Annotated in this window: 50 protein-coding genes and 1 pseudogene (1 of these 51 running past the window's edge); 27 read left to right on the top strand and 24 right to left on the bottom strand. The window is 75.0% G+C overall.

The window, feature by feature from the left end; all coding sequences use genetic code 11:
- Together AC0IVP_RS14440 and AC0IVP_RS14445 are read left to right on the top strand one after the other, a co-directional pair.
- A partial coding sequence (locus AC0IVP_RS14440; protein ID WP_471757376.1) for a pseudouridine-5'-phosphate glycosidase occupies window positions 1–908 on the top strand: 908 nt, incomplete at its 5' end.
- Window position 909: 1 nt separating this feature from the next.
- Entirely contained in the window at window positions 910–1,794 is an 885-nt protein-coding gene (locus tag AC0IVP_RS14445) for a carbohydrate kinase family protein (RefSeq protein WP_471757378.1), read from the top strand.
- A gap of 59 nt (window positions 1,795–1,853) precedes the next feature.
- Here AC0IVP_RS14445 and AC0IVP_RS14450 read toward each other — a convergent pair whose 3' ends face one another.
- The 6 genes from AC0IVP_RS14450 to AC0IVP_RS14475 all read right to left on the bottom strand — a co-directional run bounded on the left by AC0IVP_RS14450 (window position 1,854) and on the right by AC0IVP_RS14475 (window position 6,832).
- Window positions 1,854–2,189: a DUF3099 domain-containing protein gene (locus tag AC0IVP_RS14450; protein WP_056301273.1), complete on the bottom strand. Its 336-nt coding sequence runs from the start codon at window positions 2,187–2,189 to the stop codon at window positions 1,854–1,856.
- A gap of 159 nt (window positions 2,190–2,348) precedes the next feature.
- Window positions 2,349–2,936 carry an HhH-GPD-type base excision DNA repair protein gene (locus AC0IVP_RS14455; protein ID WP_471757380.1) on the bottom strand — a complete coding sequence of 196 codons (588 nt, stop codon included), beginning with the start codon at window positions 2,934–2,936 and terminating at the stop codon, window positions 2,349–2,351.
- Between the two features lie 93 nt (window positions 2,937–3,029).
- On the bottom strand, window positions 3,030–4,253 hold the full coding sequence (locus AC0IVP_RS14460; RefSeq protein WP_471757382.1) for a MalY/PatB family protein: 1,224 nt from the start codon (window positions 4,251–4,253) through the stop codon (window positions 3,030–3,032).
- Between the two features lie 160 nt (window positions 4,254–4,413).
- On the bottom strand, window positions 4,414–4,986 hold the full coding sequence (locus AC0IVP_RS14465) for a hypothetical protein (RefSeq protein WP_471757384.1): 573 nt from the start codon (window positions 4,984–4,986) through the stop codon (window positions 4,414–4,416).
- Window positions 4,977–5,294 carry a hypothetical protein gene (locus tag AC0IVP_RS14470; RefSeq protein ID WP_471757386.1) on the bottom strand — a complete coding sequence of 106 codons (318 nt, stop codon included), beginning with the start codon at window positions 5,292–5,294 and terminating at the stop codon, window positions 4,977–4,979. The genes AC0IVP_RS14465 and AC0IVP_RS14470 overlap by 10 nt, the downstream gene beginning before the upstream one ends.
- Before the next feature lie 182 nt (window positions 5,295–5,476).
- Window positions 5,477–6,832 carry a glycoside hydrolase family 43 protein gene (locus tag AC0IVP_RS14475; RefSeq protein WP_471757388.1) on the bottom strand — a complete coding sequence of 452 codons (1,356 nt, stop codon included), beginning with the start codon at window positions 6,830–6,832 and terminating at the stop codon, window positions 5,477–5,479.
- Window positions 6,833–7,231: 399 nt separating this feature from the next.
- Between AC0IVP_RS14475 and AC0IVP_RS14480 the strand changes: the two genes are divergently transcribed.
- Window positions 7,232–8,635 (top strand): family 43 glycosylhydrolase, encoded by a 1,404-nt coding sequence (locus tag AC0IVP_RS14480; RefSeq protein WP_471757390.1) that lies wholly within the window; start codon window positions 7,232–7,234, stop codon window positions 8,633–8,635.
- Between the two features lie 53 nt (window positions 8,636–8,688).
- Entirely contained in the window at window positions 8,689–10,194 is a 1,506-nt protein-coding gene (locus AC0IVP_RS14485) for a family 43 glycosylhydrolase (RefSeq protein ID WP_471757392.1), read from the top strand.
- A 131-nt stretch (window positions 10,195–10,325) separates the two neighbouring features.
- Here the strand turns inward: AC0IVP_RS14485 and AC0IVP_RS14490 are convergent, their stop codons facing one another.
- Complete coding sequence (locus AC0IVP_RS14490; protein ID WP_471757394.1) at window positions 10,326–12,869, bottom strand: excinuclease ABC subunit UvrA; 2,544 nt, start codon at window positions 12,867–12,869, stop codon at window positions 10,326–10,328.
- 119 nt (window positions 12,870–12,988) lie between these two features.
- Between AC0IVP_RS14490 and dtd the strand changes: the two genes are divergently transcribed.
- From dtd to AC0IVP_RS14505, 3 genes are all read left to right on the top strand, one after another.
- Entirely contained in the window at window positions 12,989–13,432 is a 444-nt protein-coding gene (dtd, locus tag AC0IVP_RS14495) for a D-aminoacyl-tRNA deacylase (protein WP_471757396.1), read from the top strand.
- Between the two features lie 247 nt (window positions 13,433–13,679).
- Window positions 13,680–14,663, top strand: coding sequence for an RNA polymerase sigma factor SigB (sigB, locus tag AC0IVP_RS14500; RefSeq protein ID WP_056291136.1), 984 nt, complete (start codon window positions 13,680–13,682; stop codon window positions 14,661–14,663).
- Window positions 14,664–14,784: 121 nt separating this feature from the next.
- Entirely contained in the window at window positions 14,785–15,453 is a 669-nt protein-coding gene (locus tag AC0IVP_RS14505; protein WP_056291138.1) for a DUF1345 domain-containing protein, read from the top strand.
- Between the two features lie 28 nt (window positions 15,454–15,481).
- Here AC0IVP_RS14505 and AC0IVP_RS14510 read toward each other — a convergent pair whose 3' ends face one another.
- Together AC0IVP_RS14510 and AC0IVP_RS14515 are read right to left on the bottom strand one after the other, a co-directional pair.
- Window positions 15,482–18,091 (bottom strand): bifunctional acetate--CoA ligase family protein/GNAT family N-acetyltransferase, encoded by a 2,610-nt coding sequence (locus tag AC0IVP_RS14510; RefSeq protein WP_471757398.1) that lies wholly within the window; start codon window positions 18,089–18,091, stop codon window positions 15,482–15,484.
- A gap of 69 nt (window positions 18,092–18,160) precedes the next feature.
- Window positions 18,161–19,345: an acetoin utilization protein AcuC gene (locus AC0IVP_RS14515; protein ID WP_056291143.1), complete on the bottom strand. Its 1,185-nt coding sequence runs from the start codon at window positions 19,343–19,345 to the stop codon at window positions 18,161–18,163.
- A gap of 187 nt (window positions 19,346–19,532) precedes the next feature.
- On the opposite strand from AC0IVP_RS14515, the gene AC0IVP_RS14520 reads away from it, so the two are divergent.
- Window positions 19,533–20,228 (top strand): metal-dependent transcriptional regulator, encoded by a 696-nt coding sequence (locus AC0IVP_RS14520; RefSeq protein ID WP_082556616.1) that lies wholly within the window; start codon window positions 19,533–19,535, stop codon window positions 20,226–20,228.
- A 162-nt stretch (window positions 20,229–20,390) separates the two neighbouring features.
- Window positions 20,391–22,511, top strand: a complete 2,121-nt coding sequence (locus AC0IVP_RS14525) for a S9 family peptidase (RefSeq protein WP_471757400.1) — start codon at window positions 20,391–20,393, stop codon at window positions 22,509–22,511.
- On the opposite strand, the gene AC0IVP_RS14530 is transcribed toward AC0IVP_RS14525, so the two are convergent.
- From AC0IVP_RS14530 to AC0IVP_RS14540, 3 genes are all read right to left on the bottom strand, one after another.
- Window positions 22,450–23,631, bottom strand: coding sequence for a DUF4192 domain-containing protein (locus tag AC0IVP_RS14530; RefSeq protein ID WP_471757402.1), 1,182 nt, complete (start codon window positions 23,629–23,631; stop codon window positions 22,450–22,452). The two genes, AC0IVP_RS14525 and AC0IVP_RS14530, sit on opposite strands and share 62 nt — an antisense overlap.
- 113 nt (window positions 23,632–23,744) lie before the next feature.
- Window positions 23,745–24,515 (bottom strand): hypothetical protein, encoded by a 771-nt coding sequence (locus tag AC0IVP_RS14535; RefSeq protein WP_157519064.1) that lies wholly within the window; start codon window positions 24,513–24,515, stop codon window positions 23,745–23,747.
- An 88-nt stretch (window positions 24,516–24,603) separates the two neighbouring features.
- Window positions 24,604–25,332 carry a hypothetical protein gene (locus AC0IVP_RS14540; protein WP_471757404.1) on the bottom strand — a complete coding sequence of 243 codons (729 nt, stop codon included), beginning with the start codon at window positions 25,330–25,332 and terminating at the stop codon, window positions 24,604–24,606.
- Window positions 25,333–25,398: 66 nt separating this feature from the next.
- On the opposite strand from AC0IVP_RS14540, the gene AC0IVP_RS14545 reads away from it, so the two are divergent.
- The 4 genes from AC0IVP_RS14545 to AC0IVP_RS14560 are packed head-to-tail and all read left to right on the top strand — an operon-like array spanning window position 25,399 to window position 28,671.
- On the top strand, window positions 25,399–26,622 hold the full coding sequence (locus tag AC0IVP_RS14545) for a glycosyltransferase family 4 protein (RefSeq protein ID WP_471757406.1): 1,224 nt from the start codon (window positions 25,399–25,401) through the stop codon (window positions 26,620–26,622).
- On the top strand, window positions 26,616–27,329 hold the full coding sequence (locus AC0IVP_RS14550) for a class I SAM-dependent methyltransferase (protein ID WP_056291154.1): 714 nt from the start codon (window positions 26,616–26,618) through the stop codon (window positions 27,327–27,329). The genes AC0IVP_RS14545 and AC0IVP_RS14550 overlap by 7 nt, the downstream gene beginning before the upstream one ends.
- The gene (locus AC0IVP_RS14555) at window positions 27,326–28,369 is read left to right on the top strand and encodes a prenyltransferase/squalene oxidase repeat-containing protein (protein ID WP_471757408.1); all 1,044 of its coding nucleotides are present in this window, start codon (window positions 27,326–27,328) and stop codon (window positions 28,367–28,369) included. The genes AC0IVP_RS14550 and AC0IVP_RS14555 overlap by 4 nt, the downstream gene beginning before the upstream one ends.
- An 8-nt stretch (window positions 28,370–28,377) precedes the next feature.
- Entirely contained in the window at window positions 28,378–28,671 is a 294-nt protein-coding gene (locus AC0IVP_RS14560; RefSeq protein WP_056291157.1) for a hypothetical protein, read from the top strand.
- Window positions 28,672–28,689: 18 nt separating this feature from the next.
- Here AC0IVP_RS14560 and AC0IVP_RS14565 read toward each other — a convergent pair whose 3' ends face one another.
- From AC0IVP_RS14565 to AC0IVP_RS14575, 3 genes are all read right to left on the bottom strand, one after another.
- Complete coding sequence (locus AC0IVP_RS14565; RefSeq protein WP_471757410.1) at window positions 28,690–29,247, bottom strand: DinB family protein; 558 nt, start codon at window positions 29,245–29,247, stop codon at window positions 28,690–28,692.
- A gap of 64 nt (window positions 29,248–29,311) precedes the next feature.
- The gene (locus AC0IVP_RS14570; RefSeq protein ID WP_157519068.1) at window positions 29,312–29,491 is read right to left on the bottom strand and encodes a hypothetical protein; all 180 of its coding nucleotides are present in this window, start codon (window positions 29,489–29,491) and stop codon (window positions 29,312–29,314) included.
- Between the two features lie 28 nt (window positions 29,492–29,519).
- Window positions 29,520–29,852 (bottom strand): TraR/DksA family transcriptional regulator, encoded by a 333-nt coding sequence (locus tag AC0IVP_RS14575; RefSeq protein ID WP_471757412.1) that lies wholly within the window; start codon window positions 29,850–29,852, stop codon window positions 29,520–29,522.
- 193 nt (window positions 29,853–30,045) lie between these two features.
- Here AC0IVP_RS14575 and AC0IVP_RS14580 point away from each other — a divergent pair, with 193 nt between their 5' ends.
- The gene (locus AC0IVP_RS14580; protein ID WP_056291164.1) at window positions 30,046–31,263 is read left to right on the top strand and encodes an HNH endonuclease; all 1,218 of its coding nucleotides are present in this window, start codon (window positions 30,046–30,048) and stop codon (window positions 31,261–31,263) included.
- A gap of 225 nt (window positions 31,264–31,488) precedes the next feature.
- Here AC0IVP_RS14580 and AC0IVP_RS14585 read toward each other — a convergent pair whose 3' ends face one another.
- Window positions 31,489–32,076 carry a hypothetical protein gene (locus tag AC0IVP_RS14585; protein ID WP_471757414.1) on the bottom strand — a complete coding sequence of 196 codons (588 nt, stop codon included), beginning with the start codon at window positions 32,074–32,076 and terminating at the stop codon, window positions 31,489–31,491.
- 139 nt (window positions 32,077–32,215) lie between these two features.
- Between AC0IVP_RS14585 and AC0IVP_RS14590 the strand changes: the two genes are divergently transcribed.
- From AC0IVP_RS14590 to AC0IVP_RS14600, 3 genes are read left to right on the top strand one after another with little or no spacing between them, the layout of a single operon-like run.
- Window positions 32,216–33,178: an ATP-binding cassette domain-containing protein gene (locus AC0IVP_RS14590; RefSeq protein WP_471757416.1), complete on the top strand. Its 963-nt coding sequence runs from the start codon at window positions 32,216–32,218 to the stop codon at window positions 33,176–33,178.
- The gene (locus tag AC0IVP_RS14595; protein WP_056291171.1) at window positions 33,175–33,993 is read left to right on the top strand and encodes an ABC transporter permease; all 819 of its coding nucleotides are present in this window, start codon (window positions 33,175–33,177) and stop codon (window positions 33,991–33,993) included. Before AC0IVP_RS14590 ends, AC0IVP_RS14595 begins: the two co-directional genes overlap by 4 nt.
- Window positions 33,994–33,997: 4 nt before the next feature.
- Window positions 33,998–35,647: a cation:proton antiporter gene (locus tag AC0IVP_RS14600; protein ID WP_471757418.1), complete on the top strand. Its 1,650-nt coding sequence runs from the start codon at window positions 33,998–34,000 to the stop codon at window positions 35,645–35,647.
- Window positions 35,648–37,010: 1,363 nt separating this feature from the next.
- Here AC0IVP_RS14600 and AC0IVP_RS14605 read toward each other — a convergent pair.
- From AC0IVP_RS14605 to AC0IVP_RS14620, 4 genes and pseudogenes are all read right to left on the bottom strand, one after another.
- Window positions 37,011–38,762, bottom strand: a pseudogene (locus AC0IVP_RS14605) (ATP-binding protein); the annotation flags it as partial.
- Window positions 38,759–39,379: a class I SAM-dependent methyltransferase gene (locus tag AC0IVP_RS14610; protein ID WP_471757420.1), complete on the bottom strand. Its 621-nt coding sequence runs from the start codon at window positions 39,377–39,379 to the stop codon at window positions 38,759–38,761. The gene AC0IVP_RS14610 and the pseudogene AC0IVP_RS14605, both read right to left, overlap by 4 nt.
- A 13-nt stretch (window positions 39,380–39,392) precedes the next feature.
- Window positions 39,393–40,646 (bottom strand): YibE/F family protein, encoded by a 1,254-nt coding sequence (locus AC0IVP_RS14615; RefSeq protein ID WP_471757422.1) that lies wholly within the window; start codon window positions 40,644–40,646, stop codon window positions 39,393–39,395.
- Window positions 40,647–40,669: 23 nt separating this feature from the next.
- The gene (locus AC0IVP_RS14620) at window positions 40,670–41,899 is read right to left on the bottom strand and encodes a M20 metallopeptidase family protein (RefSeq protein WP_471757424.1); all 1,230 of its coding nucleotides are present in this window, start codon (window positions 41,897–41,899) and stop codon (window positions 40,670–40,672) included.
- Window positions 41,900–41,988: 89 nt separating this feature from the next.
- On the opposite strand from AC0IVP_RS14620, the gene AC0IVP_RS14625 reads away from it, so the two are divergent.
- Entirely contained in the window at window positions 41,989–42,954 is a 966-nt protein-coding gene (locus AC0IVP_RS14625) for an FRG domain-containing protein (RefSeq protein ID WP_471757426.1), read from the top strand.
- 9 nt (window positions 42,955–42,963) lie between these two features.
- Here AC0IVP_RS14625 and AC0IVP_RS14630 read toward each other — a convergent pair whose 3' ends face one another.
- Window positions 42,964–44,064: an amidohydrolase family protein gene (locus AC0IVP_RS14630; RefSeq protein ID WP_471757428.1), complete on the bottom strand. Its 1,101-nt coding sequence runs from the start codon at window positions 44,062–44,064 to the stop codon at window positions 42,964–42,966.
- 25 nt (window positions 44,065–44,089) lie between these two features.
- On the opposite strand from AC0IVP_RS14630, the gene AC0IVP_RS14635 reads away from it, so the two are divergent.
- Together AC0IVP_RS14635 and AC0IVP_RS14640 are read left to right on the top strand one after the other, a co-directional pair.
- Window positions 44,090–44,968, top strand: coding sequence for an oxidoreductase (locus AC0IVP_RS14635; RefSeq protein ID WP_471757430.1), 879 nt, complete (start codon window positions 44,090–44,092; stop codon window positions 44,966–44,968).
- 67 nt (window positions 44,969–45,035) lie between these two features.
- Complete coding sequence (locus tag AC0IVP_RS14640) at window positions 45,036–46,445, top strand: MFS transporter (RefSeq protein ID WP_471757432.1); 1,410 nt, start codon at window positions 45,036–45,038, stop codon at window positions 46,443–46,445.
- Here AC0IVP_RS14640 and AC0IVP_RS14645 read toward each other — a convergent pair.
- The gene (locus AC0IVP_RS14645; RefSeq protein WP_471757434.1) at window positions 46,417–47,790 is read right to left on the bottom strand and encodes an FAD-dependent oxidoreductase; all 1,374 of its coding nucleotides are present in this window, start codon (window positions 47,788–47,790) and stop codon (window positions 46,417–46,419) included. The genes AC0IVP_RS14640 and AC0IVP_RS14645 overlap by 29 nt on opposite strands.
- Before the next feature lie 68 nt (window positions 47,791–47,858).
- On the opposite strand from AC0IVP_RS14645, the gene AC0IVP_RS14650 reads away from it, so the two are divergent.
- Window positions 47,859–48,401, top strand: a complete 543-nt coding sequence (locus AC0IVP_RS14650; RefSeq protein ID WP_200938746.1) for a TetR/AcrR family transcriptional regulator — start codon at window positions 47,859–47,861, stop codon at window positions 48,399–48,401.
- A gap of 77 nt (window positions 48,402–48,478) precedes the next feature.
- Here AC0IVP_RS14650 and AC0IVP_RS14655 read toward each other — a convergent pair whose 3' ends face one another.
- Window positions 48,479–49,585 (bottom strand): epoxide hydrolase family protein, encoded by a 1,107-nt coding sequence (locus tag AC0IVP_RS14655; RefSeq protein ID WP_471757436.1) that lies wholly within the window; start codon window positions 49,583–49,585, stop codon window positions 48,479–48,481.
- Between the two features lie 44 nt (window positions 49,586–49,629).
- Window positions 49,630–51,321, bottom strand: a complete 1,692-nt coding sequence (locus AC0IVP_RS14660) for an alpha-keto acid decarboxylase family protein (protein WP_471757438.1) — start codon at window positions 51,319–51,321, stop codon at window positions 49,630–49,632.
- 102 nt (window positions 51,322–51,423) lie between these two features.
- Here AC0IVP_RS14660 and AC0IVP_RS14665 point away from each other — a divergent pair, with 102 nt between their 5' ends.
- The 6 genes from AC0IVP_RS14665 to AC0IVP_RS14690 form a co-directional block, all read left to right on the top strand.
- Window positions 51,424–51,894 carry an Lrp/AsnC family transcriptional regulator gene (locus AC0IVP_RS14665; RefSeq protein ID WP_056291194.1) on the top strand — a complete coding sequence of 157 codons (471 nt, stop codon included), beginning with the start codon at window positions 51,424–51,426 and terminating at the stop codon, window positions 51,892–51,894.
- 96 nt (window positions 51,895–51,990) lie between these two features.
- A complete protein-coding gene (locus tag AC0IVP_RS14670; protein ID WP_056291196.1) occupies window positions 51,991–52,953 on the top strand; it encodes an MBL fold metallo-hydrolase in 963 nt (320 codons plus the stop codon).
- The gene (locus tag AC0IVP_RS14675) at window positions 52,950–54,518 is read left to right on the top strand and encodes an FAD-dependent monooxygenase (RefSeq protein ID WP_056291199.1); all 1,569 of its coding nucleotides are present in this window, start codon (window positions 52,950–52,952) and stop codon (window positions 54,516–54,518) included. Before AC0IVP_RS14670 ends, AC0IVP_RS14675 begins: the two co-directional genes overlap by 4 nt.
- Complete coding sequence (locus tag AC0IVP_RS14680; RefSeq protein WP_471757440.1) at window positions 54,518–55,708, top strand: homogentisate 1,2-dioxygenase; 1,191 nt, start codon at window positions 54,518–54,520, stop codon at window positions 55,706–55,708. Before AC0IVP_RS14675 ends, AC0IVP_RS14680 begins: the two co-directional genes overlap by 1 nt.
- Entirely contained in the window at window positions 55,705–56,856 is a 1,152-nt protein-coding gene (gene fahA / locus AC0IVP_RS14685) for a fumarylacetoacetase (protein WP_471757442.1), read from the top strand. Before AC0IVP_RS14680 ends, fahA begins: the two co-directional genes overlap by 4 nt.
- Before the next feature lie 57 nt (window positions 56,857–56,913).
- Window positions 56,914–57,671: the 5' portion of an MFS transporter gene (locus AC0IVP_RS14690; RefSeq protein WP_056291203.1), read on the top strand. It continues 568 nt past the right edge of the window; the window shows 758 of its 1,326 coding nt (coding positions 1–758); its start codon is at window positions 56,914–56,916; its stop codon lies off the right edge, out of view.

The following is a 57,671-nucleotide window of genomic DNA, read 5'->3' on the forward strand; positions in this document are numbered from 1 at the left end:
CCCCCACCCCCGTCCTCTCCCCCGAGGTCGCCGACGCGCTGGCCGCCGGCCGCCCGGTCGTCGCCCTGGAGAGCACCCTGCTGGCCCACGGCCTGCCCCGACCGGACAACCGCGCTGCCGCCGACCAGGTGGAGGACGCCGTCCGCGCCGGCGGTGCGGTCCCCGCGACGATCGCCGTGCTGGACGGCGTCCCGCACGTCGGCCTGACCGCCGCCGAGGTGGACCGCGTCTGCGCGGACACCGAGCTCGCCAAGCTCGGCGTGCGGGACCTCCCGATCGCGGCCGCGCTCGGCGTCTCGGGTGCCACCACCGTGTCCAGCACCGCCCTGCTCGCGGCCGCCGCCGGCATCGGCGTCTTCGCCACCGGTGGGCTGGGCGGGGTGCACCGGCAGTCGCAGGACACCTTCGACGAGTCCGCCGACCTGGTCGCGCTGGCCCGGACCTCGATCGTGGTCGTCTGCGCGGGGGTCAAGTCGATCCTGGACGTGCCGGCCACCCTGGAGCGGATGGAGACCCTGTCGGTCACCGTCGTCGGCTACCGCACGCTGCGTTTCCCCGGCTTCTACGTCGCCGACTCCGGTCACGCCCTGGACTGGCAGGTGGAGGACCCGGCGGCCGCCGCCCGGGTGTTCGCGGCCCGCCGGGCGCTGGCCCCCGGCGCCGTCGTGGTGGCCAACCCGCTGCCGGAGTCCGAGCAGCTGGACCGCGACCTGCACGACCGGGTCATCGCCGGCGCCCTCGCCGCGGCCGACGCCGCCGGAGCCCGAGGCAAGGACGTGACGCCGTTCGTGCTGGGCCACCTGCACGACGCCAGCGAGGGCGCGACCCTGGCGGTGAACGTGCAGCTGGTGCTGCGCAACGCCGAGCTGGCCGGCCGGATCGCCGCCGAGCTCGCCCAGCTGTCCTGAGGTGACCGCGCCCCAGGTGGTCGTGGTCGGCGACGTCTGCACCGACGTCGTCGCGGTGCTGTCCGGCGTCCCCGCGCCGGGTTCGGACCGGCCGGCCGCGATCCGCAGCCGGGGTGGCGGTGCCGGCGCGAACGTCGCCGCGCACCTGGCCGCCCTGGGGACGTCGGTGCAGCTGGTCGGCTGCGTCGGAGACGACCCGGCCGGCGCCGGGCTGGCCGCGGAGCTGTCCGCGGCCGGGGTGCAGCTGGCACTGCGGGCGGTGCCCGGCGCGGGCACCGGCACGATCGTCAGCCTGGTGGAGCCCGGCGGGGAGCGCAGCATGCTGGCCGACCGGGGCGCCAACCTGGACCTGCGCGCCGACGACGTCCCGACGCTGGCGCCGCCGGCGCACCTGCACCTGTCCGGTTACACCCTCCTGGACCCGGGTCCCCGCGAGGCGGGCCTGGCCGCGTTGGCGGCTGCGGTGCAGGCGGGCTGCACCGTGTCGCTGGACCCGGCATCGACCGGGCCGCTGGCCGGGTACGGGATCGACCGCTGGCTGGCCGACACGGCCGCGGCCACCCTGTTGCTGCCCAACGCCGAGGAGGCCCGTCTGCTCACCGGCTGCCGGGACACCGGCGACGCGGCCCGCGCACTGGCCGCCCGGCACGCGGTGGTGGCGGTCAGCCTGGGCGCCGAGGGCGCGCTGTGGGCCGCGGGCTCCGAGCTCACCCACCGGCCGGCGCACGCCGTCGACGTCGTGGACACCACGGGGGCCGGGGACGCCTTCGCCGCCGGGCTGCTCTCGGTGTGGGTGGCTGCAGCGGGCCGGCCGGACCCGCTGGCCGCGCTGGACGCCGGGATCGCCCGCGCCGCGACCGTCGTGGGGACCGCCGGCGCCCGCTGAGACGCACACGAGGCCCGCACCCCGGTGTCGGGTGCGGGCCTCCTGTGCGTGCGGTGGGGTCAGACGTCGATGACCCGGCCGGCGCTGGGCCGGCTCTCCAGGATCCGGTCCGGTGCGGGCACCTTGTACCGGTTGACGTCGAGCTTCTTCTTCGGCGGGCGGTCGTTGGCCATGACCACGGCGATCCAGGGCAGCACCGTGCCCAGCACCGCGAAGACCGCCATGAGCCACACGGTCTGGTAGAAGACGCAGGCCAGGATCAGGCTGACCATGCGGATGAGCATCGTGATCACGTAACGCTTCTTGCGCGCGTCGTGCTGGTCGGCCCTGCTGGGCTCGGCCTCGGTGATCAGGACGGGCTCTGCCTGGTTCGTGTGCTGTCGGCTCGAGGCCACGGACACCCTTCCCTGTCGCTGGCCGGGGTGGTGGGGTCGCGGGTCGGCGTCGTCTCTGGCTGGCGACCGGCCCCCGGTGTCTCCCGGCTCCGCGACCCATCGTGCCACCGTGCCCGCGGACGTGCAGCAGCCCCGGCGAAAACGGCGCTTGCGCAGGCGTCAGCCCTGCTCGCGGGCCGCCTTGGCCGCGGCCTTGGCCTGCTGCTTGAAGGCCCGGACCTCCCCCAGCGACACCGGGTCGGTGACGTCGGCCACGGACCGGCGGGCGCCGTCGTCGCCGTAGTCGCCGGCCGCCTCGCGCCAGCCGGGCGGGGTGACCCCGTACTGCTTGCCCAGCAGTGCCACCAGGATCTTGGCCTTCTGCGCGCCGAAGCCGGGCAGCTCGCCGACCCGGCGCAGCAGGGTGGCCCCGTCCGGGGCGTCGGACCACAGCCCCTCGGGGTGGCCGTCGTAGCGCTCCACCAGCAGCCGGCAGACCGCCTGGGTGCGCTCGGCCATCGAGCCCGGGTAGCGGTGCACCGCCGGCGGGCCGGTGAAGACCGCCTTCAGCTCGGCCGGGTCGGCCTCGGCCAGCGCGGCGGCGGACAACTGCTCCACCCCGAGCCGCTCGGCGATCAGCGCAGGGCCGGCGAAGGCGCGCTCCATCGGGAACTGCTGGTCCAGCAGCATGCCCAGCAGCAGCGCCAGCGGGTCGCGGGAGAGCAGCTCGTCGGCAGCGGGGTCCTGGGCGATGCGGATGGTCGGCACGCGGGCAGTCTGCCCCAGGGCCGGCCGGCCCCGGCCGCGCCGAGGGTGCTGTGCCGCCGAGGGTGCGGTGCCGCCGAGGGTGCGGTGACGCGGTCAGTGCGCCCGGGTGGCCTCAGCGGCGAGAGCGTCCCCCATCTGCTGGAGCGCCCGCTCCAGGACGGCCGGGGTCGTGGCGAAGTTGAGCCGGACGTGGCCGCGACCGCCGGTCCCGAAGACGTGCCCCGAGCTCACCGCGACCCGCGCGCGGTCCAGGAAGAACCGGGCCGGGCCGTCGAGGTCGGACACGACGGCCCGGCCCGCCGTCGGCGACGTCTCCCCGAGGGCGAGGTCACGGCAGTCCAACCAGGCCAGGTAGGTGCCCTCGGGCCGGAGCATCCTGGTCCGCGGGAGGTGGCGGCGGACCAGGCCCTCCAGCAGCGTCCGGTTCTCCACCAGGTCGGCGAGCAGCCCGTCCAGCCAGTCGCCGCCGTCCCGGAACGCCGCAGTGTGACCGATCACCGCGAGGTGGCTGACGCCGTGGGACACCTCCTCGGGCAGCCGGGCGAGGTCGGCGGCGCTCTCGGGCCCGGCGACGAGGAGCGCGGCTTTGAGGCCGGCCAGGTTCCACGCCTTGGACGCCGAGGTCAGCGACAGCGCGTCCTCGGAACCCGGGACGCTCAGGTAGGGCACGAACCCGGCGCCGTCGAGCGCGAGCGGGGCGTGGATCTCGTCGGCGACGACGCGCACCCCGTGCCGCCGGGCCAGCCGCGCCACGGTCGCGAGCTCGTCCCGGGTGTGGACGGCACCGGTGGGGTTGTGCGGGTTGCAGAGCAGGAAGACGGCTCGGGGCGAGCGGCGGGCGGCTCCGGCCAGCGCCGCCTCCAGGGTGACGGGGTCGATCCGGCCCTCAGGGGTCAGCGGCGCCTCGAGGACCACCCGGTCGTCGTGCTCGACGAAGGCGTAGAACGGGGCGTACACCGGCGGCGTGACGACGACCGGGTCCCCAGGCCGGGTCAACAGACGCAGGGCCTCGACGATGCCGAGCATGACGTCGGGGACGACGGCCGTCCGGGCGGGGTCCAGGCCGTCCCACCCCCAGCGCTGGGCCGCGAAGTCACGCAGCGCCTCCGCGTAGCCGGCGCCCGTGGCGTACCCGGTGTCCCCCTGCTCGATCGCTCGGTGGAGCGCCGAGGCCACCCGCGGCGCCAGCGGGACGTCCATCTCGGCGACCCACAGCGGCAGGACGTCGGCCGGGTGGGTGCGCCACTTCATGCTCGTCCGCGCACGGAGCTCCTCCAGCGACAGCTGGCCCAGTGGGTGTGACGCAGCCTCTGCCATGTCCTGGCCTCCCGCTCTCCTCGGTCGTGGCGGGGCCCCCGACGAGCACCGACCTCCCCCGGCCGGTCGCGTGCGCGCACCCCGGTCGGCCCTGTCCCGGAGTGTGCCGCGCCCACGCGACCGGCGGGCCGGCGGCCGACCCGGACCCGGCCCCTGGGCCTCACTGCAGCGGGAGGGGCCCACTGCCCGGACTGTTGCCGCCCTCGACGGAGGGGCCGGCGAGCAGCAGGTCGGCCACGGCCCGCAGCAGGTCGCCCGGGTCCTCGCCGGTGCCCGTGCGCTCCAGCTCGAACAGCTCGCGGACCGCGAGGGGCAGGGGTGCGTCGGCGAGCGAGGCCACGACGTCGACCGCCGCCTCCCCGCCCCGACCCCTCGCCCCCGGGGCCGTCGGCAGCAGGGCGCCCGGGTGGCCCCCCGCCAGGACCGCGCCGGCTCCGGCCCGCGCCCGGCGGGCCCCCCGGAGCAGGTCCTGGACGGCGACCAGCGCCACGGCGTCGGCCAACGGCCAGGCCAGGCCCAGCTCGTCCCGCGGAGGGTGGACCGACTGGTCCTCGGCCTCCCAGGACGCGACGTGCTGCAGGACCCCCTCCAGCCGCAGCAGGAGGGCCAGCGACTCCGCCGTCAGTGCTCCACCGGCGGCGCCGGGACGACTCCCGGGGTGCGGGGGCGGGCGGTCACCGGGGCCCCGGTCGGCGTCCCGGGCCTCGGACCGGGCCCCGCCGATCACCGCCACAGCGACCGCACCGCTGTGACGACGTCGACGACGGACCCGCCGCGGATCGCGCGGTACCGGCGGCGCGACCCGCTCCTCGGGTAGTCGGTGACGAGCGCGTGCACCTCGCCCTCGGCCCGGAAGACCAGCGCACGGATCGGCCCGTCCTGGACGGAGCACACGACCCCGGCCTGGTCGAGCACGTCGGCGATCTGGTCGGCGTCGAAGCGCGGGTAGCGCCGGGGGGCCGCAAAGACCCAGGCGGCCGCGGTACCGGCGAGCTGCTGCAGCTTCGCGTCGTGTGCCTGCTCGCTCTGTGGTGTGGACACGTCACCACCCATCTGCCCCGTTCGGGGCCGTGATCGGGCCGAGCGGTGCTCGGGCCGTCGGAGGAAGGAGGGTCGGGGACCGGACCGGTGCTGGTCCGGTCCCCCACCGTCGGGTCGGTGGCAGCCGCGGTGCGGCGCCGCACGTGACCGGCGGCCGGGTGCGGCCGCCGGTCCGGACGGGGTCAGCTCACGAGGCGGAACGTGGCGTCGGACCGTTCACCGCTCGTCGCGCCGATGACGTCGACACGGAACGCGAACCCGGCGTGCCGCAGGTGGCGGTCGGGGTTGTTCCACGAACGGAAGGACGACCACGAGGCATCGGCGAGGCCTGCTTCGCGGGTGAACGTGGCATCGGCGGCGAACCCGGTGGAGCCGTCGTTCACGTCCAGCCGCACGGTGAACCCGGAGTGCCGCAGGAACCGCCCTGGGAAGTTCACGGACTCGAAGGACACCGCGCCGGCCGAGGCCAGTCCGGGCCGGACCCGCCACTGGCTGTCCTCGAAGGGGTCCATGGGGTAGGGGTCCAGCCGGGCCACCAGCCCGGCGTGCCGCAGGTAGCGGTCGGGGAAGTTGTGCGACTTGACCCGGTTCCAGGCCGGGGCCCCGTACCGCGCCAGCAGGCCGTCCCGTTCGGCCGGGCTGATCGCGACGATCGTGGCGTGCTTGGAGTTCAGCGGCTGGGTGTAGTCGGCGTTGGACACCGGCGTCCAGACGTCCCTGGTGATGTCGGTGGAGCGCCAGACGTAGAACTCCCCGTTGACCGGTGCGTAGGAGTCGCCCCAGAGGTACCAGGTGTTCGAGTCGGCGGCCTTCACGACGATGGGGGCCTCGGTCGCGCCGGCGGCGTACCGGGTCGTGTACGTGGCCGCGGCAGGGGTGAAGGAGCCCGGGGCCAGCGAGGTGGAGCGGGCCCCGAACAGGGAGTTGTCGGACTCCCGCTTGTAGTAGAAGTAGTTCGTGCCACCGGTGACGTGCACCGTGGCGTCCAGGACGCCGAACCCCGGGTCGAAGTAGGTCTGCGGCGCGGACACCGTCACGAAGTCGGTCGTGTAGTTGACCTGGATGACGTTGCGGCCGCCGACGTCGATGGAGCAGAGGATCCCGTACTGGCCCCGGGCCGGGTCCCAGAACGCCTCCGGCGCCCAGGCGTGGGTCTGCAGGTCGTGCAGCCTGAGCCTGCGGTAACCGGTGAAGGACCTCAGGTCGACGGAGTCCCAGACGTGGATGAACTGGTTGACCTGGGTGAAGTCGGTCCCGGTCATGTCGGTGGCCAGGACGACGAAGGTGCCGTCCTGCTTGCGCAGGATGAACGGGTCGCGCAGGCCCCCGGTGCCGCCGGCGGGGCGGACCACGGCGGCGTTCTGGTTCAGCGCCGTCCACTCCAGGCCGTCGGTGCTCACCGCCAGGTGCAGGGCGTAGTCGTTCGCCCGGCCGTTGGGTGACTCGGTGAAGTAGCCCATCGCGAAGGCCCCGGTCGTCGCCGCCCGGGCCGGCCGGGCGACCAGCGGCAGACCCACCCCGGCCAGGGGGACGGCCATCAGTCCTCCCAGGAGGACACGGCGGCTGAAACGACCCGCTCCCGCAGGCAGCGGGGGGTGGGGACCGGACGACTCGGGCATGGCGGAGACCTCACTCTTCACGTCGTTGTGTTAGCGCTCACATACACCCTGAGGTCCTCCCCCAGCTCGTGTCAAGCCGGTGCTTTCACGATTCGAACAGCACGGTCACGCCCACGAGAACGGCGCCGTTTCGAACTCGATGTTCTCGCTGACAGCTCTTGCGCTCCGGCCTGTGAGCGCTAACACTCCCGGCCTGTGACTCCGACCACAGGTTCCTGTGACCTCCCTGAGGGCCGTCCCTCACACCGGCGGGGCCTGGCCCCGCGCCCCCGCCGGACCGGGCGGGGCACCGCGGTCGCCCGTGGCGCACTGGTCGTCGTGGCGGCCCTCGCGCTCCTGCTCGGGCTGACGACGACGGCGCCCACCGCGCAGGCCTCGCCGGTCACGGTGACCAACCCGGTGGTGCAGCAGCGCGCCGATCCCGCTGTCTACCGGCACACCGACGGCTACTACTACATGACCGCGTCGGTACCCGACTACAAGACGGTGGAGCTGCGCCGCTCGACCACCCTGGCCGGACTGGCCACGGCGGCACCGGTCGCGGTGTTCCAGGGGCCGCCGTCGGGCGCCCTGGGCGGCTACCTGTGGGCGCCTGACATCCGCTTCTGGGACGGCGCCTGGTACCTCTACTTCTCCGGCGCACCCAGCAACGCGCCCTTCGACCAGCGCATGTACTGGACCAGCACCACGTCGGCCAACCCGCTGACCGGCACCTGGACCGCCCCGGCCCGGCTGACCACGCCGTGGGAGACCTTCGCGCTGGACCCCGCGTCCTTCGAGCTGCGCGGGGTGCGCTACCTGGTGTGGGCCCAGGCCGAGCCCGGCATCGCCACCAACAGCAACCTCTACATCGCCCGGATGGCCGGGGCGACGGCCATCACCGGACCGGTCACCCGGATCGCCGTCCCCACGCTGGCCTGGGAGCGCGAGGGGTACCCGGTCAACGAGGGCCCCCAGGTGGTGGTGCGGAACGGCAGGGTGTTCATCGCCTACTCCGCCGCAGCCACCGACGCCCGCTACAAGCTGGGACTGCTGACCGCCTCGGACACGGCCGACCTGCTGGACCCGGCGTCGTGGACGAAGAAGCCCGAACCGGTGTTCACCTCGGCGAACGGGGTCTTCGGCCCCGGCCACGGCAGCTTCACCACCACCGAGGACGGCCGCACGGACGTGCTGGTCTACCACGCCCGCGACTACGACCCGCCGCGCCCGGACCCGCTCACCGACCCCAACCGGCACACCCGGATGCAGCAGCTCTACTGGGCCGAGGACGGGTCCCCCTGGTTCGGGCAGCCGCGGCCGGGGCCGGCAGCCAACCGCCTGCAGGGCGTCCACAGCACCAAGTGCGTCGACGACTACGACTTCGACACCACCCCGGGCGCCCTGGTCCGGCTCCACACCTGCAACCAGAACTCGGTGCAGCAGTTCGAGTTCGACCACCTGGGCAACGGCCGCTACCGGGTGCTCAACGGCAACACCGGCACGTGCCTGGACAACGCCAACGGCAGCACCGCGGTCAACGCCGACGTCGGCCTGTGGCCGTGCAACGGGTCCACCGCCCAGCAGTGGACGATCCGCGACCGGGGTGCGGGCACCTTCCAGCTCTACAACGTGGCCGGCCGACAGTGCCTGGACAACTACGCCTTCGACACGGCCAACGGAGCGCGCGTCTCGCTCTACCCGTGCAACGACTCCGCCGCCCAGCGCTGGCGCTTCGTCTGACCCCCTCCACCGCACAGGCCCCAGCACGTCCGCGCCGATCCGATGGGATGTCCATGAACCACACGCTCCACCCGTTCGCCCACCGATGGTCCCGCCTGCTCGTCGTCCTCACAGCTGCACTGCTGGTGGCGGCCGGCCTCTCGCTGACCCAGGCCCCACCCGCCCAGGCCGCACCCGGCGCCACCGTGACCAACCCGCTGGTCACGGCGCCCAACAGCGCGGACCCGTGGCTGGGGTTCCACGACGGCTCGTACTACTACGTGGCCACGACGTCGACCTCGAACATCGTCATCCGCAAGTCCTCCACCCTGGCGGGCCTGACCACGGCTGCGGAGCAGCGGGTCTTCACCCTCGACCAGCCGACCGGCTGCTGCGTCATGTGGGCACCGGACATGCAGCTGCTGGACGGACCCAACGGCCAGCGCTGGTACCTCTACTACTCCGCCGACCCCTCCACCCCCGGGACCAACCGCCAGACGGCGGTCCTGGAGAGCGCCAGTGACGACCCGCTGGGGCCCTACACCTACAAGGGCGTGCTGGCCTTCCAGGCCAACGGCGGTTGGGCCATCGACTCCAGCGTCCTGCGCCTGGACGGCAAGAACTACTTCGTCTACTCGGCCTTCGGCACCGACGGCCTCCAGTCGAACTTCATCGCCCCGATGACCAACCCGTGGACCCCAGGCGCCTTCGGCACCCGCATCTCGGCACCGACCCTCCCGTGGGAGACGCAGGCAGGGAAGGTCAACGAGGGTCCCGTCGCGCTCCAGCACGGCGACCGGACCTGGATCACCTACTCGGCCAGCGCCTGCTGGGGCGACGACTACAAGATCGGCGCGCTGGAGTACGTCGGCGGCGACCCGCTCTCGGCGGCCGCCTGGCGCAAGGGCGAGAACCCGCTGTTCCAGCGCAACGACGCAGCCGGGGTCTACGCCCCCGGTCACCACTCGTTCTTCACCTCACCCGACGGCAAGGAGACCTGGATCGCCTACCACGCCAACGACCGGCCGATGAACGGCGGAGGCTGCGGGTACAGCCGCACCACCCGCGTCCAGCCGATCACCTGGAACGCCGACGGCACACCGAACCTGGGGGTCCCGCTGGCGACCTCGGTGCGGATCCCCGGCCCCTCGGGCGAGAACGCGTCCAACGCCCAGCGCATCCGCAACCAGCACAGCGGGCTGTGCCTGGACGACTGGCAGTTCCGCACCGCCCCCGGCGCCGAGGTCCGGCAGTTCACCTGCAACGACAGCGCGGCCCAGGGCTGGTACCTGGACCACCTCGAGGGTGACTGGTACCAGCTGGTCAACCAGCACAGCGGCCTGTGCCTGGACAACTACCGGTTCGGCACCGCGCCGGGTGCCGAGGTCCGCCAGTGGACCTGCAACGGGAACCCGGTCCAGCAGTGGCGCGTCTCCGACGCCGGCAACGGCGCGGTGACCCTGACCAACAGGGTCAGCGGCCTGTGCCTGGACGACCGGGACTGGGTCACCACCCCCGGCGCCGCGGTCCAGCAGTGGACGTGCAACGGCCTCCCGGTCCAGCGGTGGACCATCGGCTGACCCGCAGGGTCGTCCCCGGGCGTGTGCCCGGGGACGGCCGGTCCCGCCAGGCCCCCGACGACCCGACACGGTCGCCGGGGGTCTGCGTGGTGTCCGGTCGCGGACGGCGCCGGCCCCTCCCGGCAGCGGGCTCAGGGGACCGGGGTCCCCCCGACCGCCGCCAGGTGTGCCCGCAGGTGTCTCCCCGTGGCACTCCCCGCGATCGCGGCCACCTCCTCCGGGGTGCCCACACCGACGACGCGGCCGCCGTCGGCGCCGCCACCGGGCCCCATGTCCAGCACGTGGTCGGCGTTGGCGATGACGTCGAGGTCGTGCTCGATCACCACGACGGTGGCCCCGCGGACCAGGAGCCTGTCGAGGACCCCGAGCAGGGTCCGGACGTCGAGGGGGTGCAGCCCGACGCTGGGTTCGTCCAGGACGTAGACCGCGTCGGACTGCTGCCGCCTGAGCTCGGTGGCCAGCTTGAGGCGCTGGGCCTCCCCACCGGACAGCGCCGGGGTGTCCTCGCCCAGCGTGAGGTAGCCCAGCCCGAGGTCGACCAGGGCCTGCAGCCGGGCGCGCACCCGGGGCAGGTCACCCACCACGTCCAGCGCCTGCCGGACCTCCAGGGCGAGCACCTCCGGCAGGGACACGTCCGCCCCGCCTGCGGTCCCGCCGACGGCGCGGCGCACCCCATCCGCCTCCGGGGCGTACCGGGAACCGAGGCAGTCTGGGCACGGGATGTCGACGTCGGGCAGGAACTGGACGTCCAGGGAGACCTGCCCGGTGCCCTCGCACCGGGGGCAGCGCAGCGACCCGGTGTTGTAGGAGAAGTCGGCCGCCGTGAGGCCCCGCTCCCCCGCCGCCGGCACGGCGGCGAAGGCCCGGCGGAGGTCGTCGTGGACGCCGCTGTAGGTGGCGACCGTGGACCGCACGTTGACCCCGATCGGACTCGCGTCGACCGTGTCCACCCGGCTGATCCCCGGGGCGTCGACCGCCACGACGTGGGCGGGCAGGGCCGTCCCGTCCACGGTCGCGCGCAGCGCCGGGACCAGGCTGTCCAGGACCAGGGTCGTCTTGCCCGACCCCGACATCCCGGTGACCGCGGTCAACCGCCCGCGCGGGACGGTGACGTCGAGCGCGTCGACCGTGTGCAGCGGCCGGGTCTGCAGCCGGATGGCGCCCTGTGCGAAGACCTCCTCCCGTGGTGCACGCTCACGCACGACGACCGGTTCGCGACCCACCAGGAACCCCCCGAGCCTGGAGTCCGGGTGCGACCCGAGGTCGGCGACCGTGCCGGTGGCCACGACGGTGCCGCCGGCACTCCCGGAGCCGGGGCCGATCTCGATCAGCCAGTCGGCCTCCCGGAGCACCTGGACGTCGTGGTCGACCAGGACGACGGAGTTGCCGTCCCGCAGCAGGTCCCGGACGACGCACAGCAGGCCCTCGGTGTTCGCCGGGTGCAGGCCGATCGAGGGTTCGTCGAGGACGTAGAGGACACCGGTGGTCTGGTTGCGCACGGCACGGGCGAGCTGGACCCGCTGCCGCTCGCCGGTCGACAGCGTCGACCCCGCCCGGTCCAGGGAGAGGTAGCCCAGGCCCAGCTGGACGAGGCGACGTCCGACGGCGGCCAGCTCGGCCGTGATGTCGCGGGCCATCTGCCGCATCTCCGGGGGCAGCGGGGCCTCGATCGTGCCGGCCCAGGCGAGCAGCTCGTCCAGCGTCATCGCCGTGGCCGTGGCCAGGCCGGTCCCCGCCACCTCGATGCCGCGGGCCCGGACGCCCAGCCGGGTGCCGTGGCAGGACGGGCACACCTGGGTGCTGATGAACCGCTCGACGCGGACGATGCCCCGCTCGCTGGTGGCCTTGTCCAGTGCCTCCTGGACGGCCACCCGGGCGTTCCGGTAGGTGAAGTCCAGCTCGAAGAGCTTGCCGTTCCGGGTCGGCACCGACAGCCGGCGCTTGACCGCCTCCCCGTGGAGGACCACCTCGACCTCGTCGGGGGTCAGGGCCGCGAACGGGACGTCCGTGCGCACCCCGAGCTCGGCGACGACCTGGGGCATCAGCGACAGGCCCGGCAGTCCCCACGGCGCCACCGCCCCCTCGGCGACGGTGCGGAGCGGGTCAGGCACGAGCGCCGCGTCGTCGACCTCCCGCACCGCCCCGGTCCCGCTGCACGTCGGGCAGGCCCCGCCGGAGTTGAACGCGAGGTCCTCGGCGCCGACCGGTGCGAAGACGACACCGCACGCGGGACAGGTCAGCGGCTGGCCGGCGGCGACGTCGATGGTCGGGTCGAGCCGGTGACCGCGGGGGCACACGTGGCTCCCGAGCCGGGAGAACCCGATGCGCAGGACGTTGAGCAGCTCCGTCGACGTCCCGAAGGTGCTGCGCACGCCGGGCACCGCCGGCCGCTGACGCAGCGCCAGGGCGGCCGGGACGTGGGTGACGCTGTCCACGGCCGCCCGCGGCGACTGGTCCAGGCGACGCCGCGAGTACGTGGACAGGGCCTCCAGGTACCGGCGCGGCCCCTCCGCGTAGACCACGCCCATCGCCAACGAGGACTTCCCCGAGCCCGAGACGCCGGCGATGGCCACCAACCGGTGCAGCGGGACGTCGACGTCGACGTCGCGCAGGTTGTGCACGCGGGCCCCCCGCACCTGGACCGCCGTCGGTCGGACGATGTCGTCGGTCGCCACGGTGCCCAGCTCCTCCGGTGTGTGCCCTGGACCAGGACGTTCGCCGGACAGTCCACCACCCCGGGGGCGGCGGGTGCCGACGTGCCCGACAGCGGGACCGGCCCTGCGAGGATCTCCCGGTGCGTGCCGTCGTGACCCGGGTCGGCCGGGCCTCCGTCGAGGTCGAGGGCGCCGTCGTCGGCGAGATCGGCGCCGGACTGCTGGCGCTGGTGGGCGTGGGCCGCACCGACACCGCCGCGCACGCCCGCGAGCTGGCCCGCAAGGTGCACGAGCTGCGCGTCTTCCCCTCCGCCGACGGCGAGCGCTCGGCCGCCGACCTCGGGCTCGAGGTGCTGGTGGTCAGCCAGTTCACGCTCTACGGCGACACCCGCAAGGGCCGGCGACCCTCCTGGGTCGACGCCGCACCGGGCGACGTCGCCGAGCCGCTGGTGGCCGCGGTCGTCGCCGAGCTGCGCGACCGGGGCGCCGTCGTCGCCACCGGGGTGTTCGGCGCCTCGATGCGGGTGACCTCGGTCAACGAGGGTCCGATGACGCTGCTGGTCGACGTCCCCGCCCGGGAGTGAAACGACGCTTACGCGGGTAGCAGCTCTGTGACGGATGACTCTGTCCGTCTGCTGTGAACGTGTGACGGCCAGGAACACCAGGGGTGGTCCCGGCCGTTGTGCAGGACGTACCACACGGGATGGAACCCCGTGGGAGGCCCCCGACCGGCGATCCCGGGCCGGGCCCCCGCATCACCGACGCCAGGCCGGGTACCCGCCAGTACGCCAGGCGGACATCCGACCCCAGAGGCAAGGACGAAGACACATCGTGACGCTGCTGCAGTCCTCCCCCACCGACACCCTCGAGGTGCGTACGCCGCGCCGTACGCCGGACACCAGCGGACTGGTGTCGACGGACCTGGTGCGCGTCTACCTCAACACCATCGGCAAGACCGCCCTGCTGACCGCCGAGCAGGAGGTCGAGCTGGCCAAGCGCATCGAGGCCGGTCTCTACGCCGAGCGCCTGCTGGGTGAGAAGAAGCTGACCCCGGCGGTCAAGCGCGACTACGGGCTGCTCGCCGCGGACGGCAAGGCCGCCAAGGCGCACCTGCTGGAGGCCAACCTCCGCCTGGTGGTCTCGGTCGCCAAGCGCTACACCGGCCACGGCATGACGTTCCTGGACCTCATCCAGGAGGGCAACGTCGGCCTGATCCGCGCCGTGGAGAAGTTCGACTACACCAAGGGCTTCAAGTTCTCGACCTACGCGACGTGGTGGATCCGCCAGGCCATCACCCGCGCCATGGCCGACAGCGGCCGCACCATCCGGCTCCCCGTCCACCTGGCCGAGCAGGTCAACAAGGTGGTCCGTACCCGACGCCGGATGCACCAGGAGCTGGAGCGGGAGCCCACCGCCGAGGAGCTGGGCCTGGAGCTGGACATGACCGAGGAGCGGGTCGTCGAGCTCCTGGAGTACAGCCGGGACCTGGTCTCCCTGGACCAGACCGTCGGCGCCGACGAGGAGTCCCGGCTGGGTGACTTCATCGAGGACGCCGACGCCGCGGTCGCCGAGGACGCCGTCGCCTTCCAGATGATGCGCGGGGACGTCCGCACCGTCCTGGGCACCCTGGAGGACCGCGAGCGCGACGTCGTCGTCATGCGGTTCGGTCTGGACGGCGAGCAGCCCCGCACCCTGGAGCAGATCGGCAAGCGCTTCGGGCTCTCCCGCGAGCGGGTCCGCCAGATCGAGCGCGAGACGATGAGCAAGCTGCGGGCCCCCGAGCGGGCCGAGGCCCTGCGGGACTACCTGGCCTGAGCCACCCCGCACGCAGCGCACGACACCGGAGCCGGTCACCCCTGCGGGGGTGACCGGCTCCCGTCGTCTGCGGGCAGGATGGGGACGGCGGCCGACCGGGCCCGCAGACCCGGAGGCCGCCGTGACCAGCCAGGACGCGCCCGCGTGGCGCCGCCGCACCCGCGGGGAGCACCGGTGGCCGGCGACCCTGGCGGTGGTGGCCGCCGTCGTGCTGCAGCTGCTGCTGCCCGACCGGGTGGTCCCCCAGCTGGGCCTGCTGCTGCCCCTCGCCGAGCTGGCCCTGCTGGCCGGGCTCGTGGTGGCCGACCCGCTGCGGATCGACCGCGAGTCCACCGCCCTGCGTCGGGTCGCGCTGGCGCTGCTGGGTCTCGTGGTCGGGTCGGCGGGCTGGTCGGTGCTGCTGCTGGTCCGCGACCTCGTCTCGGCCCGCCCGCTGCCGGCCGGGGAGCTGCTGGCCTCCGGGGGCGGCATCTGGCTGACCACGGTGCTGGCCTTCGCGCTGCTGTACTGGGAGCTGGACCGGGGTGGGCCGGCGGCACGGGCCGCCGGCACCCGGGTGCACCCGGACCTGCTCTTCGTGCAGATGCAGTCCCCGGAGTTCGCGCCACCGGAGTGGGAGCCGCGCTTCCCCGACTACCTGTACCTGGCGTACACCAACGCCACCGCGTTCAGCCCGACCGACGTGCTGCCGCTGACCCGGCGGGCCAAGACGGCGATGGCGGTGCAGTCGGCGATCGCGCTGGTGCTGGTCCTGCTGGTGCTGGCCCGGGCGGTCAACGCGCTGACCTGACCCCGGGCCGCCGCACCGTCGGCGCCGCTCAGCCGGGCGGGCCGAACATCCGGCGCGGACCCGGGTCGACCCGCGCCGTGGGCGGGCCCACCCGCACGCTGGCACCGGCGACGACCAGCGACCGGCCGCCGTGCCACGGGTTCGCCGGGCCCACGATGACCGGTTCCAGGGACAGCGCCAGCACCTCGGGCAGGTCGTCGGCCAGCCGGGCGATGCGCAGCAGCAGCTCCTCCAGCGCCGCGACGTCGACCGGTTCGCTGCCCCGCCAACCGTCCAGCAGCGGCCAGGCCCGGGGCTCCCGGACCATCTCGGCGGCGTCGGTGTCGGTGAGCGGCAGGGTGCGGAACGCCCGGTCCCCGAGCAGGTCGGTGGCCACCCCGCCGACGCCGAAGCTGACCAGCGCACCGAAGGACGGGTCGTCCACGACCTCCACCACCGTGGTGACGCCGGGGGCGGCCATCTCCTGCACGATCACCGGGTCACCGGACGGGATGGCCTCGAACGCCGTCGCCACGTCGTCGGCGTCGCGCAGGTCCAGCCGCACCCCGCCCAGGTCGGTCCGGTGGCGCAGCCACGGGGCGGTGGACTTGAGCACCACCGGGTAGCCGATGTCCTCGGCTGCGGCGACCGCGGAGTCGGCGTCGGTGACCCGGCGGGTGCCCAGCAGCGGGACGCCGTAGGCGCCGAGCAGGGCGATGACCTCCTCGTCGGTGAGGTCCCGCCCGCCGCCGTCGGCCAGCGCGCCGACGACGACCTCGCGGGCGGCGGCCTCGTCGACGCCCTCCAGCTCGGGCACGGTGCCCACGGGCCGGCGCCGCCAGCGGGCGTACTCCGACATCCGGGCGAGTGCGATGACGGCGCGCTCCGGGGTGGAGAACGAGGGCACCGAGCCGCGCTGGGGCATCCCGTCCTCACCGCGGACGACGAGGTCGTCGGGGATGCCGTCGGTGGACAGGAAGTTGGCCACCAGCGGCTTGGTCGCCTGCGCCGACACCTCGCGGAGCACCCGGCCGTAGGGCTGGGTGTCCCGGACCAGCGGCGGCAGGAACACCGCGACGACGGCGTCCACGGACTCGTCGTCCAGCGCGGCGTGCAGGGCCGCCCGGAACTCCTCGGGGCCGGCCTGGGTGCCGATGTCGACGGGCCGGTCGTGGGCCAGCTCCAGGCCCTGCTCCAGCACCGCGTCGGCCACCAGGACGCCCACGGCCGTCGAGTTGCCGACGACCGCGACCCGGTCACCGGCCGGCAGGGGCTGGTGGGCCAGCAGCGTGCCGACGTCGAACAGCTCGGCCAGCGTCTCCACCCGGATGACCCCGGCGGAGGCGAAGAGCGCGGCGACGGACTGCTCGGGCACGGTGACGCTGGTGCCGGCCAGGCCAGCGGTCATCCCGACGTGCCGGCCGCTCTTGACCGCCACGACCGGCTTGGTGCGGCCCACCCGGCGGGCCAGCCGGGCGAACTTGCGCGGGTTGCCGAAACTCTCCAGGTGCAGCAGCACGACCTCGGTGGCCGGGTCGGTGGCCCAGTACTGCAGCAGGTCGTTGCCGCTGACGTCGGCGCGGTTGCCGGCCGAGACGAAGGAGCTCAGTCCGATCCCCCGGTTCCGGGCGCGCTCCAGCAGCATCACGCCCAGCGCGCCGGACTGGGCGAAGAAGCCCATCCGGCCCCGGCCGGGCACCTGCGGGGCCAGGCTGGCGTTCATCTGCACCGCGGGGTCGGTGTTGACCAGGCCCAGGCAGTTCGGCCCGACGACGCGCATGCCCGAGGCGCGGGCTGCGGCGACGAACCGGCGTTCGGCGGCCCGGCCCTCCGGGCCGGTCTCGCCGAACCCGCCGGAGATGACCACCAGGGCCTTGACGTGCTTGCGCCGGCAGGCCTCGACGACGCCGGGCACCTCGTCGGCAGGCACGGCCAGCACGGCGAGGTCGACGTCGTCGGGGATGTCCTCGATGGTGGCGTGCGCGGGCACCCCGGCGACGTGCCGGACCGCGGGGTTCACCGGGTAGATCGGCCCGGCGAAGCCGTTGTCCAGCAGGTGCCGGAGCACGGCGTGACCGATCTTGGTGGCGTCGTTGCTGGCCCCGACGACGGCGATGGAACCCGGGGTGAGCAGCCGCCCGATGGAGCGGGACTCGCTGCGCTGTTCCCGCTCGTAGGTGACCGCCAGTGCCTGCTCGGTGGGGGCGATCGGGAACGTCAGGTGGACGACGCCGTCCTCGTAGGAGCGCCGGGCCTCGTACCCGGCGTCCAGGAAGACCCGGACCATGCCGGAGTTCTGGCTGAGCACCTCGGCGACGAACCGGGTGATCCCGCGCTCGCGGGCGGCGGCGGCCAGGTGCTCCAGCAGCACCGACCCCAGCCCGCGGCGCTGGTGGGCGTCCTCGATGAGGAAGGCGACCTCGGCGTCGTCGGTGCCGGGGTAGCGGTCGTAGCGCCCCACGCCGATCAGCTCGTCGCCCAGCAGCACGACGAACGCCACCCGGGCGACGTGGTCGACGTGGGTGAACCGGTAGAGGTCCTTGTCCGACAGCTTCTTCATCGGGCCGAAGAAGCGGTAGTAGCGCGTCTGGTCGGAGCTGCGCTCCATCAGCCCGACGATGCCCTCGGCGTCCTCGGGGGTGATCGGGCGCAGGTGCACGGTCCCGCCGTCGGCGGCGACGACGTCGGCCTCCCAGCCCGGGGCGGTCCGCTGCCGAGGGGGGCTCCGTCAGTCACGCGGGTCGTCCGGGTCCAGGCCGAACAGCGGGAAGGCCGCCGTCCGGGTGCGGGTGATGGCGCGGTCGACCCGGTTCTCGGTGAAGGGGTCCCAGTGCTGGAAGCCGGTCCAGCCGCCCTCGGTCATCGTGGCGGGGGGTTCGGTGCGCAGCCCCCGGGCCAGCACGTCGCGCACCCAGGAGTCCGGGATGGCGGTGGTCGGCGTCAGCGGGTCGCCGCCGACCTCGGCGAGCAGGTGGGTCCAGGCCCGCGGCACGCAGCGCACCAGGCCGTAGCCACCGCCACCGAGCACCACCCAGCGGCCCTCGCACACCTCGTGGGCCAGGTCGTGCATGGCCTTGTAGGAGGCCCGCTGGCCGTCGACGGTGAGCGCGAGATCGGCCATCGGGTCCTCGTGGTGGGCGTCGCAGCCGCACTGGGTGATGAGGATCTGCGGCTGGAAGGCCCGCACCACGCTGGGCACGACCGCGTGGAAGGCGCGCAGCCAGCCCGAGTCGTCGGTGCCGTTGGGCAGCCCGATGTTGACCGCGGTCCCCGGGGCCTTCTCCGGGTCGCCGGTCTCCTCGGGGAAGCCGGTGCCCGGGAAGAGGGTCAGCGGGGTCTGGTGGATGCTCACCGTCAGCACCCGGGGGTCCTCGTAGAACGCCGCCTGGACGCCGTCGCCGTGGTGCACGTCGAGGTCGACGTAGGCGATCCGCTCGTACCCCTGGGCCAGCAGCCAGGCGATCGCGACGGCCGCGTCGTTGAAGACGCAGAAGCCGGACGCGGCGTCGCGCATGGCGTGGTGCAGCCCGCCGGCGATGTTCACCGCGTGCTGGGCCCGGCCCTCGTGCACCAGCCGGGCGGCGGCGACCGAGCCACCGGCGATCAGCGCGGCGGAGTCGTACATGCCCTCGAAGACCGGGTTGTCCGCGGTGCCCAGGCCGTGGCCCACGCCCTGGGGGTCGCTGGGCGCCCGCTCCACCGCGTCCAGGTAGGCCTGGTCGTGCACCAGGGTGAGCAGGTCGGCGCCGGCGGCCTCCGGCTTCACCACCTGGATGCGGTCGTTGGACAGCACGCCGAGGGTGTCGGCCAGCCGCATCGTCAGGTCCAGCCGCACCGGGTGCATGGGGTGGTCCCCGCCCATGGTGTAGCCGAGCAGGGCGTCGTCCCAGACGACGGAGACGGCGTCGCTCACGCTCGCGCCCCGTCTGCTCGGCGGGGCGTCGGGGTCGGGTCGTGCCTCATCGCGCGATCACCGTCGCGACGCTACCGGGGACGACGCGCCACGGCGCCCCCTCGCACGGGCGGGGACCCGTCGCAGCCCCGGCCGGGTGGCGCGACCCCCGTAGGATCGGGGGCAGACGACGACGGAGGAGCCTGCCGTGAACGACCTCATCGACACCACCGAGATGTACCTCCGGACGATCTTCGAGCTCGAGGAGGAGGGGATCACCCCCCTCCGCGCCCGGATCGCCGAGCGCCTGCACCAGAGCGGTCCCACGGTCAGCCAGACGGTCGCCCGGATGGAGCGCGACGGGCTGCTCAGCGTGGAGGGCGACCGGCACCTGCAGCTGTCCGACGAGGGCCGCGCGCTGGCCACCGCCGTGATGCGCAAGCACCGCCTGGCCGAGTGCCTGCTGGTGGACGTGATCGGCCTGGACTACGCCGACGTCCACGAGGAGGCCTGCCGCTGGGAGCACGTCATGAGCGAGGCGGTCGAGCGCAAGCTGCTCACCCTGCTCGGCAACCCCGAGGTCTCCCCCTTCGGCAACCCGATCCCGGGCCTGGACGCGCTGGGTGCGGTCTCCCGCACCTCGCAGGACACCCTGACGCTGCTGTCGACCTCCGCGACCCCGGAGGGCACGTCGGTCGTGGTGCGCCGGATCAGCGAGCAGCTGCAGGAGGACGCCGAGCTGCTGCGCTCCCTCGCCGACCAGGGCGTGCGCCCCGGCACGACGGTGCGGGCCTCGCTCAGCAACGGCGCGGTGAGCATCGACGGCGCCGTGCTGCCCCCCGGCGTCGCCCAGCACGTGTTCGTGAGCCTGGCCGAGGTCGAGGAGCCCGTACCGGCCGGCTGACCCACCCGCACGCCGCAGCACCGACGGCCGCGTCCCCACCCGGGGGCGCGGCCGTCGTCGTCCCCGCCGATTTTCCTTCGCCGGGCTCACGACCGGGTCACTAGGCTGGGGTCCCGTCGTCAGTGCGTCCCCGCGTGAGTCCGTCAGAGAGTCGAGGCCCGGGTGTCCGAGTCCCCCAGCAGCCAGCACCAGCCGACCGCCGGCTCGCCCCCGGTCGGCATGAACGAGGAGATCGCGGCCCAGCCGCTGGAGGACGGGCCGGCCCCGACGCCGTTCCACCGGCTGGCCGACTTCGTCGCCCTCCCCAGGCTCGGCGGCCTGGCGCTGTCCGCCGACGGCACCCGGCTGGTGACCTCGGTGTCGACCCTGGCCCCGGACCGGAAGACCTGGCAGAGCGCGCTGTGGGAGATCGACCCCACCGGCGCCCGCGGCGCCCGCCGGCTGACCCGGTCTGCTCCCGGTGAGTCCGGCCCGGTCTTCTCCCCCGACGGCACGCTGCTGTTCACCTCCGCCCGGCCCGACCCCGACGCCGGCAAGGACGCCGGGGAGCCGAAGCCGGCGCTGTGGGCGTTGCCCGCACAGGGCGGTGAGGCCCGGCTGGTCGTGTCCCGCCCGAACGGCCTGTCCGGGGTGACCGTGGCAGCCGACTCCGGTGACGTCGTGGTGGTGGCCGGCACGACCCCGGGCGCCGCGGACGCGAAGGCCGACAGCGAGCAGCGCGACGCGCGCAAGGACGCCGGGGTGACGGCGATCCTGCACGAGACCTACCCCGTCCGGTACTGGGACCACGACCTGGGCCCCGTCGTCCCGCACGCGTTCTGGCTCGGCGGCCTGCCGGCCGAGGGCGACCGCGACCCGGCCTGGCGGGACCTCACCCCGGACGCCGGCGCCCCGCAGGGGGCCGGGTCCGACGTCGCGCTGTCCCCCGACGGCGCCCTGCTGGCCCGCAGCGAGGAGGTGTCCGAGGCCCGCGCGTCCTGGCGCAACCGCCTGGTGGTCACCGACACCGCGACCGGCGACACCCGGGTGCTGGTCGACGACCCCGACGCCGACGTCTACGCGGCCGCCTGGTCCCCGGACGGCCGGCGCCTGGTGTGCGTCCGGGAGTCCGCGTCCACCCCGACCCGGGCACCGGACCACACGCTCCTGCTGGTCGACGTCGCCGACGGCGCGACCACCGACCTGACCGCGGGCTTCGACCGCTGGCCGTCGGCGCCGCAGTTCGACGCCGCGGGCGCGGCCGTCTACTTCCTGGCCGACGACGACGGCCGGCACGCCGTGTTCCGGGTCGTGCCGGGCGAGGCACCGGTGCGGCTGACCCGCGACGGCGCCTACAGCGACCTTCAGGTGGCCCGGGACGGCTCGGCGCTGTTCGCGCTGCGCTCGGCGTTCGACCACCCCTCGGCCCCCGTCCGGCTGGACCCGACGGCCACCGACCAGCAGCCCGAGCCGCTGCCCAACCCGGGCACGATCAGCGCCCTGCCGGGCACCCTGCGCGAGCTGGACGCGACCGGCCTGGACGGCAGGCGGGTGCAGTCCTGGCTGGTGCTGCCCGAGGGAGCGAGCGCGGAGCACCCGGCACCCCTCCTGCTCTGGATCCACGGCGGGCCGCTGATGAGCTGGAACAGCTGGTCCTGGCGCTGGACGCCGTGGGTGCTCGCCGCCCGTGGCTACGCGGTGCTGCTGCCCAACCCGGGGCTCTCGCAGGGCTTCGGCCAGGCCTTCGTCGAGCGGGGCTGGGGCGCCTGGGGAGCGGAGCCCTACACCGACCTGATGGCCGCCACCGACGCCGCGGTCGCGCTGCCCGAGGTCGACGGCACCCGGACGGCGGCGATGGGCGGCTCCTTCGGCGGCTACATGGCCAACTGGGTGGCCACCCAGACCGACCGCTTCGACGCGATCGTCACCCACGCCAGCCTGTGGCACCTGGACGCCTTCACCGGCTCGACCGATGCCTCCTACTACTGGGAGAAGGAGTTCGGCGACCCGCTGACCGAGCCCGAGCGGTACGAGGCGAACTCGCCGCACCGGTACGCCGACGCGATCACCTCGCCGGTGCTGGTGATCCACGGCGACAAGGACTACCGGGTGCCGATCGGTGAGGGGCTGCGGCTCTGGTACGACCTGCAGAAGCGGGGCGTGCCGTCGAAGTTCCTCTACTTCCCCGACGAGAACCACTGGGTGCTCACCCCCGGCAACGCCACCGTCTGGTACGAGACGGTCATCGCGTTCCTCGCCGACCACGTGCTCGGGGAGGGCTGGCAGCGCCCGGCGCTGCTCTGACCCCACGCGGGTCGGCACCGACCGCCGCTGCCACCAGCCGACGCAGGTCAACCGGTGGCAGCGCCGCGTCCAGGGCCGACCGGAGCAGCTGGGCCAGGGCGTGGTCGGGACGGCTGTCCAGCGCCCGGTCCAGGGCCGCGTGGGCGGTGGTGCCGTCCCCGCGCGACCAGGCGCAGACCGCGAGCAGGGTCGCCGGGGCGGCGTCCAGCGGGGCGGGCAGCCGACGGGTCAGCTCGGTCCACAGCGTCTCGGCGGCGGCCGCGCGGGCCTCGCCGTCGCCACCGCAGTCCTCGGCGTCTGCCTCGACCAGCCCCAGGGCGAGCGCGCGGTCCCGTAGGACGGTGTCGACCAGCGCGAAGCCGGCGCGGGCGACGTCGTCGTCGGTGAGCCTGTCGCGGGAACCAGGGGCGCACCGGGCCAGGGCGGTGCAGACGTCGTCCCACCCGGTGTCGGCCAGGTGCTCCCAGCCGTGTGCCTCCAGCTCGCCGGACCGGGCGGCGGCGACCCCGTCGCAGGCGGCGGCGACCGCGGCGGCCTCGGCGCCGACCACCGGGGCGAGCCGCTCGACCAGGGCGTCCCGCGAGGCCGCCGGCACCCGTCCGGCCACCGTGGACGCGACGGCCAGCGGACTGGTGCCGCCCGGCAGCGGTCTCCCGGCGCCCGGAGCGCAGCAGGGCTCGGCGCAGTCGTAGGACCAGCAGCGACCGGACCGGACCAGCAGCGTCTCGGGCACGGTGACCCCGGCGTCGGTCAGCCGGCCGACCACCTCGGCGAGCAGCACCCGGCCGGGCAGCACCGGACCGACCGCGTCGTCGAGGAGCCGGGGTCCGACGGCGGGACCGAGTCCGTCGGGCTCCTCGGTGACCACGAGGACCACGGCGGCATCGGGCGCGGAGTCGGCGAGGCAGCCGACCACCTGCCCGGCGACGGCGGCCTCCAGACCCGGGGGCGGCAGGTCCACCCGCAGCGTCAGGCCCACCCGGCGGGCCCGGGCGCCGCTGAGCGCCACGACGACCAGGGACTCCTCCGGGGTGAAGCCCAGCAGGTGCGGCAGGGCGGCTGCCAGGTCGGGGCCGGCAGCGAGCCGGACGGTGGACGGGAGCGGCGCGGCGGAGGACATGCCGCCACCCTGGGAGCCGGGCGCGGTCCCCGGGCGGCCCGCCGGGGTCCTGGGGACGGCACCCCCCGGTGTGGACGACGGCGAGCGCCGTCCGCACCGGTCGTGCTCGCGGCTCAGTCGAGCGCGGCGGCCTGGAAGTCGTAGGCGTCCTCGAGCAGGGTCGCGAAGGCGGCGGTGTCCACGGCACCGGTCGGGCTGAGCGTGACCAGCGTGATCAGCCGGTCGCCGTCCTGCACGATGCCGACGACCGCCGGGATCGTCAGCGGCGCCCCGTCGGGCCCGGTGACCGTGGTCGTGTACGACAGCGCGGCCGCGCCGTCGCCCAGGTCGGGGACCGGGACGGCGGCGAAGGTGATCGTGGCGGAGCCGATCTCCGGGGAGGAGATGGTCGCCTGGGGGCACTCGGCCGCGGCCGCGGCGAGGGTCCCGACCGGGTCGTCCTGGTCACCGCCGATGCTGATCAGCTGCACGGAGGTGGACTGCGCACCGGTGACGCTCTGGGCGGCGAACGCGTCGAGGTCCTCGACGCCGATCTGGCTGCCGTCGACCGCCTGGTCGCAGGACTCGGGGGTGATGGTCACGTCCCCGGCGTCAGCAGCGCTCGCGGCGCCGGCGGCCAGCTCGGCCTCGCTCAGCGGGGCCGCCACGGACCCGGCGCCGAAGGAGTCGGCGGGCAGCAGCCCGGCCGTCAGGTCCTCGGACGCGCTCCCGCCGCCGGTGTCCTCGCCCCCACCTCCGCCCTCGCTGGAGGGTGCTGCCGAGGACGACTCGGCGGAGGTCGGGGCCGGGGACGCCGTCCCCTCCTCCTCGCTGGTGCAGCCGGCCAGCAGCAGCACGGTGGACAGCCCGGAGGCCAGGACGAGGACGGGCCGGGTCGAGGTCACGCCGACCATCGGACCACGGCCCGGCCGGACCCGGCGAGTCGGTGCCGTCTCGCCCGGGTGTGTCGGCGTCCGGGTCGGGCGGGTCGGGTCAGTCGAGGGTGTCGGCGGCGTGCTGGGCGGCAGCGGCGAGCAGCTCGTCGAAGGCCGCGGCGTCCGGGGCGGTGGCGACCGCACCGGCGACCAGGGTCAGCAGCCGGTCGCCGTCCTGGACGACGCCGAGCAGCGCGGAGCCGCCGATCTGCATGCCGCCCTGCCGTGTGACGGTGGCCGTCACCGGGACCACGGCGGCGGCGTCGCCGAGGGCGGGCGTGGTGACCGTGCCGAAGGTGATCACGGCGTCGCCCATCGGGGTGCTGACGGTGGCCGTCGGGCAGGCCGCGACGGCGTCGGTCAGGGTGCTGACGACGGCGTCGCCCGGGCCGCCGACCGTGAGCAGCTCGGCGCTGGCGGTGAACCCGCTGCGGGCGACCTGCCCGGCCGCGTCCTGCACGTCGGCGGGGTCGCCGAGGGCGGCCCGGGCGGCCTCCAGGGCGGTGACGCAGGTGTCGGGGGTGACCGTGACGGCACCCGGGTCGTGCTCGCCGGCCGCGCCGAGTGCGGCGCTGAGCTGGTCGGCGGTGACCGGGGTGACCTCGGCGTCGGGCGCGAACTCCTCCGCGGGCAGCAGGCCGTCGGCCAGCGGGACCGCGTCCTCGGTCGCCGCGGCCGGGGAGACCGCCACCGGCGCGGCGGCCGGGGTGGCGGTGACGCCGCACCCGGAGAGCAGGAGCGCGGAGGAGGCGGCGGCGGTGGCGAGCAGGAGCGGGGTGCGGCGCATCACCCCACGGTAGGCGCTGTGCACGGTCGGCGGGAGCTGTCGCAGCCGCTGGCTACAGTCCGCGGCATGGGACGGTCGCTGCGCATCGCACTGCTGTCCTACCGCTCCAAGCCGCACAGCGGCGGGCAGGGCGTGTACGTCCGGGCGCTGTCCCGGGAGCTGCGCGAGCTCGGTCACCGGGTCGAGGTGTGGTCCGGTCAGCCCTACCCCGAGCTCGACGCCGGCGTCCCGCTGACCCGGCTGCCCAGCCTGGACCTGTACCGCGAGCCCGACCCGTTCCGCACGCCGTCCCGGCGGGAGTTCCGGGACTGGGTCGACGTCGCCGAGTTCGCCACCATGTGCACCGCCGGATTCCCCGAACCGCTGACCTTCTCGCTGCGGGCAGCCCGGCTGCTGAGTGCGCGGCGGCACGAGTTCGACCTCGTGCACGACAACCAGTCGCTGGGCTGGGGCCTGCTGCGCACCGGGCTGCCGACGGTCGCCACCGTGCACCACCCGGTCGCGATCGACCGTGGCCTGGAGCTGGCCGCGGCGCCCTCGCTGCGCCGGCGGGTGACGCTGCACCGCTGGTACGCCTTCACCGGCATGCAGGCCCGGGTGGCCCGGCGGCTGGACGGCGTCACCACGGTGTCCGACAGCTCCCGCCGCGACATCCAGACGCACCTGGGCGTGCCCGCCGACGACGTCACGGTGGTGCCGGTGGGCATCGACCCGGTCGCCTTCTCCCCCGGCTCCGGCCCGCGGGACGCCGACCACGTGGTGGTCACGACCAGCGCCGACGTCCCGCTCAAGGGCCTGGTCCCGCTGCTGGAGGCGTTGGCCAAGCTGCGCACCGAGCGGCCGGTGCGGCTGACCGTCGTGGGCAGCGCGAAGCCCGGTGGCCTGGCCGCGGTGGCGGTCGAGCGGCTGCAGCTGGGCGACGCCGTCCGCTTCACCGGTCCGCTCCCCCAGGCCGACCTGGTCGACCTGCTGCGCACGGCGACCGTGGCCGCCGTCCCCTCGCTGTACGAGGGCTTCTCGTTGCCCGCGATCGAGGCGATGGCCTGCGGGACACCGCTGGTCGCGACCGACGCCGGCGCACTGCCCGAGGTCGTCGGGGACGCCGCCCTCCAGGTCCCCGCCGGGGACGTCGACGCGCTGGCCGCGGCGCTGGGCCGGGTCCTGGACGACGAGGGTCTCCGGCGGCGGATGGGCCGGGCCGGCCGTGAGCGGGTGCTGGCGACCTACACGTGGCGGTCGACGGCCGAGCGCACCGCCGCCTGGTACGAGGAGGTGCTGGCGCGGTGCTGACCGTGGACTACGACCGGCTCGACGTGCGGGCCGGGCACACCGTGCTGGACCTGGGGTGCGGCGAGGGCCGGCACGCCTTCGAGGCCTACCGGCGCGGGGCGACGGTCGTGGCGCTGGACTGGGGCACGTCGGAGGTGACGACGACGCAGACCTGGCTGGGCGCGATCGACGCCGCCGGGGAGGCACCCTCCGGTGCGGTGGCGACGGCGGTGCGGGGGGACCTGCTGCACCTGCCGGTCCCCGACGCCAGCGTCGACCGGGTGATCGCCTCGGAGGTGCTGGAACACATCCCCGACGACGCGACCGCGTTCGCCGAGATCGCCCGGGTGCTCGCGCCCGGCGGGCGGGTGGCGGTGACGGTGCCGCGGTACGGCCCGGAGCGGGTGTGCTGGGCGCTGAGCGACGAGTACCACGCGAACGAGGGCGGGCACATCCGCATCTACCGGGCCGACCAGGTCCGGGCCCGACTGCGGGCAGCGGGCCTGGTGCCCGGCGGGAGCCACCACGCGCACGCGCTGCACGCCCCGTACTGGTGGCTCAAGTGCGCGGTCGGCGTGGAGCGGGACACCGCGGTGGTGCGGGCCTACCACCGGCTGCTGGTCTGGGACCTGACCCGTCGCCCGTGGCTGACGAGGACGGCCGAGCGGCTGCTGGACCCGGTGATCGGCAAGAGCCTGGTGGTCTACGCGGAGAAGCCGCCCGCGTGAGCGACCTCCCCGAGGTGCCCGGTGTGCTGACCGCGGACCAGGTGGCGGCCACCGTCGCGGCGATCGCTGCGGAGCAGTCGGCCGACGGGATGCTGCCGTGGTGGCGCGGCGGGCAGCTGGACGCCTGGGACTCGGTCGAGGCGGCGATGGCGCTGACCGTCGGCGGCGAGCACGACCGGGCCGCGGCGGCGCTGGACTGGCTGTGCGCGCGGCAGGGTCCCGAGGGCGGTTTCCCGGCGGAGTGGCGGGACGGCGCGGTCACGGCGCCGGGGGTGGAGAGCAACCACGCGGGCTACCTGGCCGTCGGGGTGTGGCACCACTGCCTGCTGACCGGTGACCTCGCCGCCCAGCAGCGCTGGTGGCCGCACGTCCGGCGGGCGCTGGACCTGGTGACGGCGATGCAGCTGCCCACCGGTGCGATCGGCTGGGCGCTGCGGCCCGACGGCACCCCGGACGACACGGCGCTGCTGACCGGGAACGCCAGCCTGCTGCAGGCGCTTCGCTGCGGGATCGCGCTGGCCGGGGCCAGGGACCAGCCGCAGCCGCACTGGGACCTCGCCGCCGCCGACCTGCAGGAGGCCCTGGCGCGACGCCCCGGGGACTTCGCCGACCGGTCGCGGTTCTCGATGGACTGGTACTACCCGGTGCTCGGCGGTGCGCTGACCGGTGCCGCGGCCCGGGACCGGCTCGGCGGCAGCTGGGACGCCTTCGTCGTCCCCGGGCTGGGGGTGCGGTGCGTGGCCGACCGGCCCTGGGTGACCGGGGCGGAGACCTGCGAGCTGGCGATGGCGCTGGCCGCGGCCGGGCAGCGCGACGCGGCGGTCGAGCAGCTGGCCGCGATGCAGCACCTGCGGGCCGAGGACGGCGGTTACTGGACGGGTTACGTCTTCGCCGACGACGCCGTCTGGCCCGTCGAGCGGACGACCTGGACGGCGGCGGCGGTGGTGCTGGCCGCGGACGCGGTGAGCGGTGCGACCCCGGGGGCACGGCTGTTCACCGAACCCGACCGGCCCGGCGTCGTGGTCGGGGAGCACCCCTGACGAGCCGGGTGCAGCGCGGGCTGGACTGGCTGCTGGCCGACCGCACCGACCCCGAGCGCCACTGGGTGGTCGCCCAGTGGCCCAACGTCGCGATCCTGGTCTTCCTGGTGCTGACGGTGGTCGCGTCGTTCGTCCCGGACGACGGGGCGCCCGGTGTGACCCTCTACGTGGGCACCCGCATCGCCGTCTTGTGGTGGGCCGGTGACGAGCTGCTGCGCGGGGTCAACCCGCTCCGCCGGATCACCGGCGCCGGCGTGCTGGTGTTCGTCGTCGCCGGCGTGCTGGCCCGCGTGTCGGGCTGAGGCGGTTGCCCCGGGGGGCTACTGCCCGACCCGGCCGTCGATGCACTCACGCAGCAGGTCGGCGTGCCCGCAGTGCCGGGCGTACTCCTCGACACGATGCACCCACAGCTCGCGGACCGCGATGCCCTGCGGGCCGAGCCGTTCGCCGAGGTCCGGGTGGGCGGCCAGGGCGGCATCGGTCGACGCCTGCTCCCGGGCCAGGTCGGCATACGCGCCGTCGACCAGGGCCGGATCGGCCACGGCCCCGTCGAAGTCACCGTCGACGCCGTAGAGCGACTCCGGCGGCTCGCCGGGCACGAACCAGCCACGCCAGTCCCGCTCCACCTCGGCCAGGTGCCGGAGCAGACCCAGCAGGGACATCGTCGAGGGCGGCACGGAGCAGCGGGTCAGGTCCGTCGCGTCCAGCCCGTCGCACTTCATCAGCAGCGTCGTGCGGTGGTCGGTCAGGTAGTCCAGCAGTGTCGCCAGTTCGCCGTCCGGGCTGACGCCGTCGGTGTTGCGTGGATCGACCTCTGGGTCGACCCACATGTCCGGGTGGGTCGTCGCAGAGCTCCACCGGCGCTGTTGCTCGCTCACGGGGTCACCGTGGCCGCACCGCGGGAGCCGCGCAACCGAGTTCACCCGTCGTCGGGGAGCGCGCTCAGCGGCCGCCGCGGTTCAGGTCGGGGTCGGCCCGCAGGTCCCGGCGGGCGTCACGGACCCCTCGGCCCGGGTCCGACGACCGGGCGCCCCGGCGTCGCGCATCGCGGTCGTGCCACCACGACACCACAGCGAGCAGCACCAGGATGCCGCCGAGCACGCTCCAGACCACCCATGCCATCGCCCGACCGTAGCGGTCCGCGGGTGCGTCAGGCGTGGTCGATGCAGGTCCGGGCGGCGGGACGGGCCGCGAGGCGGGCGTCGCCGATGGGCCGGCCGCAGACCTCGCAGCGGCCGTACGTGCCCGCGGCAACCCGTGCGACCGCTGCGTCCAGCTCGATCAGCCGGGCGGTCGCCTGGGCGAGCACCGCGCCGAGCTGGGCCCGCTCGAAGCCGATGGTCGCACCCTCGGGGTCGTGCTCGTCGTCGGCGTTGTCCCCACGGGAGGCCTCGACGACGGCGGCGTACTCCGCGGTGAGCGCCTCGATCTGGGCCTCGGTGGCCGCGCGGGCCTGCGCCAGCTGGTCCTGGGGTGCGGTCACCGGTGCATGGTCCCGCGTCCAGCCCCACCGTGGACGGCGGATCCACCGACGGTCCCGGGGCCAGCCCTCATCACCGCGCTGTCAAGACCCGCACGAGATCTGTGGACAGGCCTCTGAGCTGGGGATTCGCCTGGTCGAGACGTCCGATCTGCGGTAGACTTCGAACACCTGATCGAACCATCTGGGAGGTGTCGTGAGCGAGCTCCGGTCCGCTGTGGACGCCCTGGCTGCCGATGACCTGCACGCCCTGACCGACGGGGTCCTGCTGGAGCGGACGGCGGAGATCGTGCAGACGATCAACCGGTTGCAGGCCGAGCTCGTGCGCACCGTGCGGCACGGCGACGTGATCGGGGCTGCCGAGCGCGAGGGGCTGAAGACGATGCAGTCCCTACTGCGCGGGCACCACCACTACTCGCCGGGAGCCGCGGCGGCCGTGGTGCAGGCGGGGCGGGTGCTGGAGCACCTGCCGCACCTGGAGGCGGCATTCGCTGAGGGGGCCGTGACCGCGGCTCAGGTGGGTGTCGTCGCCGACGCGCTGCGCCCGCGGGACATCGCCGCGGCCGAGGAGCAGGGCATCGACCTGGACGCCTTCGACCGGGCCTGGACCGAGGTCGCCCGCACACTCCCGCACGCCAAGCTCGGGTTGGCGGTCCAGGCGTTCGCGAACGCGCTGGACCCCGACGGTCCCGAGCCCGACCCCACCGAGAACCGCTCCCTGACCTTCAGCCACCGCCCTGATGGCTCCGGCTCGGGACGCTTCGACCTGGACGCGGTCGGCTTCGAGAAGGCCATGGCCGCGATCGAGTCCATCGTGCAGGCCGACCGTCCCCTCGGGGACGTGCGCAACCGCGCCCAGCAGCAAGGCGACGCGTTCGTGCAGCTGTGCGACAACGCCCTCGCGCAGGGTGGCCTGCCGTTCCTACGGACGGTCAAGCCGCACGTCCTCGTCACGATCAACATCGAGGACCTGGTGGACCCGGCGACCGGCCGCGACACCGCCACCACCGGTTTCGGCGCGACGATCTCCGCCGCCCGGGCGCGCTGGGTCGCCTGCGACTCCGCCGTCACCCGCATCGTCATGGGACCCGACGGGCTCCCCCTCGACATCGGACGGACCAAACGGGTGGTCCCACCGCACGTCCGGCGGGCCGTGGAGGAACGGGACGGGCACTGCGTCTTCGCCGGCTGCTTCAACCCGACCCACTGGTGCGACGTCCACCACGTCCTCGAATGGGTCCTCGACCAGGGCGACACCAGCCTCGACAACTCAGCGCTGCTCTGCGAACGCCACCACACCAAGGTCCACCACGGCTTCCGCGTCGAACGCGACGACGGCGCACCACCCGGGAGACGGTGGCGCACCCACCGCCCCGACGGCACCGAGATCGTCCTCGACCGCCTGCTGAACTGACGGCCCTCCGCCTTGACTCTGTGCTCGCTGCGCCGTGCGTCGGGCTCGCCGTGCCCGCAGCGCCTCGGTGGGTGTTCGCCTTGCTGTGCTCGCTGCGCCGAGCGCCGCGGCTTCCGCTGGCGCGGTCAGACGGGTAGGCAGCCGGCGGGGCGGGGCGGGGCCCGGCGCAGGGCAGCCCGGCGCGCTGTGCCGCCCAGCAGGGAGCGGCGCCACCCGTCGATCCGGTCAGCCGGTGGATTCCGGCGCTGCCAAGCCGGCACCCGACTCGGCAGCGGGTCCCTGCTCGAGCTCGGGTCCGCCGGAGTCCAGCGTGCGTCGGTGTTCGTCCCGGGCAGCTCGGGCCACCCGCAGCACCACCGTGACCAGGCCAGCCGACATGGGCACCGTCACCGGCCGCTGGACCAGGTAACCCCACAGCGGGGACCTCTGCGGCAGCACCACCCACCGGGACCAGCCCACGGCCGCCGCCATCGGTCCCACGGAGCACGAGGCCAGGCCCCCGAGCAGGGCGGCCCGCTGCCAGACCGGCATCGGCTGCCCCTCCCGACCGCGACCGCGAGCCCCACGCCGTCTGCGCAACGACCGGACCACCACGAAGGCAGCGGCCGCGTTCGCCTGACCCACCACCGCCGGCATCAGGGCGGCTCCGGTCTGCCCCCGCGCCCACCTCACCAGCGGCACCAGCAGCTCGGCCGGGACGGCCAACGTCCTGGCCAGCTGGGCGGCGCCGGCCTCGGCCGCCGGCCCCGAGCGCCAGGCTGCCTTCACAGCGGCGAGCTCCGCGGCCCGCTCCTCGGACACGGACTCGGGCACGGACGCAGACGACTTCCGCTGGCGGAGCACCCGCCCACCCTCACCAGCCACCCACCACCCCGGCAACCGGACGGGCCCCGTCAGCCGACGTCAGCGGTCCGTCACCGGGACGTCAGCGACCGCGACCACGGTGACCACCATGACGCACACCATCGAGGCCGAGGGCCTCACCCTCGGCTACGGCAGCACGAAGGCCCTGGACGGCGTCGACCTCACCGTCCCGGCCGGCACCGTGCTCGGCGTGCTGGGCCCCAACGGCGCGGGCAAGACCACCGCCGTCCGGGTGCTCTCCACGCTGCTCCGCCCCGACGCCGGCCACGCCCGGGTCGCCGGCTTCGACGTCCGCACCCAGCCGCAGGAGGTCCGCCGCCGGATCGGGCTGACCGGCCAGTACGCCTCGGTCGACGAGGACCTCACCGGCGCCCAGAACGTCGCCATGATCGGTCGCCTGCTGGGCATGTCCCGAGCCGCGGCCAAGGCCCGCGCGGCCGAGCTGCTCGCCGGCTTCAGCCTCTCCGACGCCGCCGACCGCTCCGCCAAGACCTACTCCGGCGGCATGCGCCGCCGCCTCGACCTCGCCGCCAGCCTGGTCGGCCGCCCGCAGGTGCTCTTCCTCGACGAGCCCACCACCGGCCTGGACCCGCGCAGCCGCACCGAGGTCTGGGACGTCGTCCGCCGGTTGGTCGCCGACGGCACCAGCGTGCTGCTGACCACCCAGTACCTCGAGGAGGCCGACGAGCTCGCCGACGACATCGTCGTCTTCGACACCGGTCGGGTCGTCGCGCACGGCACCAGCGACGAGCTCAAGCACCGCACCGGCGCGCAGACCCTCACCGTCCGCCCCCGCGACCGCGCCGACACCGCCACCGTCCTCGCCGTCCTCGAGCAGGTCGCCGGCACCGCCCCCGCCCTGGACGGGCACGGCACCGCCTCGGTGCCGGTCCGCAGCGAGGCCGCGCTGGGCACCGTGCTCGACCTGCTCACCACCCAGGGCGTCGGGCTCTCCGAGCTCGCCGTCCGGCTCCCCAGCCTCGACGAGGTCTTCCTCGCCCTCACCGGGCACGCCACGCAGTCAGACAACGAGAAGGAGGTCGCGGCATGACCACCGCCACCCGCCCCGCACCCCGCTTCGACGTCCCCGAGATCAGCTCCGCGCCGAAGCTCCCCGCCCTGCAACAGGCCCTCACCCTGGCCTGGCGCAACGTCGTCAAGATCCGGCACCAGCCCGAGGCGCTGATGGACGTCAGCCTGCAGCCGATCATCTTCACGGTGCTCTTCGTGTTCGTCTTCGGCGGCGCCATCGCCGGCGACTGGCACGACTACCTCACCTACCTGGTGCCCGGGATCCTCGTGCAGACCCTGATGTTCGCCACCGGCGGCATCGGCGTCGCCCTCAACAACGACATCACCAAGGGCGTCTTCGACCGCTTCCGCAGCCTGCCGATCGCCCGCTCGGCGCCGCTCGTGGGCGCCGTCCTGGCCGACGTCGTCCGCTTCGTGACCGCGATCGCCGTGCTCCTGGCGTTCACCGCCCTGCTCGGCTTCCGCACCACCGAGGGCCTGCCGGCCGCGGCGCTGGCCGTCCTCACCGCCATCGGGTTCGCCATGTGCCTTTCCTGGGTCTTCGTCTGGATCGGGCTCACCGTCCGCTCGGCCGGCGCCGTCCAGGGCATCGGCTTCCTGGCGACCTTCCCGCTCACCTTCGGCAGCACCGCGCTCGTCTCGGCCGACACCCTCCCGGGCTGGCTGCAGGCGTTCACCCGCAACAACCCGGTCACCCACGTCATCGACACCGTCCGCGGCCTGATGCTGGGCGGCCCGGTCGCCGGGCCGCTGGCCTGGACCGTCGGCTGGTCGCTGCTGCTGCTCGCGGTCTTCGTGCCGCTGGCCATGCGGGCCTACCGGCGACGAGTCTGACCGCGTGGAACTGCTGACCTTCGCCGTCCTGGGCCTGCTCGTCGTCGTCGCTGCCGCGGCGGTCGGCGAGCGGCTCGGCGTCGCGGCCCCGCTGCTGCTCGTCGTCGCCGGTGTCGCGGTCAGCCTGCTGCCGGTGGTCCCGACCGTCGAGGTCGACCCCGAGTGGGTGCTGGCCGGCCTGCTCCCCCCGCTGCTCTACTCGGCGTCGGTCTCGGTGCCCACCATGGACCTCCGCCGGGAGCTCAGCGCCGTCAGCGGCCTGTCCGTGCTGCTGGTCGTGCTCAGCTCGGTGGTGCTGGGGTTCTTCTTCTCCCTCGTCGTCCCGGGACTGGGCCTGGCCTGGGGCATCGCGCTGGGCGCGGTGGTCAGCCCGACCGACGCGGTGGCCACCTCGATCGCCCGCCGGCTCGGCGTCCCGGCCCGGGCGGTCACCATCCTGGACGGCGAGAGCCTGCTCAACGACGCCACCGCGCTGGTCCTGCTGCGCGCCGCCGTCGCCGGCGCCGCGAGCACCGTCTCGCTGTGGGGGGTGGCCGGCAGCTTCCTCTGGTCGGTGGCGCTGGCCGCCGTGGTCGGGGTGGTCGTCGGCCGGGTGCACCTGTGGGTGCGCACCCGGGTGCACGAGGTCCCGGTGACGACGGCGCTGTCGTTCGCCGTCCCGTTCGTGGCAGCGATCCCGGCCGAGCTGGCCGGCGCCTCCGGGCTGGTCGCCGCCGTCGTCGCCGGGCTGGTCACCGGGTCGCGTGGACCACGGGTGCTGTCCCCCCGGGCCCGGCTGTCCGACGCGCAGAACTGGTCGACGGTCGAGGTGGTCCTCGAGGGCGCGGTCTTCCTGCTCATGGGGCTGCAGCTGGTCGGCATCGTCACCGACGTCCGGGAGGACCACGCCGGCGTCGGCCGGGCGCTGCTCATCGCCGGCGGCGCGCTGGTGCTGACCGTCGTCGTCCGGGCGGCCTACGTCGCGCCGCTGCTGCTGGTGCAGCACCGGCAGGCCCAGCGGGGCGTCGAGATGCGGCCGCTCTTCGCGGACATGCTGGACGGCGAACCGCCACGACGGGGACGCCGCCGGCGCACCACCCGGCCGATCAGCGACCGCCAGCGGGAGCGGTTCCGGGCCCGGGTGGCCTACGGGATCGCGTACCTGGACCACCTGCTCGCGCACCCGCTGGGCTGGCGCGAGGGCACCGTCGTCGTCTGGGCCGGGATGCGCGGCGCGGTCACCCTGGCCGCGGCCCAGACGCTGCCGCCGGACACCCCGAGCCGGTCGCTGCTGGTCCTCGTCGCCGTCGCGGTGGCCGTGGGGTCGCTGCTGCTGCAGGGTGCGACGCTCCCCCGGCTCGTCCGCACCCTGCTGCCGGGCGACGGCACCGGGGCCGACCAGGAGCAGCGCACCCGGTTGATGACGCTGCTGGTCCAGGCCGCGCAGACCGCGGAGCCGGGCGACCGGGTCGCCGCGCTGCGCGCCCAGCGCTCGGCCCTGCTCGACGCCCGGGACGGCGGGGACTACGACTCGGCGGCGCTCACCCAGGCACTGGCGGTGCTGGACGCTGACGAGATCGCGATGGAGCTCCGGGGTCGGCCGCCCGCCCCCCGATCCCCGGCCACGCCTGCCACCCCGGGATCCCCAGCTCGACCAGCGCCGCTTCCCGGGTGACCGCAGCGCCCTGCGCCCGCAGCTCCGCGACCCGCTCGGCCCCCAGCACGGCGCGCAGCCGGTCCGCCAGCGCGAGGACCACCGGGTCGCCGGCGTCGCCCCGGCCGCGGACCGCCGTGGCCACGCCCAGCAGCCGGGCTGCCTCGGCCGGGTCGTCCTCCGCCTCGGCCAGCACCGCCAGCCCGTGGACGACGACGGCGACCACCGGCATGTCCCCGGAGTCCGCGGCCGACCCCATCGCCCGGTCGAGCACGGCCCGCGACTCGACGAGCGCGGCGGCCGGGTCCGCGGCGGTGGCGGCCCCGGTGGCCAGCACCACCCCCAGCGAGGTCCGGACCAGGGCGTCCACCTGGTCGGGCCCGCTGATCACGTCCGCCAACGAGTCGACGGCGAGCCGGCCGCGCTCGAGGGCCTCCTCCGGTCGGCCGGCCAGCATCGCCAGCGTGCTGCGCATCGACTCCGCGAAGGCGAGGATCGGGCCGCCGTCCCGCGTGGCGGTGACCAGCACCGTGTCGATCTCCCGGGCAGCGCCGGCCAGGTCGCCCTGGGCGGCCCGCAGCCCGGCCAGCCGGATCCGCAGCAGCGGCGAGTCGTCGTGCGTGCCGAGCTCGTCGGACAGCGCCAGCGCCTCGATGGTCAGCTCCACGGCGCCGGCCAGGTCGCCGTCCTGGGCGCGGACCGCGGCCAGCGCACCGGCGGTCAGCGACCGGCCCCAGCGGTCCCCGAGCTCGAGGAACGCCTCGTGGGCCGCGGCCAGGTCACCCGTGCCGTCGGCGCCCAGCACGCCGGTGTTCTCCGCCACCTGGGCCACCACCGACCGCACCGCGGCGACCACCCAGGGGTCGGCGTGGTCGGCCAACGGGGCCAGCTCGTCCAGCGGCCCCCCACTGAAGGCGACGGCCAGCGCCCACCCGAAGGCCGCCAGCGGCTCCCCCGACGCCCAGGTGAGGGTCGGCGGCAGAGCCCGCACCTCGTCCAGCACCTCCTTGCCGCGCGCCCAGCCCCCGGTCTCGGCGGCGGCGAGCGCGGAGAAGGCCACGCAGACGCACCCCAGCGGGGTGGGTGCGGCCGGCAGCGCGAGGACGTCGGACAGCCAGCGACCCGCGGCGACCTGCCGGCCCGACAGCAGCCAGTACCAGCACAGCCGGCCGGCCAGGTGGACGGCGGTCTCCGCGGCGCCGACAGCCACCTCGCGCTGCAGCACCGCGACCAGGCCGTCGTGCTCGGCGTGCAGCTCGCGCAGCGCCCCCAGCTGCTCGGCCCCCCGCAGCAGCGGCTCGAGCCGGTCCAGCAGGTCCAGGCACCACGCGGTGTGCGCGGCCTCCACCCGGTCCCGCTCCCCCGCCGCCGTCAGCTGCTCGGCGCCGTAGGCCCGGACCGTCTCGAGCATCCGGTAGCGGACGGCGCCCGACTCGTCCGGCACGGCCAGCAGCAGCGACTTCTCCACCAGCCCGCCCACCGCGTCCAGCACCGACGACGGCCCGGCGCAGACCACCTCGGCGGCCTCCAGGGTGGCCCCGCCGCTGAACACCGACAGCCGCCGACCGACCGCCTGCTCGTCGTCGGTGAGCGCGTCCCAGCTCCACTCCACGACGGCCCGCAACGTCTGGTGCCGGGGCAGGGCGACCCGGCTCCCCCCGGTCAGCAGGGTGAACCGGTCGTCGAGGCGGGCCGCGATCTGCGCGATGCCCAGCGTGCGCAGCCGGGCCGACGCGAGCTCCAGGGCCAACGGCATGCCGTCCAGCCGCCGGCACACCTCCAGCACCACGGGCAGCGTCGCCGGGGTGACCGCGAACCCGGGCCGGGCGGCGGCGGCCCGGTCGGCGAACAGCCGGACGACGGGGGCGTCCGCGGCGGACGGGTCGTCGTCGGCCGGGACGGTGAGCGGGCCGACCGGCAGCAGGGTCTCCCCGGGCACCCCGAGGGGCTCCCGGCTGGTGGTGAGCACCCGCAGTCCGGCGCACCGGCTGAGCAGGTCGTCGGCCAGCGCGGCCACCGCGCCCACCAGGTGCTCGCAGTTGTCCAGCACCAGCAGCGCCTGCCGGTCGGCGAACACCTCGCGCAGCCGGTCACCGGCCTCCACCAGCGTGGGCACCCGCTCCAGGGACGTCGACTCGCGCTGCCCGACGGCGGTGAGCACCACGCCGGGCAGCAGCCGCGGGTCGGCCACCGGCGCCAGCTCCACCCACCACACGCCGTCCCGGACGTCGTGGTCGACGAGCCGGGCCGCCTCCAGGGCGAGCCGGGTCTTCCCCGCGCCGCCGGCACCGAGCAGGGTCACCAGCCGGCCGGTGTCCAGGGCGGACGCGACGGCGTGCAGCTCGGCCTGCCGGCCACGGAAGCTGGTCAGCGGGGCGCGCAGCACGGGGCGGGCCCGCGACGCCGGGGCCGCGTCGTCCCGCAGCACGGCGAGCTGCTCGGCCTGCAGCGCCGGCGAGGGGTCCAGACCCAGCTCGTCGGCCAGCCGGGCGCGGACCTGCTCGTAGGCGGCCAGCGCCTCGGCCGGCCGGCCCAGCCGGTGCAGCGCCCGGACCCGGAGCCGGGCCAGGGTCTCCCGCAGCGGGTGCGCGTCGGTCAGCACGTCCAGCTCGGCGAGGGCGGCAGCGGCGTCCCCCAGCTCGAGGACGGCGGTCAGCCGCTGCTCGGTCGCGGTCAGCCGCAGCTCCGCCCAGCGCACCGCCGGCGCCGCGGTGAACGCCAAGTCGCGCAGGTCGGCCAGCGGGTCCCCGGCCCACAGCGCCTCGGCCGCGGTGAGCAGCTCCACGACGGTGTGCGGGTCGCGGGCGTCGCGGGCCCGGCCGAGGAGGTCCTCGAAGGCCCCGGCGTCGACCGCGTCGCGGGGCAGGTCGAGCAGGTAGCCCGGGGGCCGGGCGCGCAGCGGCAGGTCCGGCGCGGCCCGGCGGACCCGGGACACCACCGCCTGCAACGCGTTGGCCGGCGCCGCGGGGGGCGCGCCGTCCCAGACGGCGTCCACCAGCGCGTCGACGCCGACCACCCGGCCCGGGTCCAGCGCCAGCCGGGCCAGCAGTGCCCGGGCCCGCCGTCCGCCGACGTCGACCGGGCCGTCGGGGCGCAGGACCGCGAACGGGCCCAGCAGGCGCAGCCGGGGGGTCACGCGTCCCGGCGCAGCAGCCGCAGCGACCCGGTGCCGGGCAGCTCGGTGAAGTCCCCGGAGGCCAGCACCCGGGTGTAGACGCCGAAGGGCGCCTGCCCGCCGTCGGCCGGGTCGGGGAAGACGTCGTGCACGGCCAGCGTGCCGCCGACGGCGAGCTTCGCGACCCAGGCGTCCTGGTCCCGGCGCGCGGACTCCTCGGTGTGCGAGCCGTCCAGGAACAGCAGCGCCAGCGGCGTCGTCCACAGCGGGGCCAGGGTCTCCGACCGCGCCACGACGGCGACGACGACGTCCTCGGCCGGGTGCACGGTCCGCCGGAAGGCCGGCAGCGTGTCCAGCTGCCCGACGGCCGGGTCGACCAGCTCGGGCTGGTGGTACTCCCAGCCGGGCTGGTGCTCCTCGGAGCCGCGGTGGTGGTCGACGGTGACGACCTGCCGCCCGGACTGCACCGCCGCGGCCGCCAGGTACAGCGCGGACTTCCCCATCCAGCTGCCGATCTCCAGCAGCGGTCCGGGCACCTCGACGGCCAGCGCGGCCTCGTAGAGCGCCCGCCCCTCGTCGGCGGGCATGAACCCGGGGGCGGCGGCTGCGGCGGCCAGCAGGTCCTCGGAGCGGGTCACGGCGGTCAGTCTCCTACCGGGCCAGCCGGTCCAGGAACCGCGGGGCCGGGCGGTCGCCGGCGGCCTTGGCGAAGAAGGCACCGGCCGCCGTCGTCACCGGGACGGCGAGCACCAGCGCGATGGCGCCGACGAAGGTGCGGATGACCTCCTCACCGACCTGCTGGCCGGTGACGACGTCCCACAGCGAGCGGTCGTAGATCTCGAAGAGCAGCAGCAGCGGCAGCGCGGCCCCGGCGTAGGCGAAGACGATCGTGTAGATCGTCGAGGCGATGTGGTCCCGGCCCACGGCCATGCCGCGGGCGAACAGCTGCCGCCAGGTCAGCGACGGGTCGACCTCGTGCAGCTGCCAGATGGCCGAGGCCTGGGTGATGGTGACGTCGTTGAGCACGCCGAGCCCGGCGACGGTGATGCCGGCCAGCACCAGCCCGGAGAAGTCCAGCGTCGGGTCGAAGGTGGACAGCTGGATCGTCTCCTCACCGGACAGCCCGGTGAGCCGGGCCGCGCCGACCGCCACCGCCCCGAGGACGGCGACCAGGATGAGGCCGAACAGGGTGCCGATGAGCGCGGTCGTCGTCCGGGCGCTGAAGCCGTGCGCCAGGTAGAGGACGACGAACATGATCGCCGAACTGCCCACCAGGGTGACCAGCACCGGCGAGGACTCCCCCAGGATGCCGGGCAGCACGAACTGCAGCAGCACCACGAAGGACACCACCAGCCCGACGATGGCCGCGATCCCCCGCCAGCGGGCGACGGCGGCGACCACCAGCACGAACGCCACGGCCAGGGTGATGATCGGCGTGCTGCGCGGGAAGTCCTGGAACTGGTAGTTCGCCGTCCCGGAGCCGTCGTCGCCGACGGTCAGCACCACGGTGTCGTCGGTGGCGATGCCGTAGGCGACGACCTCGGCGGGCAGGTCGACCGAGACGTAGTCGCCCCGACCCGGGTCCTCCAGCACCTCGACCACGGCGGTCGCGCAGGTCAGCTGCTGACCGGCCGCAGCGCCGGTGGAGCAGTCGTAGGTCTCCAGCGAGGCGACCCGGCCCTCGACGAGCTCGGCGTTGCCGTCGGGCAGGTACAGCTCGGCGGCCTGCGCCGCGCGGGTGTCCTCCCCCGAGGGCCACAGTGCGATCAAGCCGATGACGGTGGCCAGCCCGATGGGGACCAGCACCAGCAGCATCAGCCAGGTGGCCCGGCGACGGCGGGCGAGCACCTGCGGGGTGGCCGGGACGTCGTCGGCAGGGCCGTGGGAGTGGGTGTGGGCCGGCACCGGGCCAGGGTAGGTGGGCCGCCTCAGGCCGGCGGGTGCACCGGGCCGAGCAGCTGCGCACCGGCCAGGTAGCCGGCCAGCAGCGCCGCGGCCACCTGGGCGACGGTGTCCTCGCCGGGCAGGAAGCGCGGGGAGTGCAGGCCGGGACGGCGGCCGGCGGCGTCGGGTTCCCCACCGGAGACGCCGAGGAAGAGCATCAGCCCGCGGGCGTCGGCGCAGTAGTGGCTGAAGTCGTCGGCGCCGAAGGACCGCCAGGAGTCGTCGACCTCGACACCGGCGCGGACCAGCCAGGGCAGGGTGGCCCGGGCGAGTTCGGGGTCGTTGGCCAGCACCGGCTCGTTGCTCTCGGTGTGCACGGTCGCGGTGCAGCCGTGCGCGGCGGCGGTGTGCTGCGCGACGTCGGTGAGTGCGGCCAGCAGCATCTCCCGGTCGGACTCCCGCATCGCCCGCAGACCGCCGCGGGCCCGCGCGGTGTCGGGGACGACGTTGAAGCTGGTGCCCGCGTCGAGCTGGGTGACGGCGAGGACGGCGCCCACCGTGGGGTCGACCCGGCGGCTGACCAGCTGCTGCAGCGCGACGACGACGGCGGCCAGCGCCAGCACCGGGTCGGCGGTGGTGTGCGGGTAGCCGCCGTGCCCGCCGTGCCCGGTGACGGTGATCGTGAACTCGTCGGTGGCCGCGTTGACCGGGCCCGGGGTGGCGTTGACGACACCGGCGGCCAGCTGCGGCTGCACGTGCGCGGCGACGACGCTCACCACCTGCTCCTGGGCCAGCAGCCCGGACGCCACGATGTCCCGTGCGCCGGACGGCGCGCCCTCCTCCCGCGGCTGCAGCAGCGCCAGCAGCGGCGCCGGACCGCCGACCCGGGCGACCGCGCGGCACACCGCGACCAGCCCGGCCAGGTGCGCGTCGTGCCCACAGGCGTGCATCACCTCGCCGGTGGCGGCCCACTCGACGCTGGTCGCCTCCTGCACGACCAGCCCGTCCAGCTCGGCGCGCAGGGCGACGGTGGGCCCGGTCGCCGTCCCGATCCGGACCAGCCGGCCGGTGTCGGCGACCTCCCGGCCCTCCCCCGCGCCCAGCGCCGCGACGACCGCAGCGGTGGTGTCGGCCTCGTCGCCGGAGCGCCGCGGGTCCGCGTGCAGCGCCCGGCGCAGCTCCAGCGCGGCGGGCAGCTCCTCGACCACCGCCGCGTGCAGCCGGTCGTACCAGGCGGCCACGGCGGGGTCGGTCTCGACCAGGGGTGCGCTCACCTCCCCATCCTCGCGGGCGGTCGTTGCGCGGGTGTGACGGGCGGTCTCGGCGGGCGGGACTGTCGGAGGGTCCCGGCACACTCCCCGACGTGACAGCACAGGCCGACCCCGCATGGGTGCGCAGCGGGTGGGGCCACCGGGCCGACTCCCAGGACGAGGTGTTCCGGGCGGTGTCCCGGATCGTCACGCTGTCGGCCCACCGCCGCTACGTTTGGCGCGGGTGCGCCGACAGCGCGTTCCGGGTGCGCTCGTCGCTGCTGCGCTCGCTGGTCGTCGACGAGGCGGAACCACTGCCCGACGAGCGGCTGGTGCGCCAGCACGAGGTGGCGATGCTGCGGGAGGCCCGGGAGTGGGGGCTCGGCGTGGAGTCCGGCACGCCCGCCTCGGACCTCCACCTCCTGGCGCAGCTGCAGCACCACGGGTTGCCGACCCGGCTGCTCGACGTGACCTACAACCCGATGACCGCGCTGTGGTTCGCCTGCGAGGGTGCCGATGACCGGCCCGGGGTCTTGATGGCGTTCGACGTCACCTCGCTGCCGACCCACGACACGGTGGACCCGCACCAGCGGCAGACGTGGGGGCTGCAGTCGGAACCGCTGGCCTGGTCACTGCGGGCGGCCCTTCGACGTTCCGCTCTGGACAGGCGACCCTTCCTCGTCCGGCCCACCGTCCCCGACGCCCGGATGCGGGCGCAGGAGGGGCTGTTCCTCTCCGGCGCCGTCCCCGCCTCGCCCGGGGCCACCGGCATCGACGGCCTGCCGCTGCGCCTGGGCACCCCGCCCGGCAAGGAGAGGCTCGCGGTGCTGTTCGGCGAGGGCGCCCGCCGGGCTGGTCGCCCGGCCGGGCTGCCGTTCTGCGCGGTCGTCGTCCCGGCGCGGCTCAAGGCCACGGTGCGGGCGCACCTGACCGCGCTCAACCGCACCCGCCGGGTGCTGTTCCCCGACGTCGCGGGGTTCCGGGACGCCTACCGCGGGGAGCACGTCGCCCTGCACCCGCTCCCCGACGTCGTCCCCGCCCAGGACGACACCGAGGCCGGCGGGGCCGGCGAGACCTAGAGGCTGGGTCTAGAGACGGTAGGCGCGGCGGGCGTTGCCCGACCCGATCAGCTCCGCGACCCGGGCAGCGTCGGCCGCCGTCCAGTCCCCGGCCTCGACACCGGCACCCAGGTGGCCGCCCAGTGCACGGCGGAAGAGCAACGTGCCCAGCAGGTACAGCTCGGGCAGCCCGAAGGCGTCCGAGGAGAACAGCACCTTGCCGAAGGGCGCGAGTTCCAGCAGCTCGGGCAGCAGCGCGGCCGACCGGGCGCCCAGGTTGTGGGTGGCCAGCCCGACGTCGACGAAGACGTGGCCGAACACCTGGGCGAGGTAGCCGGCGTGCCGGTGGAACGGGTAGGTGTGCAGCAGCATCACCGGCACCCCGGCCGGCTCGGTGGCGCGCAGCAGGTCGGTGAGCAGCAGCGGGTCCCCGCGGTGCAGGTCGACGTCGGAGTCGCCGAGGCCGACGTGGAGCTGCACCGGCATCCCCAGGTCGATGCCCGACCAGACCAGGAAGCCGTGCAGCACCGGGTCCGCGATCCGGGCCGACCCACCGCGCAGCGTCCGGTCGGCGGCGGCCACCACCGCGGCGTCGGTGGGGCGGGGACCGTCCAGCGCCAGCCCCGACCGGTAGGCCGCGACCGACTTGACCCCGACGGCGCCGCGGCAGCGCCGGGCCAGCCGGTCCCGGAACGCGGCCGGGAAGCCGTCGGCGCCCGAGCCCGAGAGCACCTCCTCGGCGACCGCCTCCAGCCGCACGACCTCCCGGCCCACCCCGCCGGTGAGCGCGGCCAGCTCGTCGGGCGAGGTGAGCGGTTCGGGCAGGAAGCCGGTGTCGACCAGGAACGTCCCGGTGCCGACAGCGCCCATCAGCCGGCGGTGCACGTCCTCGACGCCGAGCTCCGCGCGGCGGGCCAGGTAGGCGTCGACGTCCGCGTGCGGCTCCAGGTCCAGCAGCGGTGGGCACCAGCGGCGCAGCGCGAACCCCAGCTGGCTGTCCAGCAGCGACCCGCCCAACGGGCTGGGCGCCGCGGCCTCGGTGAGCATCGCCTCGAACTCCGCGCGGTCCAGGTCGCGCCGGACCAGGCCGTGGCAGTGGTGGTCGACCAGCTCGAGCCCGGTGAGGTCCACCCCGGCATCGTCCTACGGTGGCGGCATGAGCACCCCCTGGACCACTGCCGACATCCCCGCCCAGACCGGGCGCACCGTCGTCGTCACCGGCGCCAACTCCGGCCTGGGCCTGGCCACCTCCCGCGCCCTGGCTGCCGCCGGCGCCCGGGTGGTGCTCGCCGTCCGGGACGTCGCCCGCGGGGAGGCCGCCGCCGCCACGATCACCGGGGACGTCGAGGTGCGCCGGCTGGACCTGGCCGACCTGTCCTCGGTGCGCGCGTTCGCCCAGGGGTGGACCGGCGACCTCGACGTCCTGATCGCCAACGCCGGGATCATGATGGTTCCGCAGGGGCGCACGGCCGACGGCTTCGAGCTGCAGTTCGGCACCAACCACCTGGGCCACTTCGCGCTGGTGACGGCGCTGCTGCCGCACGTCACCGACCGCGTCGTCACCGTCTCCTCCGGGCTGCACCGCAGCGGCACGATCGTGCTCGACGACCTGGACTGGGCGCGTCGTCCCTACTCCACGACCGGCGCCTACGGGCAGTCCAAGCTGGCCAACCTGCTCTTCGCCCTGGAGCTGCAGCGGCGGCTGACCGCCGAGGGCTCGACGGTCCGGTCGATGGCCGCGCACCCCGGGTACGCCGCGACCAACCTGCAGTCGCACACCGGGAACCGGCTCAAGGACCTCGGCATGAAGCTGGGCAACCGGTTCCTCGCCCAGTCCGACACCGACGGCGCGCTGCCCACGCTGCTCGCCGCGACCGCCGACCTGCCCGGTGGCAGCTACACCGGTCCGTCGGGCTTCCAGGAGGTCCGCGGTGCCCCGACGCTCGTGGGCCGCTCGCGGGAGGCCTCGGACGTCGCCCTGGCCCGCGCGCTGTGGACGGCCTCGGAGGAGCTGGTCGCCGCGCCCCGCAGCTGACCCCCACCCGGGTCTGCACCGGGGTACGGTCCGCCCGTCAGTTCGACTTCCGGACCAAGAGGCGGCCATGAGCACCGACACGACGACGACGTCGACAGCGGCGCCACCCACCGACCGTCAGCTGCGGGTGCTGCTCACGGTGGTGTCGGCCGCGACCTTCCTGGCCAGCCTGGACCTGTTCATCGTCAACATCGCCTTCCCGACGCTGGGCGCGGCGTTCCCGGACTCCGGGTCCTCGCTGGCCTGGGTGCTCAACGGCTACACGATCACCTTCGCCGCCCTGCTCGCCCCGGCCGGGCGGCTGGCCGACCGGTTCGGCCGCCGCCGGGTGTTCCTGATCGGGCTGGCCGTGTTCACCGCCGCCTCGGTGGGCTGCGCACTGGCCTGGGACGTCTGGCCGCTGGTCGGCTTCCGGGTCGTGCAGGGCATCGGCGGCGCCATGATCACCGGCACCTCGCTGGCCCTGCTGCTGCACTCCTTCCCACCCGCCCGGCGGGGCACCGCCATCGCCACCTGGGCCGCGATCGGCGCCGTCGCCGCGGCGCTGGGCCCGCCGCTGGGCGGGTTGCTCGTGGAGCTGAGCTGGCGCTGGGTGTTCCTGGTCAACGTGCCCGTCGGCGTCGTCGCGCTGGTCGTGGGGATGCGGGTGCTCACCGAGTCCCGGGACGAGAGCGAGCGGCGGCGCCCCGACGCGCTGGGCACCGTCGTCCTCATCGCCGCGGTGGCCGCGCTGTCCTACGCGCTCGTCCAGGCCCCGGACACCGGCTGGGCGAGCGGGTCGACGCTGGGCTGGGGTGCGGCGGCCGTCGTGCTCGCCGTCGCTGCGGTGCTGCGCTCGGCGAAGGCCGGCCCGGACCTGGTGCCGGCGTTGTCGCTGCCGCTGTTCCGGACCCGGGCCTACACGCTGGCCTGTCTCTCGATCGCCGCGTTCTTCGGCGCCTTCGGCGCGATGCTGCTGCACAACGTGTACTGGCTGACCGTGGGCTGGGGCATGTCCACGGTGCTCGCCGGCATCGCGCTGACCCCCGGCCCGGTCGTCGCCGCGGTCAGCGCGCTGGCCGGCGGCCGGCTGGGTGCCCGCATCGGGCCCGGCCCCGTCGCGGCCCTCGGCGGGCTGTCCCTGGCGCTGGGCGTGCTGTGGTGGGTCGTCCTGGTCGACACCACCCCGGACTACCTGGTCGCGTTCCTGCCCGGCTCGCTGCTGACCGGCCTGGGGGTCGGGTTCACCATCGCCAACCTGTCGACGGCGGCGTCCCAGGCACTGCCCCCGCAGTGGCTGGCCACCGGGACGGCGACCTTCAACGCCGCCCGCCAGCTCGGCGCCACGCTCGGCGTCGCACTGCTGCTGGCCGTCGTCCCGCTCAGCGAGAGCGGCGGGCTGGCCGGTGCCGACCGCGGCTGGTGGCTGTCGATCGGCCTGGCGGTCCTCGCCTCGGTGACCGCGGCGTTCATCCGGCGCCCGGCTCCAGTCGGCTGAGCACCGGGCGCCACTCCCCCGACGCCGGGTCACCGGCCCACGCGACGTACCCGTCCGGGCGGACCAGCAGCGCGGGACCGTCGTCCGGGCGGCGGAGGACGGGCACCCGGGCGTCGACGTCGGCCGCGGCGCGGGGCAGCACCAGCACGCAGCCGGCCCCGCGCTGCACCTCGGCCAGTCCGGGCACGACCGCCCGGGTGCCGACCGGGCCCGGCCCGGGGTAGCCGATCGCGACCCCGGAGAACAGCCCGGCACCGCGCCGGGCGACCAGCGGCACCCGGAGCAGACCGCGCAGCACGACCGCGCGGGCCACCCGGCCACCGACGCCGCCCAGCGTCATGAGCCGGATGGTGGCGCCACTGGAGCGCAGGACCGTCGCGCCGACCGGGTGGCGCTCCCGCTGGTAGCCGGCCAGCAGGTCGTCGTCACCCACCGCGAGGCGCCAGCCGAGGGCGAACGCGTCCTGGATGCCGGTGTTCATGCCCTGCCCGCCGGCCGGGGAGTGCACGTGCGCGGCGTCGCCGGCCAGGAACACCCGGCCGGCGCGGTAGGCCGGGGCCTGCCGCTCGTCGCTGGCGAACCGGGAGGACCAGCGCACCTCGCCCGCCGGCAGTCCGAACACCCGGTGCAGCAGCCCGGCCACCTCGTCGTCGCCGACCGGGGTGTCGGTGCCGGGCTGCCGCCGGCGGTCCCAGCCGATCAGCCGGAACCAGCCGTCGCCGAACGGGGCCAGGAACCCGAAACCGTGCGCGTCGACGTCGACCCGCAGCTCGCCGACCGCGAGGCCCGACAGCCGCACGTCGGCCAGCACGACCGAGCGCAACACCGTGCGGCCGGGGAAGGGCAGGCCCACCAGGTCGCGCACGGTGCTGCGGACGCCGTCGGCGCCGACCACCCAGCGGGCGGCCCACTCCCGCTCCCCCGCCCGGACGACGACGCCGTCCGCCCGCTGCTCGAGGCCGTCGACGGTGACCCCGCGCTCGACCCGTGCCCCCTGGGCGACGGCGTACCGCTCGAGCAGCCGGTCGACGTGCACCTGCGGGGTCATCAGCACGAACGGGAACCGGGTGGGCAGCCCGGACAGGTCCAGCCCGGCGGCGCCGCTCAGCTGCAGCCGGTCGACCGGGGTGCCGGTGGCGACCAGCTCGTCGGCGAGGCCGCGGCTGTCCAGCAGCTCCAGCGTGCGGGCGTGCACGCCGAAGGCGCGACTGAGCGGCGAGGGGGCGGCGTACCGGTCCAGCACGGTGACCGAACAGCCGGCCCGGGCGAGCTCGCCGGCGACCGTGCACCCGGTCGGTCCCGCGCCCACGACCACGACGTCGTCCATGCCGACCTCCCGTGTCATCGCTCGATGACAGGAGTCTGGCCCTGCGGACCGCATGCAGTCAACGGTCGATGACTTAGGCTCGGGTGGTGCGACCCCGCGATGCCGCTGCCACCGAGCAGGCCCTGCTCGACGCCGCCCGCGCGCGGTTCGCCACCGACGGCTTCGAGCGCACGACCATCCGGGCGGTGGCCGCCGACGTGGGCGTCGACGCCGCGCTCGTCATCCGGTACTTCGGCAGCAAGCAGGGCTTGTTCAGCCGGGCCGCCGACCTCGACCTGGGCCTGCCCGACCTGACCGGCGTCCGCGCGGGCGAGCTGGCCCGGGTGCTGGTCGACCGGTTCTTCGCCGTCTGGGAGGACGACCCCACGTTCCTGGCGCTGCTGCGCGCGGCGGCCACCAGCGAGGTCGCCGCCGAGGCGATGCGCGGGGTGTTCGCCGGGCAGGTCGCCCCGGCCCTGGCCGCGGTCACCGACGACCGGGCTCCCGAGCGCGCCGCACTCGTCGGCGCGACCGTCCTCGGCTTCGCGCTGACCCGCTACGTGCTGCGGGTGCCGCCGCTGGTGGCGATGACCCGGGAGGAGGCGCAGACCTGGCTCGGCCCGGTGCTGCGCCACTACCTGCTGGACTGAGCCCGGCCGCGCAGGACGGCCGGCGGTCGACCGAGCAGACAGGGTGCCTCCCGGCTCCTCGAAGCAGCCCCCACTGCTCAGTCGCCAGCGGTCACCCGGGCCACGAAGGTGCGGAGGTCGGCGACCAGCAGGTCGGGGACCTCCATCGCCGGGAAGTGCCCACCGGCCGGCAGCTCGGTCCAGTGCACCAGGTCCACGGCGGCCTCGACCGCTCTGCGGACCGGGCGGGCCAGGTCGTGCGGGAGCACGCACACCCCGGTCGGCACCTCGCGGGACCAGGTGCCGGGCTCGGCGTTGCGGGTCTCCCAGTACAGCTGGGACGACGAGGGCGCGGTGCCGGTGAACCAGTAGACGGCGACGTCGGCCAGCACCTGGTCGCGCAGCGCCCCGAGGGCGTCGCTGGCCGGGTCGGTCCAGTCGCGGAACCGCTCGGCGATCCAGGCCAGCAACCCGGCCGGGGAGTCGGTGAAGGCGGGGGCCAGCGACAGCGGCCGGGTGGACTGGGTCCTGAAGTAGCCCGACAGCTCCCGGGCGTAGTGGGCACCGCGCTCGGCCGCGGCCCGCTCGGCGTCGTCGGCGGGCTCGTCGACGTCCAGCCCCATCGTCATGGTCACGTGCACCCCGGCGACGTGGGCGGTGTCCTGCGCGCCGAGGTCCCGGGCGACCCGGGCACCCCAGTCACCACCGTGCACGACGTACCGGTCGTGGCCCAGCCGGGCCAGCAGCTCGGCGATCGCGCGGGCCATCCGCTGGGTGGTCCAGCCGCCGTCCGGGGTGGGCCCGGAGAACCCGTAACCGGGCAGTGAGGGGACCACGACGTGCATGGTCTCCGCCAGCGGCGCGACCACCCGGGTGAACTCCACGACCGACCCGGGCCAGCCGTGCAGCAGCACCAGCACCGGGGCGTCGGCCTGCGGGGACCGCACGTGCAGCGCGTGCAGCCGGGTGCCGTCGACCGTCGTCTCCACCTGGTCGCAGGCGTTGAGCGCGGTCTCGTGCTCGCGCCAGTCCCACTCCGTGCGCCAGTGGTCGGCCAGCTCCCGGACGACGTCGACGGCGATCCCCCGGTCCCCGTCCTGCTGCTGGGGCGCGGGCCAGCGGGTGCGGGCCAGCCGGTCGCGCAGCTCGTCCACCTCGGCCTGCGGGACGTCGATGCGGAACGGGCGGACGGCGTCGTCGGTCATGGCGTGGGGGTGCCCCGGCCGGGGGCCGGCCACGCGCGGTCGGCTCAGCCCTTCGCGGCGGTGGCCAGCCGGGCGAGGGCGTCGATCAGCGGCGGGGTGTCGTCGGCGTCCAGGTGGGCCTGCACCAGGGTCAGCCGGTCCGGCGCCGCGAACGCGTCGGTCAGCGCGGTGCGCAGCCCGGCCGCCGTCGAGACGGCGGTCGCGACACCGCGGCCGCCGGTGAGGGCCGGCACGAGTGCGCACCAGTCCCAGGCGGCGACGTCGTTGTAGCCCGCGCGCGGGCTCTGCAGGGCGCGCTCGATGGTGTAGCCGCGGTTGTCCAGCAGCAGCACCACGGGCGCCAGCCCCGCGGCGGCGATGGTGGACAGCTCCTGCACGGTCATCTGCGCGGCGCCGTCGCCGATGACGAGCACCGGGCGGCGGGTCGGTTCGGCCAGCCCCTGCCCGAGGACGGCGGGCAGCGCGTAGCCGATGGAGCTCCACACCGGCTGGCCGCCGAAGACGGTGTCGGCCGGCAGCGGCATCCCGGCGGCACCCCAGTAGGCGGTGCCGGTGTCGGCCAGCAGCGCCGTCCCCGACGGGAGCAGCTCGGCCAGCGCCTGCCAGGTCTGGGCCTGGGTCAGCGGGCCGGCCTCCTCGACGCGCGGCGCGGGACCGGCGGGTGCGGTTGCCCAGCGGGGGCCGCGGCGGCCTTGGAGCGCACGGTCCAGCGCCGCGAGCGCGTCGGGGAAGAGCACCCGGCCGACCGGGTCGGCGCCGAACCCGGCGGTGGTGGCGGCCAGGTACGGGGTGTCGGCGTCGGGACGGCGGTGCGAGCCGAACCCGGTCAGCTCCGCGGTCAGCAGCGTGCCGACCTGCACCACGACGTCGGCGGCCGCGACGACGTCGGCGCTGCCGTTGGGCAGCATCGTGCCGGCGGAGTCCCCGGCGGAGCAGGGGTGGTCGGCGTCCAGCACGCCGCGGGCCGACAGCTGGGTGACGACGGCGACCCCGGCGCGCGCGGCCAGGTCGGCGAGCTGCGCGGCCAGGCCGAACCTCGGGACCAGCTGGCCGACCACCAGCACCGGGCGCTGCGCGTCGGCGAGCAGCTCGGCCAGCCGGGTCTCGAAGCGGGCCAGCGCGGCCGGGTCGGAGGCGGCGGTGAGCGGGTGCTCCAGCGGGCCGGCGTCCACCCGGGCCAGCGCGAGGTCCTGCGGGACCGCCAGGTAGGTGGGCTTGCGCTCGGTCATCGCGGCCAGCACCACGGTGTCGATCTGCTCGGCGGCGCGCTCCAGGGTGAGGGTCTCGGCGACCACGGTGACCTCGGCGGCGGCGCGGGAGAAGTGCCCGAAGTCGCCGTCGGCGAGGGTGTGGTGCACCAGGGCGCCGGCCTCCACGGCCGCGCGCCGGGGCGACCCGACGACGTGCAGCAGCGGCACGTCCTCGGCGGCGGCACCGGCGACCGCGTTGAGCACCGACAGCTCCCCCACCCCGTAGGTGGTGACGACGACGCCCAGCCCGCGGGTGCGCGCGTAGGCGTCGGCGGCGTACCCGGCGCCCAGCTCGTTCGAGGAGCCGACCCAGGCCAGCCCGTCCACGGTGGCCAGGCCGTCCAGCAGGTCGAGGTTGAAGTCACCGGGGACGCCGAACAGGTGGCCGACGCCGGCCTGCAGCAGCCGGGCGCCCAGGTACTCGGCGACGCTCACCGTGGTGGTGGAGTAGTCGGCCTGCTCGGGGCGCTCGTCGAGTGCGGTCATGCAGTCGACAGTGACAGGACTGCCGGGATGCGCAACCATCTCCCGACACGCTGCGCGATCTGCGCAGCCTTCGACCCGGACGACCGAGAGGGGCTGCGCAGGATGCACAGCATCGACGCCACCGACGCCCGACTCCTGCTCGCCCTGGACGACGACCCCCAGGCCTCGGCGATGGCGCTGTCCACGCGGCTGGGGCTGGCCCGCAACACGGTGCACGCCCGACTGAGGCGCTTGGAGGACGGCGGCACCCTCGGCGCACACAGCCGGCGACTGGACACCGCGGCCCTGGGCCGGGGTCTGCTGGCCTTCATGACCCTGTCGTTGAGCCAGAGCGAGGGCTCGCAGGCCACCGCCGCGCTGGCCGCGATCCCCGAGATCGTCGAGGTGCTGGCCACCACCGGCGAGGGCGACCTGCTGGTCCGGGTGGTCGCGGTGGACACCGCGGACCTCTACCGGGTCACCGAGGCGGTGCTGGCCGCACCGGGCGTCGTCCGGGCGAGCACGTCGATCGCCCTGGTCGAGGTGGTGCCGTTCCGACTCGCCCCGCTGCTGCACGAGCGCGCCGACCGCTGAGGGGCGGCACGGGGGTTGTGCGCCGCGTCACGCCCTCGCTACGGTCGTGCTCGCAGACCGGGCAGCTTGCTCGGAATGAGAGCACAGGAGATGAGCATGGCAGCGAAGCCCTTCGCCTCGTCGGCAGACCTCGGCGTCAAGGAACGCACCCTGGAGGTCCTCGCCGACGGCGTGTACGCGCTGACCGCCGAGGGCGACCCGAACCTGGGGGCCATCGAGGGCGAGGACTTCCTGGTCTGCTTCGAGGCGCTGGCCACCCCGGTCGCCGCCCGCCGCTGGCTGGCCGAGCTGCGCACGCACACCGACAAGCCGGTCCGCTACCTGGTGCTCAGCCACTACCACGCCGTCCGGGTGCTGGGGGCCTCCGCGTTCGACGCGGAGGTGGTCGTCAGCTCCGAGCAGACCCAGCGCCTCATCGCCGAGCGCGGCCAGCAGGACTGGGAGTCCGAGTACGGCCGGATGCCGCGGCTGTTCGAGGAGCCCGAGTCCATCCCCGGCCTGACCTGGCCCACGATGACCTTCCGCGACAAGCTCACGATCTCCCTCGGCGGGGACCGCGGCGAGCTGGTGCTCGAGCACGTGGGCCGCGGGCACACCGAGGGCGACATCGTGGCCTGGCTGCCGAAGTCCAAGGTGCTCTTCGCCGGCGACCTGGTCGAGTCCCAGGCCGCGCTCTACACCGGCGACGCGTTCCACTTCGACTGGGCGGCCGGCACGCTGGACCGGGTGGCGGCCTTCGGTGCCGAGCAGCTCGTCGGCGGGCGCGGCGCCATCGCCCGCGGCCGGGCCGAGGTGGACGCCGCCATCGAGCAGACCCGCGCCTTCCTCACCACGATGCACGACACCGTGGGCACCGCGCACCGCGCCGGAGGCACCCTCAAGGACGCCTTCGAGGCCACCCACGCGGCGCTGGCCCCGAAGTTCGGGCACTGGCCGATCTTCGAGCACTGCCTGCCCTTCGACGTCTCCCGGCTGTGGGACGAGTTCTCCGGCATCGAGCGGCCGGTCATCTGGACCGCGGAGCGGGACCGCCAGGTGTGGGAGGAGCTGCAGTCGTGACCGAGCCGGTGCTCGTCGTCGGCGCCGGACCGGTCGGGCAGACCACCGCGCTGCTGCTGGCCCGCTGGGGTCTGCCGGTCCGGGTCCTGGACGCCCGGCCCGCGCGCGACCTGGTCGGGTCCAAGGCGATCTGCCAGCAGCGCGACGTCCTCGACGTCTGGGACTCCGTCGGGGTCGGCGCCGAAGTCGCCCGCCGCGGCGTCACCTGGACCACCGCCCGCACCTTCCACCGCGACCACGAGGTGTTCAGCTCCGGCTTCGCCGACCGTGGCCGGTCCCCGTTCCCGCCCTTCGTCAACGTCAGCCAGTGCCTCACCGAGGAGCTGCTGGACGAGGCGATCGCCGGCCAGCCGCTGATCGAGGTCCGCTGGGGCTCGGCGGTGGAGGGCCTGACCCAGGACGAGGACGGCGTCACCCTGCGCTGCGCCGACGGCAGCGAGCACCGCGGCAGCCACGCCGTGGTGTGCGGCGGCCCCCGCGCCGACGCGCTGCGGCGGGCCCTGGGCCTGACCTTCGAGGGCCAGACCTTCGGCGACCAGTTCCTGATCTGCGACATCCGCACCGAGCTGCCCGGCTGGGAGTCCGAGCGCCGGTTCTACTTCGACCCGGAGTGGAACCCCGGCCGCCAGGTGCTCATCCACCCCTGCCCGGACTCGACGTTCCGGGTCGACTGGCAGGTGCCGCCGGACTTCGACCTGGCCGCCGAGGAGGCCGGCGGAGGGCTGGACGCGAAGATCCGCCAGGTCGTCGGCGACCGGCCCTACGAGGTGGTCTGGAAGTCGGTCTACCGGTTCCACAGCCGGGTCGTCGACCGGATGCGGGTGGGCCGGGTGCTGGTCGCCGGCGACACCGCCCACCTGGTCTCCCCCTTCGGCGCACGCGGCCTCAACTCCGGCGTCCTGGACGCCGAGAACGCCGCCTGGAAGATCGCCTTCGTCCGCCGCGGCTGGGCGTCGGAGGACCTGCTGGAGAGCTACTCCGCCGAGCGGCACGCCGCCGCGCTGGAGAACCTCGACGTCACCGGGGCCACCATGCGCTTCCTGGTCCCGGCCACCCCGGCGCAGGCCGCACACCGGGTCGACGTCCTGGAGCGCGCGGCCACCGACCCGGCCGCCCGCGCGCAGGTCGACAGCGGGCGGCTGGCCGAGCCGTTCTGGTACGTCGACTCCCCGCTCACCACCACCGACCCGCGCCGCCCGTTCGCCGGCCGTCCGCCCCGCGGCGAGGTGCCCGAGCCCGCCCCCGGGGTGCTCGCACCGGACTGCCCGGTCACCGTCGCCGACCGCCCGGACGTCGTCCGGCTGCGGCAGCTGGCCCGGGAGGGCCTGACCGTGCTGCTGGGCCGGGACGCCCCGGACGTCGTCGTCCCCGACGGGCTGCCCGTCGCGGTGCACCGGATCGACGCGCTGGACCCCAGCGGCGTGCTGGCCGGCGCGCTGGGCGCCTGCCCGGACGAGGTGTGGCTGCTGCGCCCGGACGCGCACGTGGCGGCCGTCCTCACCGACCCCGCCGACCTCGCCGCGGCCCTCGGCCGCATCGTCACCGCTCGGATGGAGCTCGTCTGATGGCCTTCTACCGGCAGGTGGGCAGCGTCCCGCCCAAGCGACACACCCAGCACCGCCGTCCCGACGGCGGGCTGTACCGCGAGGAGCTGATGGGCGAGGAGGGCTTCTCCTCGGACTCCTCGCTGCTGTACCACTCCGGCGTCCCCAGCTCGCTGGTCGACGCCCGGCCGTGGGAGCTGCCCGACCAGTCCCTGGTGGCGAACACCCCACTGGTCCCCCGGCACCTGAGGCTGCACGACCTGTTCACCGACGCCGACCGGGACCCCGTGCTGGGTCGCCGGCTGGTGCTGGGCAACGCGGACGTCCGGATCTCCTACGCGGTGTCCTCGGAGACCTCGCCGTACTACCGCAACGCCACCGGCGACGAGTGCGTCTACGTCGAGCGCGGCACCGCCGTCGTCGAGACGGTCTTCGGTGCGCTGACCGTCGGCCCCGGCGACTACGTCGTCATCCCGCGGGCGACCACGCACCGCTGGGTGCCCGAGGGCGAGCTGCGCACCTACGCGATCGAGGCGAACAGCCACATCGCGCCGCCCAAGCGGTACCTCTCGAAGTACGGCCAGCTGCTGGAGCACGCGCCCTACTGCGAGCGGGACCTGCGTGGGCCGGCGGAGCCGCTGCTGGTCGAGGGCACCGACGTGGAGGTCTACGTCAAGCACCGCGGCGACGGCCCGGGCGGGCTGGCCGGCACCGTGCACGTCGTCCCCGAGCACCCCTTCGACGTCGTCGGCTGGGACGGCTGCCTGTACCCCTACGCGTTCAACATCAGCGACTTCGAGCCGATCACCGGCCGGGTGCACCAGCCGCCGCCGGTGCACCAGGTGTTCGAGGGCGCCAACTTCGTCATCTGCAACTTCGTCCCGCGCAAGGTCGACTACCACCCGCTGGCGATCCCGGTGCCCTACTACCACTCCAACGTCGACAGCGACGAGGTCATGTTCTACGTCGACGGCGACTACGAGGCCCGCAAGGGCTCGGGCATCGGCAAGGGCTCGATCACCCTGCACCCCGGCGGGCACAGCCACGGCCCGCAGCCCGCAGCCATCGAGGGCTCGCTGGGCGCCGAGTTCTTCGACGAGCTCGCCGTCATGGTCGACACCTTCCGGCCGCTCGGGCTGGGCGAGGGCGGCCGGGCCTCGGACGACGGCCGGTACGCCTGGACCTGGTCCGGCCGGGGCCCCGGGCAGTGACCGACCACCACACGCTGCCCTTCGGCGTCTTCTCCCAGACCCCGGACGGCGAGCGGCGGGTCGGCGTCCGGGTCGACGACACCGTCCTCGACGTGTCCCGGCTGGACCTGCCGCACGCCGCGGACTTCGCGTCGTCCTCGCTCAACGCCTTCCTGGCCCGCGGCCGCGCGCACTGGGACGACGTCCGGGCTCGCCTGCAGGCGCTGCTGGCCGCCGGCACCGAGCACCTGCTGCCGGCGCAGGGCCTGACGCTGCACCTGCCGATCGAGGTCGCCGACTACGTGGACTTCTACAGCTCCCGGCACCACGCGGAGAACATCGGGCGCATGTTCCGGCCGGACTCCCCGCCGCTGACCCCGAACTGGACGCACCTGCCGATCGGCTACCACGGCCGGTCGGGCACGGTCGCGGTCTCCGGCACGTCCGTCGTCCGGCCGTCGGGGCAGCGCAAGGCGCCCACGGACGACGTCCCCACGTTCGGGCCGTCGCGGCGGCTGGACATCGAGGCCGAGGTCGGCTTCGTCGTCGGCACCCCGTCGGAGCTGGGGACACCGGTGCCGATCGGGGACTTCGCCGAGCACGTGTTCGGCGTCTGCCTGGTCAACGACTGGTCCAGCCGGGACCTGCAGGCCTGGGAGTACGTCCCGCTGGGGCCGTTCCTGGGCAAGTCGTTCCTGACCAGCGTCTCCCCGTGGGTGGTGCCGCTGGCCGCCCTGGAGGCCGCGCGGGTGCCCGCCCCGCCCCGGGACACCCCGCTGCTGCCCTACCTGGACGACGCCGAGCACCTGTGGGGGCTGGACCTGGAGTTGACGGTGAGCCTGAACGGCGAGGTGGTGAGCAGCCCGCCGTTCGGGTCGATGTACTGGACCGCCGCCCAGCAGCTGGCCCACCTGACCGTCAACGGGGCCTCGCTGCGCACCGGGGACCTCCTGGCCTCCGGCACCGTCAGCGGCCCGCAGCGCGACCAGCGGGGGTCGTTCATCGAGCTCGGCTGGGGCGGCGCGGATCCGCTCACCCTCGCCGACGGGTCGACCCGCTCGTTCCTGGAGGACGGCGACGTCGTCAGCATCAGCGCCACCGCCCCTGGCCCCGGCGGCACCCGGATCTCCTTCGGTGAGGTCACCGGAGAGGTCCTGCCCGCTCGTTAGCACCGCCGGCGAGACCAGCCGGAGCACTGCCCCCACCCCCCGGACATCGGAGTCCTCTTGACCACGACCGCCGTGCGCGCCGAGCGCCACGTCACCACCCGCGAGGAGCGCAAGGTCCTCGCGGGCACCCTCGCCGGGACCACCATCGAGTGGTACGACTTCTTCATCTACGCCCAGGCGGCGACCCTGGTCCTCGCCCCGCTGTTCCTGGCGCCGGTCAGTGAGGACAACGCGGGCCTGGCCACCGTCATCTCGCTGGCCACCATCGGCATCAGCTTCCTGTTCCGGCCGCTGGGCGCGATCGTCGCCGGCCGCTACGGCGACCGGCTGGGCCGCAAGAAGATGCTGGTCTTCACCCTGCTGCTGATGGGCGGGTCGACCGCACTGATCGGCCTGCTGCCCACCTACGCCAGCATCGGGATCGCCGCACCGGTGGCGCTGATCGTGCTGCGCATCGTGCAGGGCTTCTCTGCGGGCGGTGAGTGGGGCGGTGCCGCGCTGATGGCCGTCGAGCACGCCCCGCGCGGCAAGCGCGGGCTCTTCGGCGCCTACCCCGGCGTCGGCGTCCCGCTGGGGCTGATCCTGGCCACCGGCGTGCTGCTGCTGATGACCTCGGTGACCACCGACGAGCAGTTCCTGTCCTGGGGCTGGCGGGTGCCGTTCCTGCTGTCCATCGTGCTCATCGGCGTGGGCTACCTGATCCGCCGCTCGGTCGAGGAGAGCCCGGTCTTCCGGGAGCTGCAGGAGCGCAAGAAGGAGTCCTCCGCCCCGCTGCGCGACCTGTTCCGCAGCAACACCAAGCAGGTGGTGCTGAC

The organism is Klenkia sp. AC732 (genome assembly GCF_979256525.1).

What these genes read in the sequence shown, in the direction of transcription:
- AC0IVP_RS14570 (WP_157519068.1), bottom strand. Translation starts at nt 29,491, where the DNA reads ATGGCATGGGTGGTCTGGAGCGTGCTCGGCGGCATCCTGGTGCTGCTC.
- AC0IVP_RS14460 (WP_471757382.1), bottom strand. Translation starts at nt 4,253, where the DNA reads ATGGCAGAGGCTGCGTCACACCCACTGGGCCAGCTGTCGCTGGAGGAG.
- AC0IVP_RS14595 (WP_056291171.1), top strand. Translation starts at nt 33,175, where the DNA reads ATGACCACCGCCACCCGCCCCGCACCCCGCTTCGACGTCCCCGAGATC.
- AC0IVP_RS14590 (WP_471757416.1), top strand. Translation starts at nt 32,216, where the DNA reads ATGACGCACACCATCGAGGCCGAGGGCCTCACCCTCGGCTACGGCAGC.
- AC0IVP_RS14665 (WP_056291194.1), top strand. Translation starts at nt 51,424, where the DNA reads ATGCACAGCATCGACGCCACCGACGCCCGACTCCTGCTCGCCCTGGAC.
- AC0IVP_RS14660 (WP_471757438.1), bottom strand. Translation starts at nt 51,321, where the DNA reads ATGACCGCACTCGACGAGCGCCCCGAGCAGGCCGACTACTCCACCACC.
- AC0IVP_RS14475 (WP_471757388.1), bottom strand. Translation starts at nt 6,832, where the DNA reads ATGGCCGTCCCCCTGGCCGGGGTGGGTCTGCCGCTGGTCGCCCGGCCG.
- AC0IVP_RS14545 (WP_471757406.1), top strand. Translation starts at nt 25,399, where the DNA reads ATGGGACGGTCGCTGCGCATCGCACTGCTGTCCTACCGCTCCAAGCCG.
- AC0IVP_RS14640 (WP_471757432.1), top strand. Translation starts at nt 45,036, where the DNA reads ATGAGCACCGACACGACGACGACGTCGACAGCGGCGCCACCCACCGAC.
- AC0IVP_RS14530 (WP_471757402.1), bottom strand. Translation starts at nt 23,631, where the DNA reads ATGTCCTCCGCCGCGCCGCTCCCGTCCACCGTCCGGCTCGCTGCCGGC.
- AC0IVP_RS14680 (WP_471757440.1), top strand. Translation starts at nt 54,518, where the DNA reads ATGGCCTTCTACCGGCAGGTGGGCAGCGTCCCGCCCAAGCGACACACC.
- AC0IVP_RS14485 (WP_471757392.1), top strand. Translation starts at nt 8,689, where the DNA reads ATGAACCACACGCTCCACCCGTTCGCCCACCGATGGTCCCGCCTGCTC.
- AC0IVP_RS14540 (WP_471757404.1), bottom strand. Translation starts at nt 25,332, where the DNA reads ATGCGCCGCACCCCGCTCCTGCTCGCCACCGCCGCCGCCTCCTCCGCG.
- AC0IVP_RS14655 (WP_471757436.1), bottom strand. Translation starts at nt 49,585, where the DNA reads ATGACCGACGACGCCGTCCGCCCGTTCCGCATCGACGTCCCGCAGGCC.
- AC0IVP_RS14635 (WP_471757430.1), top strand. Translation starts at nt 44,090, where the DNA reads ATGAGCACCCCCTGGACCACTGCCGACATCCCCGCCCAGACCGGGCGC.
- AC0IVP_RS14645 (WP_471757434.1), bottom strand. Translation starts at nt 47,790, where the DNA reads ATGACACGGGAGGTCGGCATGGACGACGTCGTGGTCGTGGGCGCGGGA.
- AC0IVP_RS14670 (WP_056291196.1), top strand. Translation starts at nt 51,991, where the DNA reads ATGGCAGCGAAGCCCTTCGCCTCGTCGGCAGACCTCGGCGTCAAGGAA.